The 57671-nt window shown below is 64.5% G+C and carries 50 protein-coding genes and 3 tRNA genes (2 of these 53 cut by a window edge); 33 read left to right on the forward strand and 20 right to left on the reverse strand.

The annotated features are described in order from the left end of the window. Positions 1-836: the 3' portion of an MFS transporter gene (locus ACYU98_RS05960; RefSeq protein WP_460467270.1), read on the forward strand. The gene continues 544 nt to the left of window position 1, outside the view; the window shows 836 of its 1380 coding nt (coding positions 545-1380); its start codon lies beyond the left edge, outside the window; the stop codon is at positions 834-836. Between the two features lie 46 nt (positions 837-882). Here ACYU98_RS05960 and ACYU98_RS05965 read toward each other — a convergent pair whose 3' ends face one another. Next, a complete protein-coding gene (locus tag ACYU98_RS05965; RefSeq protein ID WP_460467271.1) occupies positions 883-2832 on the reverse strand; it encodes an acyl-CoA dehydrogenase family protein in 1950 nt (649 codons plus the stop codon). Further along, a complete protein-coding gene (locus tag ACYU98_RS05970) occupies positions 2829-3533 on the reverse strand; it encodes a TetR/AcrR family transcriptional regulator (RefSeq protein WP_460467272.1) in 705 nt (234 codons plus the stop codon). The genes ACYU98_RS05965 and ACYU98_RS05970 overlap by 4 nt, the downstream gene beginning before the upstream one ends. A gap of 109 nt (positions 3534-3642) precedes the next feature. Between ACYU98_RS05970 and ACYU98_RS05975 the strand changes: the two genes are divergently transcribed. The 9 genes from ACYU98_RS05975 (at position 3643) to ACYU98_RS06015 (ending at position 9836) form a co-directional block, all read left to right on the forward strand. Further along, the gene (locus ACYU98_RS05975) at positions 3643-4920 is read left to right on the forward strand and encodes an acetyl-CoA C-acetyltransferase (protein ID WP_460467273.1); all 1278 of its coding nucleotides are present in this window, start codon (positions 3643-3645) and stop codon (positions 4918-4920) included. Continuing rightward, on the forward strand, positions 4917-6275 hold the full coding sequence (locus tag ACYU98_RS05980) for a 3-oxoacyl-ACP reductase (protein WP_460467274.1): 1359 nt from the start codon (positions 4917-4919) through the stop codon (positions 6273-6275). The genes ACYU98_RS05975 and ACYU98_RS05980 overlap by 4 nt, the downstream gene beginning before the upstream one ends. A gap of 75 nt (positions 6276-6350) precedes the next feature. Continuing rightward, entirely contained in the window at positions 6351-7211 is an 861-nt protein-coding gene (locus ACYU98_RS05985) for a MaoC family dehydratase (RefSeq protein ID WP_460467275.1), read from the forward strand. Between the two features lie 85 nt (positions 7212-7296). Continuing rightward, a tRNA-Thr gene (locus ACYU98_RS05990) sits at positions 7297-7369 on the forward strand. Positions 7370-7420: 51 nt separating this feature from the next. Continuing rightward, a tRNA-Met gene (locus tag ACYU98_RS05995) sits at positions 7421-7497 on the forward strand. Between the two features lie 51 nt (positions 7498-7548). Then, complete coding sequence (gene rpmG, locus ACYU98_RS06000) at positions 7549-7719, forward strand: 50S ribosomal protein L33 (RefSeq protein WP_460467276.1); 171 nt, start codon at positions 7549-7551, stop codon at positions 7717-7719. Between the two features lie 154 nt (positions 7720-7873). Then, positions 7874-8317, forward strand: coding sequence for an FAS1-like dehydratase domain-containing protein (locus ACYU98_RS06005; protein ID WP_460467277.1), 444 nt, complete (start codon positions 7874-7876; stop codon positions 8315-8317). Then, the gene (locus tag ACYU98_RS06010) at positions 8314-8766 is read left to right on the forward strand and encodes a MaoC/PaaZ C-terminal domain-containing protein (protein ID WP_460467278.1); all 453 of its coding nucleotides are present in this window, start codon (positions 8314-8316) and stop codon (positions 8764-8766) included. The genes ACYU98_RS06005 and ACYU98_RS06010 overlap by 4 nt, the downstream gene beginning before the upstream one ends. Then, on the forward strand, positions 8763-9836 hold the full coding sequence (locus ACYU98_RS06015; RefSeq protein WP_460467279.1) for a UDP-N-acetylmuramate dehydrogenase: 1074 nt from the start codon (positions 8763-8765) through the stop codon (positions 9834-9836). Before ACYU98_RS06010 ends, ACYU98_RS06015 begins: the two co-directional genes overlap by 4 nt. Here ACYU98_RS06015 and ACYU98_RS06020 read toward each other — a convergent pair. Beyond that, the gene (locus ACYU98_RS06020) at positions 9802-10851 is read right to left on the reverse strand and encodes an adenosine deaminase (protein ID WP_460467280.1); all 1050 of its coding nucleotides are present in this window, start codon (positions 10849-10851) and stop codon (positions 9802-9804) included. The two genes, ACYU98_RS06015 and ACYU98_RS06020, sit on opposite strands and share 35 nt — an antisense overlap. A 185-nt stretch (positions 10852-11036) precedes the next feature. Between ACYU98_RS06020 and ACYU98_RS06025 the strand changes: the two genes are divergently transcribed. The 9 genes from ACYU98_RS06025 to ACYU98_RS06065 all read left to right on the forward strand — a co-directional run bounded on the left by ACYU98_RS06025 (position 11037) and on the right by ACYU98_RS06065 (position 19740). Then, positions 11037-11109, forward strand: a tRNA-Trp gene (locus ACYU98_RS06025). Positions 11110-11153: 44 nt separating this feature from the next. Further along, complete coding sequence (gene secE, locus ACYU98_RS06030; RefSeq protein WP_460467281.1) at positions 11154-11399, forward strand: preprotein translocase subunit SecE; 246 nt, start codon at positions 11154-11156, stop codon at positions 11397-11399. A 44-nt stretch (positions 11400-11443) separates the two neighbouring features. Further along, entirely contained in the window at positions 11444-12322 is an 879-nt protein-coding gene (gene nusG, locus ACYU98_RS06035) for a transcription termination/antitermination protein NusG (RefSeq protein WP_460467282.1), read from the forward strand. Between the two features lie 91 nt (positions 12323-12413). After that, positions 12414-12842: a 50S ribosomal protein L11 gene (gene rplK / locus ACYU98_RS06040; protein ID WP_460467283.1), complete on the forward strand. Its 429-nt coding sequence runs from the start codon at positions 12414-12416 to the stop codon at positions 12840-12842. A 125-nt stretch (positions 12843-12967) separates the two neighbouring features. Next, entirely contained in the window at positions 12968-13690 is a 723-nt protein-coding gene (gene rplA, locus ACYU98_RS06045) for a 50S ribosomal protein L1 (protein ID WP_460467284.1), read from the forward strand. Positions 13691-13859: 169 nt separating this feature from the next. Continuing rightward, positions 13860-14825 (forward strand): hypothetical protein, encoded by a 966-nt coding sequence (locus ACYU98_RS06050; protein WP_460467285.1) that lies wholly within the window; start codon positions 13860-13862, stop codon positions 14823-14825. Between the two features lie 263 nt (positions 14826-15088). Beyond that, positions 15089-15670: a 50S ribosomal protein L10 gene (rplJ, locus tag ACYU98_RS06055; RefSeq protein WP_460467286.1), complete on the forward strand. Its 582-nt coding sequence runs from the start codon at positions 15089-15091 to the stop codon at positions 15668-15670. A gap of 63 nt (positions 15671-15733) precedes the next feature. Next, positions 15734-16120, forward strand: a complete 387-nt coding sequence (gene rplL, locus ACYU98_RS06060) for a 50S ribosomal protein L7/L12 (RefSeq protein ID WP_460467287.1) — start codon at positions 15734-15736, stop codon at positions 16118-16120. Positions 16121-16254: 134 nt separating this feature from the next. After that, positions 16255-19740: an ATP-binding cassette domain-containing protein gene (locus tag ACYU98_RS06065; RefSeq protein ID WP_460467288.1), complete on the forward strand. Its 3486-nt coding sequence runs from the start codon at positions 16255-16257 to the stop codon at positions 19738-19740. Positions 19741-19833: 93 nt separating this feature from the next. Here ACYU98_RS06065 and ACYU98_RS06070 read toward each other — a convergent pair whose 3' ends face one another. Beyond that, complete coding sequence (locus tag ACYU98_RS06070) at positions 19834-20931, reverse strand: peptidoglycan-binding domain-containing protein (RefSeq protein WP_460467289.1); 1098 nt, start codon at positions 20929-20931, stop codon at positions 19834-19836. 531 nt (positions 20932-21462) lie between these two features. On the opposite strand from ACYU98_RS06070, the gene rpoB reads away from it, so the two are divergent. Together rpoB and ACYU98_RS06080 are read left to right on the forward strand one after the other, a co-directional pair. Beyond that, positions 21463-24948 carry a DNA-directed RNA polymerase subunit beta gene (gene rpoB, locus ACYU98_RS06075; RefSeq protein WP_460467290.1) on the forward strand — a complete coding sequence of 1162 codons (3486 nt, stop codon included), beginning with the start codon at positions 21463-21465 and terminating at the stop codon, positions 24946-24948. A 93-nt stretch (positions 24949-25041) separates the two neighbouring features. After that, entirely contained in the window at positions 25042-28950 is a 3909-nt protein-coding gene (locus tag ACYU98_RS06080) for a DNA-directed RNA polymerase subunit beta' (protein WP_460467291.1), read from the forward strand. Between the two features lie 100 nt (positions 28951-29050). Here the strand turns inward: ACYU98_RS06080 and ACYU98_RS06085 are convergent, their stop codons facing one another. After that, complete coding sequence (locus ACYU98_RS06085; protein WP_460467292.1) at positions 29051-29974, reverse strand: hypothetical protein; 924 nt, start codon at positions 29972-29974, stop codon at positions 29051-29053. 169 nt (positions 29975-30143) lie between these two features. Further along, complete coding sequence (gene galE, locus ACYU98_RS06090) at positions 30144-31163, reverse strand: UDP-glucose 4-epimerase GalE (protein ID WP_460467293.1); 1020 nt, start codon at positions 31161-31163, stop codon at positions 30144-30146. 38 nt (positions 31164-31201) lie between these two features. Between galE and ACYU98_RS06095 the strand changes: the two genes are divergently transcribed. Further along, the gene (locus ACYU98_RS06095; protein ID WP_460467294.1) at positions 31202-31780 is read left to right on the forward strand and encodes an arsenate reductase/protein-tyrosine-phosphatase family protein; all 579 of its coding nucleotides are present in this window, start codon (positions 31202-31204) and stop codon (positions 31778-31780) included. Here the strand turns inward: ACYU98_RS06095 and ACYU98_RS06100 are convergent. Both ACYU98_RS06100 and cysC read right to left on the reverse strand, forming a co-directional pair. Continuing rightward, positions 31777-32679 carry a sulfite exporter TauE/SafE family protein gene (locus ACYU98_RS06100; RefSeq protein ID WP_460467295.1) on the reverse strand — a complete coding sequence of 301 codons (903 nt, stop codon included), beginning with the start codon at positions 32677-32679 and terminating at the stop codon, positions 31777-31779. The two genes, ACYU98_RS06095 and ACYU98_RS06100, sit on opposite strands and share 4 nt — an antisense overlap. Continuing rightward, complete coding sequence (gene cysC / locus ACYU98_RS06105; RefSeq protein ID WP_460467296.1) at positions 32676-33785, reverse strand: adenylyl-sulfate kinase; 1110 nt, start codon at positions 33783-33785, stop codon at positions 32676-32678. Before cysC ends, ACYU98_RS06100 begins: the two co-directional genes overlap by 4 nt. A 110-nt stretch (positions 33786-33895) precedes the next feature. Between cysC and cysD the strand changes: the two genes are divergently transcribed. Beyond that, positions 33896-34831, forward strand: coding sequence for a sulfate adenylyltransferase subunit CysD (gene cysD / locus ACYU98_RS06110; RefSeq protein WP_460467297.1), 936 nt, complete (start codon positions 33896-33898; stop codon positions 34829-34831). Further along, complete coding sequence (locus ACYU98_RS06115; RefSeq protein ID WP_460467298.1) at positions 34831-36069, forward strand: sulfate adenylyltransferase subunit 1; 1239 nt, start codon at positions 34831-34833, stop codon at positions 36067-36069. Before cysD ends, ACYU98_RS06115 begins: the two co-directional genes overlap by 1 nt. Positions 36070-36244: 175 nt before the next feature. Here the strand turns inward: ACYU98_RS06115 and ACYU98_RS06120 are convergent, their stop codons facing one another. Further along, complete coding sequence (locus ACYU98_RS06120) at positions 36245-36772, reverse strand: hypothetical protein (protein ID WP_460467299.1); 528 nt, start codon at positions 36770-36772, stop codon at positions 36245-36247. Positions 36773-36934: 162 nt separating this feature from the next. On the opposite strand from ACYU98_RS06120, the gene ACYU98_RS06125 reads away from it, so the two are divergent. The 3 genes from ACYU98_RS06125 to ACYU98_RS06135 all read left to right on the forward strand — a co-directional run bounded on the left by ACYU98_RS06125 (position 36935) and on the right by ACYU98_RS06135 (position 40244). Further along, positions 36935-38086 carry a sensor histidine kinase gene (locus tag ACYU98_RS06125; protein ID WP_460467300.1) on the forward strand — a complete coding sequence of 384 codons (1152 nt, stop codon included), beginning with the start codon at positions 36935-36937 and terminating at the stop codon, positions 38084-38086. Continuing rightward, complete coding sequence (locus ACYU98_RS06130; RefSeq protein ID WP_460467301.1) at positions 38083-38733, forward strand: response regulator; 651 nt, start codon at positions 38083-38085, stop codon at positions 38731-38733. The genes ACYU98_RS06125 and ACYU98_RS06130 overlap by 4 nt, the downstream gene beginning before the upstream one ends. A gap of 236 nt (positions 38734-38969) precedes the next feature. Further along, complete coding sequence (locus tag ACYU98_RS06135; RefSeq protein ID WP_460467302.1) at positions 38970-40244, forward strand: choice-of-anchor P family protein; 1275 nt, start codon at positions 38970-38972, stop codon at positions 40242-40244. 74 nt (positions 40245-40318) lie between these two features. Here the strand turns inward: ACYU98_RS06135 and ACYU98_RS06140 are convergent, their stop codons facing one another. Further along, positions 40319-40915, reverse strand: coding sequence for a dTDP-4-dehydrorhamnose 3,5-epimerase family protein (locus ACYU98_RS06140; protein WP_460467303.1), 597 nt, complete (start codon positions 40913-40915; stop codon positions 40319-40321). Further along, positions 40912-41802 (reverse strand): glucose-1-phosphate thymidylyltransferase RfbA, encoded by an 891-nt coding sequence (gene rfbA / locus ACYU98_RS06145; RefSeq protein WP_460467304.1) that lies wholly within the window; start codon positions 41800-41802, stop codon positions 40912-40914. Before rfbA ends, ACYU98_RS06140 begins: the two co-directional genes overlap by 4 nt. Before the next feature lie 134 nt (positions 41803-41936). Here rfbA and rfbB point away from each other — a divergent pair, with 134 nt between their 5' ends. The 3 genes from rfbB to ACYU98_RS06160 are packed head-to-tail and all read left to right on the forward strand — an operon-like array spanning position 41937 to position 44784. Further along, positions 41937-42980, forward strand: a complete 1044-nt coding sequence (gene rfbB, locus ACYU98_RS06150) for a dTDP-glucose 4,6-dehydratase (protein WP_460467305.1) — start codon at positions 41937-41939, stop codon at positions 42978-42980. Then, the gene (gene rfbD / locus ACYU98_RS06155) at positions 42980-43828 is read left to right on the forward strand and encodes a dTDP-4-dehydrorhamnose reductase (RefSeq protein WP_460467306.1); all 849 of its coding nucleotides are present in this window, start codon (positions 42980-42982) and stop codon (positions 43826-43828) included. Before rfbB ends, rfbD begins: the two co-directional genes overlap by 1 nt. Positions 43829-43830: 2 nt before the next feature. Beyond that, complete coding sequence (locus ACYU98_RS06160; protein WP_460467307.1) at positions 43831-44784, forward strand: glycosyltransferase; 954 nt, start codon at positions 43831-43833, stop codon at positions 44782-44784. A gap of 2 nt (positions 44785-44786) precedes the next feature. Here ACYU98_RS06160 and ACYU98_RS06165 read toward each other — a convergent pair whose 3' ends face one another. The 9 genes from ACYU98_RS06165 to ACYU98_RS06205 all read right to left on the reverse strand — a co-directional run bounded on the left by ACYU98_RS06165 (position 44787) and on the right by ACYU98_RS06205 (position 55816). Beyond that, a complete protein-coding gene (locus tag ACYU98_RS06165; RefSeq protein ID WP_460467308.1) occupies positions 44787-45992 on the reverse strand; it encodes a polysaccharide pyruvyl transferase family protein in 1206 nt (401 codons plus the stop codon). 16 nt (positions 45993-46008) lie between these two features. Further along, on the reverse strand, positions 46009-47175 hold the full coding sequence (locus tag ACYU98_RS06170; protein ID WP_460467309.1) for an MATE family efflux transporter: 1167 nt from the start codon (positions 47173-47175) through the stop codon (positions 46009-46011). Positions 47176-47249: 74 nt separating this feature from the next. Next, on the reverse strand, positions 47250-48062 hold the full coding sequence (locus ACYU98_RS06175) for a hypothetical protein (RefSeq protein WP_460467310.1): 813 nt from the start codon (positions 48060-48062) through the stop codon (positions 47250-47252). Positions 48063-48574: 512 nt separating this feature from the next. Next, the gene (locus ACYU98_RS06180; RefSeq protein WP_460467311.1) at positions 48575-49741 is read right to left on the reverse strand and encodes a glycoside hydrolase family 99-like domain-containing protein; all 1167 of its coding nucleotides are present in this window, start codon (positions 49739-49741) and stop codon (positions 48575-48577) included. After that, complete coding sequence (locus ACYU98_RS06185) at positions 49741-50745, reverse strand: glycosyltransferase (RefSeq protein WP_460467312.1); 1005 nt, start codon at positions 50743-50745, stop codon at positions 49741-49743. Before ACYU98_RS06185 ends, ACYU98_RS06180 begins: the two co-directional genes overlap by 1 nt. Beyond that, positions 50673-51605 carry an NAD-dependent epimerase/dehydratase family protein gene (locus ACYU98_RS06190; RefSeq protein WP_460467313.1) on the reverse strand — a complete coding sequence of 311 codons (933 nt, stop codon included), beginning with the start codon at positions 51603-51605 and terminating at the stop codon, positions 50673-50675. The genes ACYU98_RS06185 and ACYU98_RS06190 overlap by 73 nt, the downstream gene beginning before the upstream one ends. Next, the gene (locus ACYU98_RS06195) at positions 51598-52560 is read right to left on the reverse strand and encodes a glycosyltransferase family 4 protein (protein WP_460467314.1); all 963 of its coding nucleotides are present in this window, start codon (positions 52558-52560) and stop codon (positions 51598-51600) included. Before ACYU98_RS06195 ends, ACYU98_RS06190 begins: the two co-directional genes overlap by 8 nt. Positions 52561-52569: 9 nt before the next feature. Continuing rightward, on the reverse strand, positions 52570-54405 hold the full coding sequence (locus ACYU98_RS06200; RefSeq protein ID WP_460467315.1) for a polysaccharide biosynthesis protein: 1836 nt from the start codon (positions 54403-54405) through the stop codon (positions 52570-52572). Position 54406: 1 nt separating this feature from the next. Further along, positions 54407-55816 (reverse strand): tyrosine-protein kinase domain-containing protein, encoded by a 1410-nt coding sequence (locus ACYU98_RS06205; RefSeq protein WP_460467316.1) that lies wholly within the window; start codon positions 55814-55816, stop codon positions 54407-54409. 512 nt (positions 55817-56328) lie between these two features. Here ACYU98_RS06205 and rpsL point away from each other — a divergent pair. From rpsL to fusA, 3 genes are all read left to right on the forward strand, one after another. Next, entirely contained in the window at positions 56329-56703 is a 375-nt protein-coding gene (rpsL, locus tag ACYU98_RS06210; RefSeq protein WP_460467317.1) for a 30S ribosomal protein S12, read from the forward strand. After that, a complete protein-coding gene (gene rpsG / locus ACYU98_RS06215; protein ID WP_460467318.1) occupies positions 56703-57173 on the forward strand; it encodes a 30S ribosomal protein S7 in 471 nt (156 codons plus the stop codon). The genes rpsL and rpsG overlap by 1 nt, the downstream gene beginning before the upstream one ends. Before the next feature lie 99 nt (positions 57174-57272). After that, positions 57273-57671, forward strand: the start of a protein-coding gene (fusA, locus tag ACYU98_RS06220; protein WP_460467319.1) for an elongation factor G. The gene runs 1716 nt beyond the window's last position; only the first 399 of its 2115 coding nucleotides appear in the window; the start codon lies at positions 57273-57275; its stop codon lies off the right edge, out of view.

A 57671-nucleotide genomic window follows, 5' to 3' on the forward strand; every position in this document is an offset into this window, starting at 1 on the left:
TGTGGTTGCTGCGCCCGGCACCCGAGACCTCCGACCCCGGTGCCGCGCGTCACATCGACCTGCCGGCTCTGATCCTCACTCCGCTGACGCTGGCCGCGCTCACCTGGGCGCTGACTGTTGGCGCGACGGCCTCGGGCCTGATCGCCGCGGTCGTTGCTGTCGTCGCGGCGATCGCCTTCATCGCGGCTGAGTTGCACGCTCGCCATCCGATGGTGCCGCCACGGCTGTTCCGCAGTCGGGTGTTCTGCGTCATCAACCTGGTGACGCTGTTCGTCTACGGCGCGCTCACCGGCAGCATGCTCTTCCTGGCGGTGTTCCTGCAGGTCAGCGCCGGGTGGTCACCGCTGGAGGCAGGCGCCGCGACGGTTCCGGTCTCGATCGCGATGTTGCTGCTCGCCTCCTGGTTCGGCGGGTTCGCGACCCGTCACGGCGCGCGGCTGCCGATGGTGGCCGGGATGGTGGTGCTGGCCACCGGGCTCGCGCTGCTGGCGTTCGCCCCGGAGCACCCTTCGTACGCCGTCCATATTCTGCCGGGCGTTGTTCTGCAGGGTCTGGGTCTGTCGATGCTAGTCGCGCCGCTCACCGGAACCGTGCTGGCGGCAGTTCCGGACAGTCAGTCCGGGGTGGCCAGCGGGATCAACAACGCCATCTCCCGTACGGCGGGCCTCATCGCGGTGGCCGCCTTGCCGACCGTCGTCGGTTTGTCGGGAGCTGCCTATCGGGATCCGGTGGCTGTCGCGCATGCCTACACCTCGGCGCTGTGGTGGTGTGTCGGGGCGGTTCTGATCGGCGCAATCCTGACCGCCGTCGGCCTCACTGCACGACAACCCAAGTAAGGACCCCGGCCGCTTGAGCGACCGGGATCCTTTACTACTGCTGCCGTCAGGCGTTGCTGGTGGAACGCCGACCGGTCGCGATCGGCGCGGTGATCAGCTGCTCCGGGATGCCCATTCCATCGACCAGGGTGCTGGCGTGCGGGCGCAACTCGGCGCAGAGGGAGTTCACCGTCGAACTCACCAGTCGCGAGCGGGTGGTGTTGAGCCGGCCGTGTTCAAGGAACCAGCCCTTGTCGTCCTCGATCGAGCTGAGGGCGTAGAGGCTGACGACCTTGCCCATCAGTTCCTTCGCTTCATCGTCACGCATGGCGTCCTGGGCCTCCAGCGCGGCTTCGAGGATGCAGCGGTCGATGTGGGTGCGCGCCGCGAACAACACGTGGTCCTGGGCCGCGTTGAACAGCTCGAAACCGTTGTCCTTGGTGGCCTTTCGCAGCCGCTTGCCCACCGTCTCCAGCGCGTGATCGGCGCGCTGCTCGAACATCGACAGCTGCCAACCGGCATCGTCCATGGCCGACTCGTTGTCGCGGCCCTTGGCCAGATCGCGCAACCGCTGCAGTCCGGCGCGACCGGTGGTGCGCTCCACCAGGCCCTCGGCGACCTGCTTGGTGACCAGACCGGCCAACTCGGCCATCGCAAGATCGCCGAACATCTCCTTGTATTCGGTCAGCAGGCCCTTGGCGACAAGCTGCAGCAACACCGTGTTGTCGCCCTCGAAGGTGGCGAACACGTCGACGTCGGCGCGGGCCTGAGTCAGCTGGTTCTCGGCGATGAACCCGGCGCCACCGCACGCCTCGCGGCAGATCTGCAGCGTCTGGACCGCAAAGTCGGTCGAGACGGCCTTCAACCCGGCGGCGCGGCTCTCCAATTCGCGGATTGCCTCCTTGGGGTGCTCCTGCCCGTCCGGCAGCGGGGTGCCGTGCAACTCCTGCAGCGTTTCAGTGAGCGCGTTCTGCGCGAACTGCAGCGCGTAGGCCTTCGCCAGCGGCGGCAGCAGCTTGCGCTGGTGGGCCCGGTAATCCAGGATCACCGTTTCCTGGGCCTGGCCGGGGGCGTCGAACTGGCGCCGGCGCTCGCCATAGCGAACCGCGATCGCCAGGCCCTTGCGGGCCGCGCTGACCGAGCCGCCGCCGACACAGATTCGGCCGCGTACGAGGGTCCCGATGGTGGTGAAGAAGCGTGCGTTCTCGCCGGCGATGTCGGAGACGTAGCGTCCTTCGTCGTCGATGTCCGCGAACTTGTTCAACAGCGCATCGCGCGGAATCCGTACGTCGGAGAAGGCGAAGGTGCCGTTGTCGACGCCCGGCAGACCACCCTTGACGCCGTTGTCTTCGATGGTGACGCCCGGCAGCGGGTTGCCCTGCGCATCTCGTACGTCCATCAGCACCGCGTGGACGCCCTGATCGCCTTCGGGGGTGATCAGCCGGCCGAAGATGACGGCCATCCGCGCGTCTTTGGCCGCGTTGCCGATGTAGGTCTTGGTGGCCGAGGGAACCGGGGTGTTGACGACCAGCTCGCGCGTCGCGTGGTCATAGGTGATCGTCGTCTCGAGCGCCTGAACGTTGCTGCCGTGGCCGATCTCGGTCATGCCGAACGAGCCGAGAATCTCGCCGTTCATGATGGCGCTGAGGTATCGATCGTGGTGCCGCTCGGTGCCCAAGCGGGCGACGGCGCCGCCGAAAAGACCGAACTGCACCCCGAGCTTGACCAGCAGCGACAGGTCGCCGTAGCCCTGCATCTCGAACAGCGCGACCGAGGAGCCGTAGTCGTAGGTGCCGCCGTATTGCTGCGGGAAGCCAACCTTGCCCTGACCCTGAGTGGCCAGCCGAACCAACTGGTTGGTGACTCGATCACGTTGTGCCGCAACGGATTCGCCGGGCGTTCCGAGCAAGTCGTCGGGGCTGACGCGGCCGTCAGCCAGTTGGGCGCGGAAGTCCTCGCGCAGGTCGTGCCAGTTGCCGTCGAGCGCTTGGCGCAGAGCAGAAGCGGTGTCGGTCATGACGTTCTCCGTTCGTGGTGATCGCTGGAGCGGTCGAGGCCGAAGACCCCGCTCAATCCGAGCGAAGCAAATTCGGCGAGGTGATCGACGACTTCCGCGCGGGGAAGTCGGGGGGAATCAGAAAGCCAGCGGTCCGCGGCTTCGCGGACGTAGCCGACCAGGGCGTGGCCCCAGGTGCGGGCCGGGGCGGGATCGCGGCCCTCGGCGACCAAGGCGATCTCGAAAATTTCGGTGAGCCGTCCGGCGATGGCGTCGGTCAGCCCGGCCACCGGATCGGACTCCGGGGGTAGATCCACCAACGGGCGGCGTACGACGAATCGGTAGAGCTCCGGGTCGTTCTCGACCAGCGAGAGGTAGCTGCCGATGACGGCGACGAGGACCCCGCGGGGGTCACCGGCCAGCGGTGAACCCTCGACGGGTGTGGACGAAGCACCATGAGTCAGCGCCTTGTCGAAGTCCTTGAGGATGATCGCGTCGACTCCCTCGCAGACCGCGAGGTAGAGCCCGAGCCGGTCGCCGAAGTGGCGGTAGATGACGGTCTTGCTGGTGCCGGCAACGGCGGCGATCTCGTCCATCCCGACCGTCGCGCCGTGCTTGCGCACAGCGCGAATCGCCGCCTCCACCAGCTGGCGTCGGCGGTCTGCTCGGTGTTGGGTCCAGCGCGCGTCGCGGCCGTCGACCCGATCGTTTTCGGAACTCATGATGATGGAACAGTATCCGAAACTAAACGTACCTGCTACTGTCGGTACCGGTAAATTTTGTGACGGACGAATTCCGTTGCCTCACCATCGAAACACGGGAGAAACCTCCATGCGTGACGTTTACGTCCTCGGCGGAAACCGCATTCCGTTCGCTCGCTCCGGCGGCAAATACCTCAAGGCCTCGAACCAGGACATGCTGACCGCCGTCATTGACGGTCTCGTGGCCCGTTTCGGCCTCGGCGGCGAGCGCCTGGGCGAAGTCGCCGCCGGCGCTGTCATCAAGCACAGCCGCGACTTCAACCTGACGCGCGAGTGCGTCCTGGGGTCACACCTGGACCCGACCACCCCCGCGTACGACGTGCAGCAGGCCTGCGGCACCGGCCTGCAGGCGGTCGTACAGGTTGCGAACAAGATCTCGCTCGGCCAGATCGACTCCGGCATCGCCGGTGGTAGCGACACCACCTCGGACGCGCCGCTGGCGGTCAACGACGACCTGCGCAAGACGCTGATGAAGCTCAACTACGCCAAGACCCCGCAGCAGCGGATCCAGGCGCTGCTCAAGGTTCGCCCGAACCAGCTCGCGCCGGAGCAGCCCAGGAACGCTGAGCCGCGCACCGGTCTGGCGATGGGTGACCACATGGCGATCACCGCCGCTGAGTGGGGCATTGCGCGTGAGGCGCAGGACGAGCTGACCGTCAAGAGCCACCAGAACCTCGCGGCCGCCTACGACCGTGGCTTCTTCGACGACTTGGTGACGCCCTACCTCGGTCTGACCAAGGACCAGAACCTGCGTCCCGACTCCAGCATGGAGAAGCTCGCCAAGCTCAAGCCGGTCTTCGGCAAGGGTGAGGGCGCCACGATGACGGCCGGGAACTCGACCCCGCTGACCGACGGTGCGTCGGCCGTGTTGCTGGGTTCGGCCGACTGGGCCGCAGCGCACAACCTGACCCCGCTGGCTCGTTTCGTCGACGCCGAGACCGCCGCCGTTGACTACGTGCACGGCGCCGAAGGTCTGCTGATGGCTCCGCCCTACGCGATCGCTCGACTGTTGCAGCGCAACAACCTCACGCTGCAGGACTTCGACTTCTACGAGATCCACGAGGCCTTCGCCTCGACCGTGCTCTGCCACCTGGCCGCCATGGAGTTGCCGGAGTTCTGCAAGGACAAGCTCGGCCTTGACGCCCCGCTCGGCTCGATCGACCGCAGCAAGCTCAACGTCAACGGTTCCTCGCTCGCCGCGGGCCACCCGTTCGCGGCCACCGGTGGCCGCATCACCGCTTCGCTGGCCAAGATGCTCCACGAAAAGGGCAACGGCGCTCGCGGACTGATTTCCATCTGTGCAGCCGGCGGCCAGGGCGTCGTCGCGATTCTGGAGGCATCGAAGTGACCGACGGTTTCACCAAATTCGTCAACCAGGGCTTTGGCAAGACCGTTGCCAAGAACCTCGGCTTGCCCCAGCCGGCCATCCTTCGCCGGTTCAAGGCCGGTCAGGACCTGTTGGAGGGATCGGCTGCGGTCGGCTCCGTCGCCGGCAGCCAGCTCGGCTCGGTCGTCAGTGACCTGATCACCGAATCGGGTGCGAAGGTCATTGAGGCCCAGGCAGATTCGTCGTACGGCGAGAAGCTTTCGGCAGTCGTTTTCGACGCCTCGGCCGCCACCACGATCGACCAGCTCCAGGAACTGCGCGCGACCATTGGTCCCGCGATGAAGGCCCTGGGCAAGAACGGCCGCATCGTGATCATCGGTGCCGTTCCGTCGGAGAAGAAGAACGTTGAGGCGGCAGCCACCCAGCAGGCGCTGGAGGGCATCGCCCGCAGCCTCGGCAAGGAGATGCGCGCTGGTGGCACCGCCAACCTGCTGCGCGTCGCCGAAGGTGCCTCGCCCGAGGCCGTACGCGGTCCGTTGCGGTTCTTCCTGTCCAGCCGGTCCGCGTATGTCTCGGGCCAGCCGGTCACCATCGTCGACACCGAGACGGTCAGCGTCGCCGACCTCGACCGCCCGTTGGCCGGCGAAGTCGCCGTGATCACCGGTGCCGCTCGCGGCATCGGCGCCGAGATCGCCAAAGTGTTCGCTCGTGCGGGCGCCAAGGTCATCGCCGTCGACATCCCGGCCGCCGGCGAGTCGTTGACGAAGGTCGCCAACCAGATCGGTGCGACTGCCCTGCAGCTCGACATCACCTCCCCCGACGCGGGGGAGCGGATCGCCAAGGCGGTCGCGCAGCATTCCGACAAGCTGGACATCATCGTCCACAACGCCGGCATCACCCGCGACAAGCTGTTCGTCAACACTGACGAATCCCGTTGGGGCAGTGTGCTCGACGTGAACCTGCAGTCGCAGTTCCGGATGAACGCTGTGCTGCTGGACCCGGCTGTCAAGGGTGGCCTGAAGGATGGTGGACGGATCGTGTCCGTCGCCTCCATCAGTGGCATCGGCGGCAACCGGGGTCAGTCGAACTACGCCGCCTCCAAGGCCGGTGTCATCGGCATGGTGCGCGAGTTGTCCCAGGAGCTGGCCGACCGCCGGATCACCGTCAACGCGGTGGCCCCCGGGTTCATCGAGACCGAGATGACCGCCAAGATTCCGGTGGCCACCCGCGAGGTGGGCCGCCGGTTGAACTCGCTGCTGCAGGGCGGCCAGCCGGTCGACGTCGGTGAGGCGATCGCGTTCTTCGCGGAGCCGACCTCCGGCGGCGTCACCGGCCAGGTCCTGCGGGTCTGCGGCCAGTCGCAGCTCGGCGCCTGATTCGTTTCGTCTTTGTCGAACCCCGCCGGGCCCCACCGCCCGGCGGGGCCGCCCCACAAGGCAAGGTTGTTATCAATGACCAGAACCATCGAGCTGTCCGCGACGCCGACCCTCGGTCCGATGCTCGCCAAAGCAGCCGCCACCGGATTCATCCGCAAGGGCCGCGCCCTGCCCGACGTACGCGTCGTGCAGCACGACCTGCGGATCGACCAGAACGCGCTCGCCGCCTACGACCAGGTGTGTGGCTTCCCGGTCACTCACCTGGTGTCCTCGACCTACCTGCACGTTCTTGTTTTCCCGTTGCAGGTCACGTTGATGGCCGACAAGGAGTTCCCCTTCCCGTTGCTGGGCAGCGTTCACCTCACCAACACGATCACCCAGCACCGCCGGGTGGACGCGCTGGAGGTGCTCGACCTGGAGGTGACCGTCGAGAACCTGCGTCCGCATTTCCGCGGTGCGCAGGCCGATCTGATCGGTCGTATTCGGGTCGGAGACGAGGTGGTGTGGGAGGAGGTCTCCACCTATCTCTTCCGTGGCCAGAAAGTCCCTGGCGAGGTGCCACCCAAGCCGCAGGAGGTCGAGCCGATCGACGGTCCGGGCATCGTGTGGCCGCTCACTGCAGACCTGGGACGTCGCTACGCGGCCGTCTCCGGCGACGTGAACCCGATCCACATGCACCCCCTGACCGCGAAGGCGTTGGGTTTCCCGACGACGATCGTGCACGGAATGTGGAGCAAGTCGCGGATGCTCGCGGCCGTCGAGAACCGACTGCCCGAGGCGTACACGATCCACGTCGAGTTCAAGAAGCCCGTGCTGATCCCCGGCAAGGTGCGCTTCATCGCCCGCGAAACGCCGGCCGGTGGCTGGGATTTGGCCCTGCGTGCGGCGCGCAAGGACAGCGTTCACGCAGTGGGAACCATCACACCTGGGTCGTGACCCGGGGGTCGATTTCAGATTTCGACGGGACCTCAGGTAATCTCGTCGCTGCGCTGCTGCGGAGGAAACTTCGCATCGGTGGCAGGCCCCTATAGCTCAGACGGTAGAGCGTCTCCATGGTAAGGAGAAGGTCAACGGTTCGATTCCGTTTGGGGGCTCTGGTTCACGTCATCGCCGGGAATGATCACCGGCGAGCAGGTGTTCCCCCTGGCGGGGTAGCTCAGCTGGTTAGAGCGCACGACTCATAATCGTGAGGTCGCGGGATCGAGCCCCGCTCCCGCTACCAAGCAGCACCACCCCGATCACATATCCGTTTTTCTCGAGAGCAGGTTGCCCCGTGGCTAGCAAGTCATCCGAAGTTCGTCCCAAGATCACCTTGGCGTGCGTTGACTGCAAGGAGCGCAACTACGTCACCAAGAAGAACCGCCGCAACAACCCCGACCGGTTGGAAATGGCCAAGTTCTGCCCGCGCTGCGGCAAGCACACCGCCCACCGCGAAACTCGCTGACTTCTGCGGCTCCTTCGCAGTCGAAACCCCCGGCCACTGGCCGGGGGTTTCGTGCGTTCTGCTGGGTTGCCCGCCCCCTACCCACCTTCTCGCCCCTACCCCCTGGAATCCACGCGGATTCCTGGGGCGGGCGGGGGCGGATAGGCTCGCGGGCATGCCAGTGAACCCCGCTGTCGAGGGCCGCACCTACCCGGCCACCCCGACCTATGTCGTCTCGCGCGCGAAGATCTCCGAGTTCGCCGCGGCGGTCGGTGCCACCGACCCGGTGCACTCCGATGTCGACCACGCCCGCAGCCTCGGCCACGCCGATCTGGTCGCGCCGCCGACTTTCGCGGTGATCGTCGCGCAGCAGGCTGAGGCCGCCGTGATGACCGACCCCGAGGCGGGCATCGACTTCTCCCGCCTGGTCCATGGCGAAGAGACATTCACCCACCACCGCCCGCTGGTCGCCGGCGACGAGGTCACCGCGGCCACCACCGTCGACCGCGTACGTTCGGCCGGCGGCCACTGGATGGTGACCCTGAAAACGGCGGTCACCGCGGCTGGCGAACCCGTCTGCGACGTCACCTGCGTCGTTGTGATCCGAGGAGAAGCATGAGCCACCCCGGCATGAGTCACCCCGGCATGAGCCTGCAGGCATCCCAGCTGACCGTCGGCGAGAGCATCGGCTCGGTCGAGATCCCGGTCGCGCGCGCCAACTTCGTGCGCTACGCCGGTGCGTCCGGCGACTTCAACCCGATCCACTGGGACGAACGCTTCGCCACCTCGGTCGGCCTGCCCGACGTGATCGGCCACGGCATGTGGACGATGGGCGCCGCCGTGCAACTGGCCGTCGACTGGGCCGGCGACGCCGCCCGGGTCACGGGCTACGGCGCCCGGTTCAGCGCGCCGGTGGTGGTGTCGTACGACGACGCCGCCCCGCTGAGCGTCAGCGGCACGGTCAAGAAGATCGACGGCGACACTGTCGTGGTCGAACTGGCCGCAACCCAGGGCGACACCAAGGTGCTCTCGCGCGCGCTGGTCACGGTCGACCTGTCGGCCCGATGAAAGAAGCCGAGGGCTTCCCGCTCGCATCGCTGACCACCATGCACGTCGGAGGTCCGGCTCGCCGGCTGGTGATCGCCGAATCGATCGACGAGATTGTCGACACCGTGCGTGAGGTCGACGACGCCGACGAGGAACTGCTGGTCATCTCCGGCGGCTCCAACCTGGTGATCGCCGACGCCGGGTTCGACGGCACCGTTCTGCGCATCGCCAACGAGGGCATCACCCTGGAGTCCGACGACGCCTGCGGGGGAGCGATGGTGCGGGTCGCGGCCGGCACCGAATGGGACGAGTTCGTCGAACACTGTTGTGCCCACCATTACTCAGGCGTCGAGTCGCTCTCGGGCATCCCCGGACTGGCTGGGGCGACCCCGGTTCAGAACGTGGGGGCCTACGGCCAGGAGGTGGCCCAGACCATCGCGCAGGTGCGGGTTTATGACCGCCACCGGCAGGAGGTCCGCACCTTCGCCAACGCCGACTGCCGGTTCACTTATCGCCACTCGATCTTCAAGGGCACCAGCCGCTTCGTGGTGCTCGACGTTCTCTTCCAACTGCGCACCACCGAGCTCTCGCAGCCGATCGCCTACGCGGACCTCGCCGCCGGTCTCGGCGTTGAACAGGGCGCGCGGGTCCCGCTGGCCGACGCCCGCGAGGCAGTGCTCGCGCAGCGCCGCAAGCGCGGGATGGTGCTCGACCCCGACGACCACGACACCTGGTCGTGCGGGTCGTTCTTCACCAACCCGATCCTGTCGCCCCAGCGTTTCGCGCGGTTCGAACAACAGGCGGCGCAGCGACTGGGCGCCGACGGGCCGACCCCGCCGAAGTTCCCCGGCAGTGACGGCAGCCTGAAGACCAGTGCCGCCTGGCTGATCGACAAGGCCGGCTTCGGCAAGGGCTATGGCATGCCGGGTCCGGCCGCGCTCTCGACAAAGCACACCCTCGCCATCACCAACCGGGGCAACGCGACCGCGAACGACATCGCTGTGCTGGCCCGCGAGGTTCAGGCCGGCGTACGCGATGCGTTCGGGATTGACCTGGTCAACGAACCGGTGTTCGTGGGTCACCAGCTGTAAGCCACTGGTCGATGTCGGCCGACATCGAACGCTTCACCTCATCGGGCGCCAAGCTGGCGCGTACGGACTGCCGGGCCAACTCGGCGAGCTCGAGGTCGCTGAAGCCATGGACGCTGCGCGCCGTTTCGTATTGATCCAGCAGCCGCGAGCCGAACAGCAAAGGGTCGTCCGCGCCCAGCGCGATCGTCGCGCCCGCGTCGAACAGCCGGCGCAGCGGAACGTCCTCGGGGCAGGCGTAGACCCCGAGCCCCACGTTCGACCCGGGGCAAAGCTCGAGCGCGATGTCGGTGTCGAGGATCCGTTGCAGGACCGGGTCGGATTCCGCCGCCCGTACGCCGTGGCCCAGGCGCTGCGGTCCGAGCGCGTCGATGGTCTCGCTGATCGCCTGCGGTCCGAGCAACTCCCCGGCGTGGGGGACAGCCGCCAAACCCGCTTGGTGGGCGATCCGGAAGGCGGGCGCGAAATCGGCGGTACGGCCGCGTCGTTCGTCGTTGGACAGGCCGAAGCCGATCACTTCGCCGGCGTGACGGGCGGCCAAGCGGGCGAGGGTACGGGCATCGAACGGGTGCCGGATGCGGGATGCCGCGACGAGCACCCCCACGCCGGTTCCCGTTGAGGCGCCGGCCGCGCGCGCTTCGTCGATGACGATCTCCAGCATCGGGGTCACGCCGCCGACGAACCCCGCGTACGACGTCGGGTCGACCTGGATCTCCAGCCAGCGCGAGCCCTCGCGGGCGTCGTCTTCGGCGGCCTCGCGGATGATCCGCCGCATGTCTGCCTCGTCGCGCACACAGGCGCGGGCGACGTCGTACAACTTCTGAAATCGGAACCAGCCGCGCTCATCGGCCGCGGACAGCTCCGGCGGCCAGTCCTGCTGCAGGGCCGCGGGCAGGCGCAGGCCATGCTTGGCTGCCATGTCTCGTACGGTCGTGATCCGCATCGAACCGGTGAAGTGCAGGTGCAGATGCGCCTTGGGCAGAGCCGCGAGGGGGCGGCGAACGTCAGGACCTGGCATGACGGAACCGTAGTCGTGGGTCTGGGGACGGCCGCGTGGGTGGGCTCAGTTGGCTTAACCCCGCGGTCCTGACGTAGACTCGTCCTTCGGTTGGCTGACCCCGACGTCGCTGCTGCGCGCCTTGTGGTGCAGATGGCGATGCAGGACCACGCCAACCGCTGTGCCGGACTCCAACCGTTCGGCATAGGGCACTAGCTCAATTGGTAGAGCACCGGTCTCCAAAACCGGGGGTTGGGGGTTCAAGTCCCTCGTGCCCTGCGTCGTACGTGATCACACCGATCAATATCAGGAGAAGAGGCAACGTGGCCCAGACGAGCACCAACAGCGCTCGCGACACGGAGTCAGCCTCGACGGGCTTCTTCGGCCGCATCCTGCTGTTCATCCGGCAGGTGATTGACGAGGTCCGCAAGACCGTCCGTCCCACCCGCGACGAGCTCTACCAGTACACCGTGGTGGTGGTCATCTTCATCGTGGCCATCATGCTCTACGTGATCGGCCTCGACCAGGTGTTCATCCGGGCCGTGGACTTTGTCTTCGGGTCCAACTGACCATCACGTCCACGACACGCATCACAACGACAGGAAGCAGGTCCATGACTGAGCAGCCGAACACCGACGCCGAGGTCGACACCCTCACCGGGGCCGACGTCTCGTACGAGTCGGACATCGCCGCTGACCAGGCCCGGGTCGCCGACGCCGAGGAGGAGGGCATGCCCGCTCCCGAGGACGACGCCGATGGTGAGGGCGCAGCTGCGCCGACCGACGCCGACTCGACCGACGCTGACTCGACCGACGCCGACTCGACCGACGCTGACTCGACCGACGCTGAGGCCACTCCCGCTGAGCCGGTCGACCCGCGCAAGGCCTTCATGGACGAGCTCAAGTGGCAGGCGGGCGACTGGTTCGTCATCCACACCTACGCCGGCTACGAGAAGAAGGTCAAGGTCAATCTGGAGAACCGCATCCAGAACCTGATGATGGAAGATTTCATCTTCCAGATTGAGGTGCCGACCGAGGACTTCACCGAGATCAAGAACGGCCAGAAGAAGTCCGGCAACCGCGTGCGGATGCCCGGCTACGTGCTGGTCCGGATGGACCTGACCGACGAGAGCTGGGGCGCCGTGCGCCACACCCCGGGTGTCACCGGGTTCGTCGGAAACGCCCACTCGCCGTCGCCGCTGAGCATCGACGAGGTCGTCACCATGCTGAACCCGGTCTTCGAAGAGGCCGGCGACGAAGGTGCGACCGGAACCTCGGGCTCGCAGGGTGGCGCCACCAAGAAGGCCGCCGCGACCGCCGAGGTCGACTTCACCATCGGCGAGTCGGTCACCGTCATGGAGGGCCCGTTCGAGACCCTCGATGCGACCATCTCCGAAATCAACGCCGACACCCAGAAGCTCAAGGTGTTGGTCTCCATCTTCGGCCGCGAAACGCCGGTCGAACTGGGCTTCAACCAGGTCACCAAGCTCTGAGTTGAACCCCGCCTCGCCCGGACCACGGGTGAGGATTGCAACCGGGTCATCGCCCACGGCGTAGGCCCAACCAACAGGAAAGAGGAAGGCAATGCCTCCCAAGAAGAAGGTCTCCGGCTTCATCAAGCTGCAGATCCAGGCCGGCGCCGCAACGCCGGCTCCGCCCGTCGGTCCCGCGCTGGGTCAGCACGGTGTCAACATCATGGAGTTCGTCAAGGCCTACAACGCCGCGACGGAGAGCCAGCGTGGCAACGTCATCCCGGTCGAGATCACGGTCTACGAAGACCGCTCGTTCACCTTCATCACCAAGACCCCGCCGGCCGCTGAGCTGATCAAGAAGGCTGCGGGCGTTGCGAAGGGTTCCGGCGAGCCGCACAAGACCAAGGTCGCCAAGCTGTCGGCCGAGCAGATCCGCTCGATCGCTGAGCAGAAGATGCCCGACCTGAACGCGAACGACCTCGAAATGGCCGAGCGCATCATCGCGGGCACCGCCCGCTCGATGGGCATCGAGACCCCGTAGTTCCCGTTGGTTGAGTCGACCGGGCCAAGCGCCCGGTCGACTCCCGCCAACCGGTCACCGTGGTAGGGCCGGCGCAGGTCCGTACAACCACAACTCCCATTCAGTAACAACACGAGGAGAACCTCATGCGCAGCAAGAGCTACCGCAACTCTGCGGAGAAGATCGACCCAGACGCCCTGTACGCACCGCTGCAGGCTGTCCGTCTGGCCAAGGAGTCGGCCACCACCAAGTACGACTCGACCGTTGAGGTCGCGTTCCGTCTCGGCGTTGACCCCCGCAAGGCCGACCAGATGGTGCGCGGCACCGTCAACCTGCCCAACGGCACCGGCAAGACCTCCCGCGTGTTGGTCTTCGCCAACGGTGACAAGGCTGCCGCCGCTGAGGCCGCTGGCGCTGACTACGTCGGCTCCGACGACCTCATCGCGAAGGTTGCCGGCGGTTGGACCGACTTCGACGCCGTTGTCGCCACGCCGGACCTGATGGGCAAGGTCGGTCGCCTCGGTAAGGTCCTCGGCCCCCGTGGTCTGATGCCGAACCCGAAGACCGGCACCGTCACGATGGACACCGCCAAGGCAGTCACCGAGATCAAGGGCGGAAAGATCGAGTTCCGCGTCGACAAGCACGCCAACCTGCACTTCATCATTGGCAAGGCCTCGTTCGACGAGACCAAGCTGGTGGAGAACTACTCGGCCGCGCTTGACGAGATCCTGCGTCTCAAGCCGGCCTCAGCCAAGGGTCGCTACATCGCCAAGGCGACCATGTCGACCACGATGGGCCCGGGCATCCCGCTGGACGCCAGCGTGACCCGCAACCTGCTGTCGGAAGACGCTTCGGCCGACCAGGCCTGAGCTTCGTACGTCGGAAACGGCCGCGCACCCCAGCCGGGGTGGGCGGCCGTTTCGCTGTTGAAGGTCACGGTTGCGCAAAGTGGCGTGCACGAAGGGCCTGTGAGTTCGTACGATTCCTGCAGCTTGGTCGCGCGAATGCGGCCACACATCCCGGGGGAAACCACACTTCATGCGTACGACCACTGCCGCCGTCTTGCTGTCCGCTGCCGCTATCTCGTTGGCGGGATGTGGCACCAAGGGTGGTGACACCGCGGGCAGCAGCTCAAAGGTCTCCACGACCACCAGCGCATCCTCGACCGTGTCGTCGACGGTCACCTCGACTGCTCCGAGCACCACCACGACCACGACCGAGGTGTCCGTGACCACTCCGGCGCCCGGAGCGTCAGTGAGCAGCAGCGCGCTCAGCGCCGAACTGGATGCCGCGCTGGCTGATGCGAAGTCGTTCGAGGTCACCACGAACCTGACCGACACGACGGCCACGTTGGCGTTCGTGACGGTGAGCCCGCAGCGGACGGACTACGTGATGAAGGACTCCGAGAGCGAGCTGCGGGTCGTCGACAACGTCGTCTACCTGCGTGACGGCGCCCGCAAATGGTCGAGGCTGAAGAGCTCCGACGACCTTCAATCGATGATGGCGATGGGGATGGGCGCGATGGCAGAGATGGCGTCGGCCAATACCCAGTCGGCCTTGATCGCCAAGGGGCGGTCGACCACCTTCGTGGGCGTGGAGAACGGCGAGCGGCACTATCGCACCGCAGTCCCGGGCACCGCTTATAACGAGGTGATGGCGCAGCGGATGGGGAAGCTCCCCGGGATGTCGGAGTCCGACAAGGCCGACATGACCAGCCAGGTGAGCAGCGACGACGCCAAGTATGCGAAGGCGACGCTCTACGTCGACACCTGGATCGGGGCGAACGGCCTGCCCAGTCACTTCAGCCTCGACGGCACCGAGTTGGCGAGCCTCGACACCGAGGCGGACGGCCCCGACGTGATCACCCTGCGCTATTCGAAGTGGAACAAGGTGCCGCCGATCGTCGCGCCGCCCGCCGCCCAGGTGACGACCATGCCGAACATGTCGGGTGATATGTCGGGTGATATGCCGAGTGACGGCGCGTCGCCCAGCTCGGCGAGCTGACCGGCGTACGCCCGCCGGCGCCCGTTGGCGGGCGTCGGCGCGATTTGGTCGGAACCGCAAGCGCCCCGTACGATGAAGACACCAATGACCGCCGGTCGGCAGCTGCGCAAGCAAATGCCCGAAGGTCCCGTTGAATCGGGCGTCCAGCGCAGGTGAGCTTCAAGACCTGACGTGCACTGCACCCAGAGCCTCGAGCGCATCTGCGCCGGGGCTCTTTTTCTGTGGACCGGACCGATCGGCAACCACGATCGAAGGAGGTCCGCATGGCGAAGCTCGACAAGAACGCCGCCATCGCCGAGCTCGCGGGCAAGTTCCGCGAGTCGGGTGCGGCCGTGCTGACGGAGTACCGCGGTTTGACCGTGGCGCACCTGACTCAGCTGCGCAGCGAACTGCGTGAGCACGCGACCTACGCCGTGGTGAAGAACACTCTTACCGAGCGTGCTGCGCAGGAAGCCGGCGTTACGGCTTTCGATGGCCAGCTCGTCGGACCTTCCGCCATCGCCTTCGTTACCGGTGACCCGGTCGAGGCGGCCAAGAAGCTGCGTGACTTCGCCAAGGCAAACCCGCTCCTCGTGATCAAGGGCGGCGTGCTTGACGGCAAGCCGCTCTCGGCCGAGGAGATCACCAAGCTGGCAAGCTTGGAATCCCGCGAGGTTCTGCTGGCCAAGTTGGCTGGCGCTATGAACGCATCGCTCAGCAAGGCGGTTTACCTCTTTGCTGCCCCGCTGTCGCAGACCGCACGTGTGGTCGACGCCCTGCGCGCCAAGGTCGAGACCGAAGGTCCGGCCGCGGAGAGCACCAACGACAGCACCCCCGACGTCGCCGAGGGTGGCGACGAGAACTGAGCACCCGCTCGGTTCGATTTCACTAAAAACGCCACTCACGGCAAGAAACGAAAGGAAGCCATCATGGCGAAGCTCAGCACCGACGAGCTCCTTGAGGCCTTCAAGGAAATGACCCTCATCGAGCTCTCGGAGTTCGTGAAGCAGTTCGAGGACACCTTTGGTGTCACCGCTGCTGCCCCGGTTGCGGTTGCCGCAGCCGGCGCGCCGGCCGGTGGCGGCGAGGCCGCTGCCGAAGAGCAGGACGAGTTCGACGTCGTCCTGGTTGCCGCTGGCGACAAGAAGATCGGCGTCATCAAGGAGGTCCGCGCGCTGACCTCCCTGGGTCTGAAGGAAGCCAAGGACCTGGTTGACGGCGCTCCGAAGCCCGTTCTGGAGAAGGTCGACAAGGCCACGGCCGAGAAGGCCAAGGACCAGCTTGAGGGCGCCGGCGCCACCGTCGAGCTCAAGTGAGTTCTGCCGCGTAAGCGGCACTCTCGACCAGCGGGTCGGACCGAAAGGTCCGGCCCGCTGTTCCGTTGCGTCCAAGTGAGCGAGGAAAATCGTTGGCGGGTTGTCGGTGGTGACCCGTAGCGTCTGTGAATGCCATGAGTGATACCAAAACCCCCTCCCCGTCCGTCGGTTCGCCCGAACGTCAGGTCAACTGGCGCCGCGTCCGAACCCCGGTCGCGGCTGTTGCGCTGGTCGCGTTGTGCATTGCCGCGCTCGGGCAATCCCTCGGAACTGTCGTGGCCGGCCGCTTGGCCGAGAACACCACCGCCGCCTTGATCTGGCTGCTGCTGGCGTGTGTCGTCGGTGGCGCCTTGCTCGACACGATCGGCCGGTTCCTCTGGGCTGGGGTGATCGACCGCGCCGAGGGCAAGCTGCGCGAAGACCTGCTTGACGCGGCTCTCCACCAGCCGCTGACCGCGCTCAGCGAACAGGCCGTCGGTGAGGTTCTCGACCGGGTCGATGACGACACCCACGAGGTGGGAACCCTTGTGCGGCAACAGTTGTGGATGGTTATGCGGGCTATGGCCTCGACCATTCCGCTCTGGGTGATCGCCAGCTTGACCTGGTGGCCGGGCTGGTTCGCTTTCCCGATCGTCGCGGTCGCGGTGGTGTTGGTGATGCGTCCGCTGTTGCCCTCGATCGCGACGAAGAAGGTCGTCGAAGAGGCCGCCTGGACCGACCACGCCGCAGCGCTGGAGGAGGGCATCGCGGGGCGTGACGACCTTCGTACGAGCCTGGGGCAGTCGTTCGCCATTCGTCGGGTCACCGAGTTGTCGGCGATCGTCCACGCCCGGTTCCGCGACGTCATCGCGCTGGAGCGGGCGGTCACTCTGCGATCGGCGATGGTGCTGCACTCGCTACTCGCTGCGGTCGTTATCGCCGGTGTCGCGCTGGTCTCCGATGGTGCGATGTCGCTGGCCCAGTTGGTCACTTTGTTCCTGGTCACCAGCATGTTTGTCGGGCTGATCGGCAACGTTGCCCACCAGCTGCCGGACCTTCAGGCCGGCCTCGGCGCGATCATCCGGTTGCGCCAGATGCTCTCGGTCGCCCCGGAGCCGATGGGTGGCAACGAGCTGCCCGCCGGCGGGCTCGACCTGGACTTCGACCAGCTCCACTTCGCCTACGGCGAGGGCACCTTCGCGCTGCGCGATGTGACTCTCCATGTCCCGAGCGGACAGACCATCGCATTGGTTGGCCGCACCGGATCGGGCAAATCGACCCTTGCGTCGTTGGTGTCGCGCGCGGTCGACCCCGAGCCGGGAGCCGTACGCCTGGGTGGGGTCGACGTCTTGAGTCTCGACCTGCACGCGCTGCGCGACGCCGTCGGCGTCGTCACCCAGCGCACCGAGATCGTCGCGGGAACTCTCCACGACAACATCACCCTGTTCGCAGAGCGTTCGCGCGCCGAGGTTGAGTCGGTCGTCGACGAGCTCGGCATCGCCGAGTGGGTCGCCGGCCTGCCCGAGGGCCTCGACACCGTCCTCGGCCCCGGCGGAACCTCCCTGTCGGCGGGGGAGGAGCAACTGCTGGCGTTCGCGCGCTTGCTGGTCCGCGACGTACGAGTGGTCGTGCTGGATGAGGCGACCGCACGAATGGACCCGCTGACTGAGTCCCGAGTGGTGGCGGCTTCCCACCGACTGCTCATCGGGCGCACCGGAATCCTGGTCGCCCACCGACTCTCGACTATTGCTCGCGCCGACTTGGTGGCTGTTCTCGACCGCGGTGAACTGGTGCAGTTCGGCCCGCGTGCCGACCTGGCCGCGGCCCCCGGCCGCTTCCGCGACCTGTTGGTCGCGGCCGATGTCGACCACGACTCCCAGGACGACCTCTCCGACGAGATCGTCGCTGTTGGCGCGGCCCGGCGCCGGGGAACACCCCCGGTGCGTCCCGCAACGGGAACTGGTCCGTCGTTAGCGAAGGGAACCTGGCGCGCGCTGTTGGTGCGTCCCAAGTGGGGAATGTTGTCGGTGGGGCTCTTCCTCGGCTTCTCGCTGGCCGGTCCGGTGGGTGCATTCACCGGTTTCCTCTGGGGCCACACGGTCGAAGACCTGCGCGCCGGGTCGGTCACCTGGTGGTGGCCGCTGGGCGTCGTGTTCAGCGTCATGGTTGGGCCGTGGCTGCTCGCCCAGGCGATTTCGCTCTACCCCCGCTGGTGGGTCGAGATATTGCTGCGGGTGCGCATGTCTGTGCTCGTCGGGCAAACCGGTCAGCGCCGGTTGGAGCCGACTCCGCCTGGTGAGGTCGTTGCCCGTGCGATGGATGCCGACCGCTACGCGCGCTACGCCGACCGCTGGGTCGACTTCACCAACGGTGTGGTCATCGCGGTTGTCACCTCGATCGCCGGTGGCACCTGGCTGGCCGGCGCTGTGCTCGGTGCGGTGATGGTTTCTTCTGCGCTGGCCTCGGCCATCGGACGACCCATCGCGGGTCGGTCGGCCACCGTCGCTTCGGCGGCGCGCGCCGGATTCGGTCGTGCCTTGGTCTCCGCGTTGGAGTCGGTCCGCACCATCAAGCTGGCCGGCCGAACCCCGGAGGTTCACCGCCACCTGCGTGAGGTCGACGGCGGTCGCGTCGATGCCGCTGTCAAGGAGCACCGCGTTCAGGCCGTCCTCGACGGCGTCCCGATCGTGATGGTCCAGCTCGGTGCGGTTGCCGCATGGGCTGGATTGCTCTGGGGCAGTTGGGGATTGGCCACCACGCTGCTGGTTGTCAACGCGGTGAACGGTTTCGACTGGTTCGGTCGAGTTGCCGGAGCTGTCGTCACTGAGGCTCCGGGAACGCGGTCGTGGCAGAAGGCGACCAGTGCGATGGCTGGCGGTCGCGACCTGATGGATCTGCCCGAGGGCATCGACCTCGTCAAGGGCATCGCGCCCGAGGCGGCCGAGGTTCCGCGCACCCGGTTGCAGGCCATTCGGCTGCGCGACCTGAGCGCGGTCCACGACGACGGAACGATCGGTGTCGAAGACGTCGACCTGACCATCGAACGCGGCGAACTGGTGTTGCTGCTGGGACAGGTCGGGTCAGGCAAGTCGAGCCTGCTCGGCGCGCTGGCCGGGCTGCTTGACCACACCGGGTCGATCACCTGGAACGGTGCGGAGATCGACGACGCGGAGGTCTTCCTGCGGCCGGGCCAGGTAGCCTACGTCGCTCAGGTCCCGCGGGTGCTCTCGGGCACCTTCGCCGACAACGTCCAGCTGGGTCACTCCCGTGACTTCGATCAGCCGGTCTCCGACGCGCGGCTCACGCCCGACGTCGAGACCGCCGGCGGTCCCCACGCGCTGATCGGACACCGCGGCGTACGGCTGTCTGGCGGCCAGGTGCAGCGTCTGGCCTTGGCCCGGGCGCTCGCCGCGGATGCCGAGTTGCTGTTGGCCGACGACGTCTCCAGTGCGCTCGACGCGACAACGGAGATCGAGTTGTGGCGGGCGCTGCGCGAGCGAGAGGCAACCGTCGTCGGTGCCACCAGCAAGCGGGCGGCGCTGGCGCAGGCCGACCGCGTGGTGGTGCTGGGCGACGGCAAGATCGTCGCGGTTGGCCCGTGGGCCTCGCTCAGCGAGGAGTGGGGCCACCTGGCCGGCTGATCCGGTCGAGCCGTTGCGTCGCGGGGCCCACGCGCCCTGTGACGCAACGGAGGGGCCGCGGCAGGCGGCTCAACACGGCTCACCGCAGGCGCCTCAGCGGAACATCACCGAGTTGAAGCTCGGCGGGTTCGACCCGCCGGTGTTGGAGCTCGCATAGGTCCGCAGCTGGGTTTCGCTGATCGTGTGCAATCGGTCGCTGGAGGCCGTGTTGAGACACAGCGGATCGGCGATGATGAAGTATCCGGCCGGCGTCCTTCCCAACACGGTCAGCCAGTGCGAGAGCCGGGAACCGGTTTTGACGTTCTGGGTATACGGCAACCGACCGGCGTCGCCTCCACAGATCGACGGCACCCCTTGGCGGGCCGCCGCGATGGTGTCGTTGATCCCGCCGTGCCAGGCGGTGATGCCGTAGGTCGCGAAGGCCTTCTGGAACTGCGAGAACTCGGTGCCCTGGCCGTCCTGGGCGGTGGTCATTCCCATCCGGATGTAGCGGAAATTCCGAACAGCTCCGCCATGTTGAGCGACGCCGTTGTAGAGGTAGGCGTTGCCCGTCCAAGCTGCCGGCTGGATGCCGCGGCTGAGCAGGATCGTCATCGCCGCGGTCGGCCCGCAGTTGTTCCACTGGGCCGACCCGGTGCCCTGCTGCAGCATCGGGTAGCCGGGAACCCGCACCGCCGGCCGGAACAGGGCCGTCCAGCTGGCTGCCTCGATCGGGTAGGTGCTGTAGCCCGCGCCGCGCATGATCCGGAACGACGTCAGGTCGCGCATCAGCTGGGTGTTGACGGTGGAGGTGCCGTAATAGGTGCCGGCCGCGCCACTGCTGTGGGTGTAGCCATGCTTGAACAGCAACACCCGCGCCGCGCTGGCGTGGTTGGAGGTGGTGCCGACCCGCACCGCTACCCGGCTGCCGAGATAAGCAGTGGTGGCGTCGTCGCCGCGGCCGGTTGCTGCCAGCCCATGGCTCTTCTGATAGGCGATCAGTTGCGCCGTGAACGTGCTGTCGAACGTGCCGTTCACCACAACGCTGCTGACCCCGGCGCCGCGCAGCAGGAGCTTGAGCGCCCGGATGTCGAGCGGGTTCGATCCTGGGCCGATGGAGACGGTGCTGGCCTCGGCTGAAGACAGTGAGGACGCTCCGAAGAGCAGGGCTCCTCCGGTGGCCGCCAGCATGGCCCGTCTGGATGCATACATGAAGTTCCCCTTGATGGACCGGCGGGCCGACCCCTCAACCCCTGCGACAACCTGAAAATTCGCTGGGCGACTTGCCCGCAGGAAACCTAGCGACCCTGGGGTGCATTGGCAATGCATGTTCCTCGGCCAACTTTGCACTCCGGACTGCGGTTCGCCTCCAGGCGCGCGCTGAGGGCCCGAAATTCCGGGGAAGTGAGCATGGCCGAGGGGCGAACTGCAGTCGGAAAAGCAGGTCTGGCGAACGACACGCCCGCAGGGGGCTTGACCGTCCCCGGTCGGGGGGTGCAATGTTTGGCGCGTCGAATCCTCCGGGGTGGGGGAGCTTATGCCCCGGATTGGACAATCGACCCTTCCGCATCTACAGTTGGTAGTTGCGCTGCCCTCTTTCGGCCAACCCATTCCTCCGTCCGGTGACGATGATGCTGCGTTCTGCCCGCTCTGCGGCTGGAACTACGCCTCGCGAAGCCGAGCGATCGATGGCGAAAGCTGGACAGCCAACCGACCGCCCACCGGCCTGTGGAAGGACCCTCCTTGGCTGCCTCGCGTACTGCGACACAATCATTGTCCTCGGCAAAGACGGCTTCTGGCCGTCTGTCGTTCGCGACTATTCGCGAACCCTTGGAAATGCCCGACTTGCTCGCTCCTCAGACGGAGAGTTTTGACTGGCTGCTCGGCAACGAGCGCTGGCAGACTCGCGTCGCTGAGGCGAAAGCGCAGGGTCGGGACGACCTGAACGAGCGCTCCGGTCTGGAGGAGATCTTCGAGGAGATCTCGCCGATCGAAGACTTCGCTCAGTCGATGAGCCTCTCGTTCCGGGACCACCGGTTCGAAGAGGTCAAGTACTCCATTGAGGAGTGCAAAGAGCGTGACATGACCTACTCGGCGCCGCTGTTCGTCACGGCCGAGTTCATGAACAACAACACCGGCGAGATCAAGAGCCAGACGGTCTTCATGGGCGACTTCCCGCTCATGACCGACCGCGGCACCTTCATCATCAACGGCACCGAGCGCGTCGTCGTCTCCCAGCTGGTTCGTTCGCCGGGTGTCTACTTCGAGCGTTCGATCGACAAGACGTCCGACAAGGACATCTACTCGGCGAAGATCATCCCGAGCCGCGGTGCGTGGCTCGAGTTCGAGATCGACAAGCGCGACATGGTCGGCGTGCGCGTCGACCGCAAGCGCAAGCAGTCCGTCACGGTGCTGCTGAAGGCGCTCGGCCTGTCCGAGGCTGCGATCCTCGAGGAGTTCGGTCAGTTCGACTCCATGCGTCAGACGCTGGAGAAGGACAACATCGCCACGCAGGACGAGGCGCTGGTCGACATCTACCGCAAGCTTCGTCCGGGCGAACCGCCGACGAAAGAAGCGGCAGAGAACCTGCTGAACTCGCTCTACTTCAATGGCAAGCGTTACGACATGGCGAAGGTCGGTCGTTACAAGGTCAACAAGAAGCTGGGCCTCGAAGGTCCGCTGAGCGACTCGACCCTGTCGGTCGACGACGTCGTCGCGACCATCAAATACATCGTTGCGCTGCATGACGGTCAGACGACCCTGCCGGGCCGTCGCGACGGTCATGACGTCGACATCCGCGTTGAGGTCGACGACATCGACCACTTCGGCAACCGCCGCCTGCGCAACGTCGGTGAGCTCATCCAGAACCAGGTCCGTACGGGTCTGTCCCGGATGGAGCGCGTCGTCCGCGAGCGCATGACGACTCAGGACGTCGAGGCGATCACGCCGCAGACGCTGATCAACATCCGGCCCGTCGTTGCCTCCATCAAGGAGTTCTTCGGCACCAGCCAGCTGTCGCAGTTCATGGACCAGAACAACCCGCTCGCGGGCTTGACGCACAAGCGTCGTCTGTCCGCGCTGGGCCCGGGTGGTCTGTCCCGTGACCGCGCCGGCATGGAGGTCCGCGACGTTCACCCGTCCCACTACGGCCGCATGTGCCCGATTGAGACGCCGGAAGGCCCGAACATCGGTCTGATCGGTTCGTTGGCGTCGTTCGGTCGGATCAACCCGTTCGGTTTCGTCGAGACCCCCTACCGCAAGGTCACCTCGGGTCAGGTCACCGACGAGGTGCACTACCTCTCGGCCGACGAAGAAGACGAATTCGTGATCGCTCAGGCCAACGCGCCGATCGACGCCGATGGTCACTTCGTCGAAGACCGCGTACTGGTGCGCGCCAAGGGCGGCGAAGCGCAGGACGTTCCGCGTGACGACGTCGACTACATGGACGTCTCCCCGCGCCAGATGGTGTCGGCGTCCACCGCGTTGATTCCGTTCCTCGAACACGACGACGCGTCGCGCGCCCTGATGGGTGCCGCTATGCAGCGTCAGGCCGTTCCGCTCGTCAAGGCCGAGGCTCCGCTGGTCGGAACCGGCATGGAGTTCCGCGCTGCGCTGGACTCCGGCGATGTCGTACGCGCTGAGAAGGCGGGTGTGGTGCAGGAGGTTTCGGCCGACCTGATCACCATGGCTGCCGACGACGGCACCTACAACACCTACCGCCTGGCCAAGTTCGATCGCTCGAACGCCGGCACCTGCTACAACCAGCGGGCTGTCGTCAACCAGGGCGACCGTGTCGAGGTCGGTGGCGTGCTCGCCGATGGTCCGTCGACCGACGGTGGCGAGATGGCCCTCGGGAAGAACCTGCTCGTGGCATTCATGCCGTGGGAGGGCTACAACTTCGAGGACGCCATCATCCTGAGCCAGCGCCTGGTGCAGGACGACGTTCTCTCCTCGATTCACATCGAGGAACACGAGATCGACGCTCGCGACACCAAGCTCGGCCCGGAGGAGATCACCCGGGACATCCCGAACGTCTCCGAAGAGCTGCTGGCCGACCTCGACGAGCGCGGCATCATCCGCATCGGTGCCGAGGTTCGTGACGGCGACCTGCTCGTCGGCAAGGTCACGCCCAAGGGTGAGACCGAGCTGACCCCGGAGGAGCGCCTGCTGCGCGCCATCTTCGGTGAGAAGGCCCGCGAGGTCCGCGACACGTCGATGAAGGTTCCCCACGGCGAGACCGGCACCGTCATCGGTGTCAAGGTCTTCGACCGCGACGAAGGCGACGAGTTGCCGCCGGGCGTGAACCAGCTGGTGCGTGTCTACGTCGCCAACAAGCGCAAGATCACCGACGGTGACAAGCTCGCCGGTCGCCACGGCAACAAGGGTGTTATCTCCCGGATCCTGCCCGTCGAGGACATGCCGTTCCTCGAGGACGGAACCCCGGTTGACGTCATCCTGAACCCGCACGGTGTTCCGCGACGCATGAACCTGGGCCAGATCCTGGAATTGCACCTCGGTTGGGCCGCTAGCCGCGGTTGGAAGATCGACGGCAACCCGGAGTGGGCCGCCCAGATCCCGAAGGACGCCTATGAAGCGCCTGCGGGTTCGCGGGTCGCGACGCCGGTGTTCGACGGTGCGTCCGAGGGTGTCATCACCGGTCTGCTCGGTTCGACCAACGCCACCCGCGACGGTGACAAGTTGGTCAGCCAGAGCGGCAAGGCGCGACTGTTCGACGGTCGTTCGGGTGAGCCGTTCCCGGAGCCGATCTCGGTCGGTTACATGTACATCTTGAAGCTGCACCACCTGGTTGACGACAAGATCCACGCTCGTTCGACCGGTCCGTACTCGATGATCACCCAGCAGCCGCTGGGTGGTAAGGCGCAGTTCGGTGGTCAGCGATTCGGTGAGATGGAGGTGTGGGCCCTGGAGGCGTACGGCGCTGCCTATGCGTTGCAGGAGCTGCTCACCATCAAGTCCGACGACGTGATCGGCCGCGTGAAGGTCTACGAGGCCATCGTCAAGGGTGAGAACATCCCGGAGCCGGGCATCCCGGAGTCCTTCAAGGTGCTCATCAAGGAGATGCAGTCCTTGTGTCTGAACGTCGAGGTCCTGTCTAGCGACGGCCAGACGATCGACCTGCGTGACGCGGACCAAGAAGTCTTCCGCGCCGCCGAGGAACTCGGTATCGACCTGTCCCGTCGCGAGCCGAGCTCGGTCGACGAAGTCTGATCCACGACCCTGCGGGGCCTCACCCGAGGCCCCGCAGGACCGCAGCGATCACACGAACCTTTCTGAGTTAGAACCGAAAGAAGGAAGCACCAAGTGCTCGACGTCAACTTCTTCGACGAGCTTCGCATCGGCCTGGCAACTGCGGATGACATCCGCCAGTGGAGCCACGGCGAGGTTAAGAAGCCCGAGACCATCAACTACCGCACCCTCAAGCCCGAGAAGGACGGACTCTTCTGCGAGAAGATCTTCGGTCCGACCCGCGACTGGGAGTGCTACTGCGGCAAGTACAAGCGCGTTCGCTTCAAGGGCATTATCTGTGAGCGCTGTGGCGTCGAGGTGACCCGCTCGGCCGTGCGCCGTGAGCGCATGGGCCACATCGAGCTGGCCGCTCCGGTCACCCACATCTGGTACTTCAAGGGCGTTCCGTCGCGCTTGGGCTACCTGCTCGACCTTGCCCCGAAGGACCTCGAGAAGGTCATCTACTTCGCGGCCTACATGATCACCTCTGTCGACGTCGACCAGCGCCACAAGGACCTTCCGTCCTTGGAAGCGCAGATCGAGGTTGAGAAGAAGGAGATCGAGAACCGTCGCGACGGTGACGTCAACACCCGCGCTGCCAAGCTCGAGGCCGACCTGGCCGAGCTGGAGAAGGAAGGCGCGAAGGCCGACGTACGTCGTAAGGTTCGCGACTCCGCTGAGCGTGAGATGACGCAGATCCGTAAGCGTTCGGACCTGCAGCTCGAGCGTCTGACGCAGGTCTGGGACCGGTTCAAGAACCTCAAGGTCCAGGACCTCGAGGGCGACGAGACCCTCTACCGCGAAATGCGTGACCGTTTCGGCCTCTACTTCGAGGGCGGCATGGGTGCTGCGGCGCTGCAGAAGCGACTGGAGAGCTTCGACCTCGAAGCTGAGTCCATCGCGCTGCGCGACATCATCACCAACGGCAAGGGCCAGCGCAAGACCCGTGCGCTGAAGCGTCTGCGCGTCGTCACGGCGTTCATCCAGACGACCAACAGCCCCGCTGGCATGGTCCTGGACTGCGTCCCGGTCATTCCGCCGGATCTGCGTCCGATGGTGCAGCTGGATGGTGGCCGCTTCGCGACCTCCGACCTGAACGACCTCTACCGTCGCGTGATCAACCGCAACAACCGACTCAAGCGTCTGCTTGACCTCGGTGCGCCGGAGATCATCGTCAACAACGAGAAGCGGATGCTGCAGGAGGCTGTTGACAGCCTCTTCGACAACGGCCGCCGTGGTCGTCCGGTGACCGGACCGGGCAACCGTCCGCTGAAGTCGCTGTCCGACATGCTCAAGGGCAAGCAGGGTCGCTTCCGTCAGAACCTGCTCGGCAAGCGCGTCGACTACTCCGGCCGTTCGGTCATCGTGGTCGGCCCGACCCTGAAGCTGCACCAGTGTGGTCTGCCCAAGCAGATGGCGCTGGAGCTGTTCAAGCCCTTCGTGATGAAGCGTCTGGTCGACCTCGACCACGCGCAGAACATCAAGTCGGCCAAGCGCATGGTGGAGCGTCAGCGCGCCGAGGTGTGGGACGTCCTCGAAGAGGTCATCACCGAACACCCCGTGCTGCTGAACCGCGCCCCCACCCTGCACCGTTTGGGTATCCAGGCATTCGAACCGCAGTTGGTCGAGGGCAAGGCTGTTCAGATCCACCCGTTGGTCTGCACCGCCTTCAACGCCGACTTCGACGGTGACCAGATGGCCGTACACGTGCCGTTGTCGACCGAGGCGCAGGCTGAGGCCCGCATCTTGATGCTCTCGAGCAACAACGTGTTGAAGCCGGCCGACGGTCGCCCCGTGACGATGCCGTCGCAGGACATGATCACCGGCATCTTCTTCCTCACCTCTGAGGACGGAGAGGTCAGCGCCGAGGGTGCCGAGAACGGCGAACTCCGGACCTTCTCGACCGCTTCCGAGGCCCGCATGGCCTTCGACCGTGGCGAGATCAAGCTGGGCTCGCTGGTCAACATCCGCCTGCGCGACCAGGTTCCGCCGGAGGGCTTCGAGCTCCCCGAGGGAATCGCTGTCGACGACATGGGCCGCGCGTCGGGCTACGTCGTGCCGACCACGCTGGGTCGCGTCGTCTTCAACGAGACCCTGCCGGAGGACTACCCGTTCCTGAACGTGCCGGTCGACAAGAAGGTCCTCGGCGCGATCGTCAACGACCTCGCTGAGCGCTACCCGAAGGTGCAGGTTGCTGCTTCCCTCGACGCGCTGAAGGCCGCCGGTTTCTACCACGCGACCCGCTCGGGCTGCACCGTCTCCATCGACGATGTGCAGACCCCGCCGCGCAAGCTGGAGATCCTGGCCGGCTACGAGACCAAGGCCGCCAAGGTCCAAGGTCAGTTCGAGCGTGGTCTGATCACCGACGACGAGCGCCGTCAGGAGCTCATCGAGATCTGGACCCAAGGCACCAACGAGGTTGCTGCAGAAATGCAGAAGAACTTCGACGCCAAGAACCCGATCTACCGCATGGTGTCCTCGGGCGCCGGTGGTAACTGGTTCCAGATCCGTCAGATCGCCGGTGCTCGTGGCCTCATGGCCAACCCGAAGGGCGAGATCATCCCGCGCCCGATCAAGTCCAACTTCCGCGAGGGCTTGTCGGTGCTGGAGTTCTTCATCTCCACCCACGGAACGCGCAAGGGTCTTGCCGACACCGCGCTGCGTACGGCCGACTCGGGTTACCTGACCCGTCGTCTGGTCGACGTGTCGCAGGACGTCATCATCCGCGAGGCCGACTGTGGCACCGACCGTGGTCTGGTGTTGCCGGTCGCTCAGCGTGGCGTCGACGGTTCGCTGATCGAGGACGAGAACGTCGAGTCTTCGGTTTACGCCCGCAACCTTGCGGTCGATGTCGAGAAGGACGGCGAGATCCTCGCCGCAGCCGGTTCCGACCTCGGTGACGTCAACCTCGACAAGCTGCTTTCGGCCGGTATCGAGAACGTCAAGGTCCGCTCGGTGCTCACCTGTGAGTCCCGCGTCGGCACCTGCGCGATGTGCTACGGCCGTTCGCTGGCCACCGGCAAGCTGGTCGACATCGGTGAGGCGGTCGGCATCATCGCCGCCCAGTCCATCGGTGAGCCCGGCACCCAGCTGACGATGCGTACGTTCCACACCGGTGGTGCGGCTGCGGCCGACGACATCACCCAGGGTCTGCCGCGCGTCGTGGAGCTCTTCGAGGCCCGTACGCCCAAGGGTGTCGCGCCGATCGCGGAGGCCACTGGCCGCATCGCGATCAACGACGACGACAAGGCTCGGACCCTCGTCCTCACCCCGGACGACGGCTCCGAGGAGCAGACCTACCCGGTCAGCAAGCGTGCGCGCCTGTTGATCGAGGACGGTCAGCACGTCGAGGTCGGTGCGCTGCTGGTGCAGGGTGCGATCGACCCCAAGCAGGTGCTGCGCATCCTGGGTGCCCGCGAGGTGCAGAAGCACCTGGTGGACGAGGTCCAGGGCGTTTACCGCCAGCAGGGTGTGTCGATTCACGACAAGCACATCGAGGTCATCGTGCGGCAGATGCTGCGTCGCGTGACGATCATCGAAGAGGGCGACACCAACCTGCTCCCGGGTGAGCTGGCCGAACGTGGCCGGTTCGAGGACGCGTCGCGCAAGGCTGTCGCCGAAGGCGGCCGTCCGGCGTCCGGTCGTCCCGAGCTCATGGGTATCACCAAGGCGTCGCTGGCCACCGAGTCGTGGCTGTCGGCGGCCTCCTTCCAGGAGACCACGCGAGTGCTCACCGAGGCAGCGATGCACGGTCGCAGCGACCCGCTGCTCGGCCTGAAGGAAAACGTGATCCTCGGAAAGCTGATCCCGGCCGGCACCGGTTTGAACCGCTACCGTAACCTTTCGGTCGAGCCGACCGAGGAAGCGAAGCAGGCTCTCTACGCCCTGCCGGACTACCAGCCCTACGACTACCCGGTCTTCGGCCCGGGCAGTGGCGAGGCGATCCGACTGGACGACGAGGCTCTCGGGTTCACCGACAACTGAGTCACTCCATAAAGGGCGCCCCCTCCCGTTCGCGGGAGGGGGCGCCTTCCTCTTTTCGCCGAGATAACTGGTTGCCGCTGATGTAACTCCCTGCAGGGAGTTACATCAGCGGCAACCAGTTATCTCGGCGGGAGGGTGAGGGGCGGATGCCCTTCGCGTGGAGGATGCGCAGCATCTCGCTGCCGTGTTGTTGGTATGCCGCGTTCCAACCCCATCGGGCGACCATGCTGACTTCGCGCAAGCGATCCTCGCGCTGCTTCTCCTGCCAGACCGCCTTGGAGGGGTCGCCGTCCTCAGCAAGGTCGGCGCCGTACTTCATCGCGCCATCGCATTCGCCGAGCACTCCGGGCCAACCGAAGTCGGATCGACCGAGGAACTCGTCGTTCGGGCCCAGTGTGATGACCTGCAGGTCTGGCTTGGGCAGCAAGTTCATGAACATCACGCCTCGGCTGAGGGATTCGAGCGGAGACTCTGCGCGCGGGTCGGCAAGGCAGGCGATCGTGCGTGCCATGGTGCGACCGCGTGCCCCCGGTCGCAGGTCCTGGGCAACCCGGAACATTTCCGTAGCGGTGAATGTCCGGTTCCGCACCGCGTGATCGGCGGCCGCGAGCGCGTACGGGATGGGGAGCGTACGAGCGAGGTCGAGGACCGTACGCAACGGGCTGGTGACTCGAAACCCGTTGAGCTCCACTGACTCTGGCATCTCGCCCGCGCGGTGAACCACCAGGGCGCCCTGGGTGGTTCGGGTGGGTGCGGGGGCGGTCACCTCAACCCCCTTCGGCATCGGGCCGACGATCGGAATTCCCCAGAGCGCGGCGGCGGAACGGTGCGACACGACGAGCTGGTCTTGCCACGCAGGGCCGCTGGCATGGATGAGCAGAGCATGCTTTTGGTCGCGCTGGCACTGAACCCATTGCGGGGTGGGGTAGTAGGCGCCCCTGCGGATCTTGGTGTAGCCCTTCGTCGTGAGGCCGCCGACCTCGCGCAGGCGCCGGTCGGTGAACAGGATCAGTTCGGGGTTCACGACCGAGAGGCTGCCAGGGTTTGGCTGGTGGTGTCGGAGGCCCTGTGGACAACTCGGCGAGACAACTACTTGCCGGTGAGCCAACTCCCTGCAGGTAGGTGCCTCACGGGTAAGTAGTTATCTCGGCGGGAGGGGGCGGGCGAGGGGAGCGGGCGGGCGCGGGCGCAGATCAGGCCGGGTAACCCTCTGGGTTGCCTGACTGCCAGCGCCAGGTGTCCGCGCACATGTCGTCGATGGACTTCTCTGTGCGCCAACCGAGTTCGGTGTTGGCACGGGTCGGGTCGGCCCAGTAGGCCGGGAGGTCGCCGGCGCGGCGGGGGCCGATTTCGTAGGGCAGCTCGTGGCCGACCGCGCGCTCGAAGGCGTGGAAGAGGTCGAGAACGGAGGTGCCGACGCCGGAGCCGAGGTTGAACGCGCGGACCGGGGTGGCCATCGACGAGAGGTGCTCGAGGGCGGCGAGGTGGCCGGCCGCAAGATCGACGACGTGGATGTAGTCGCGCTCGCAGGAGCCGTCAGCAGTGGGGTAGTCGCCGCCGTGCACCGTGAGCTTTTCGCGCCGGCCCACCGCGACCTGAGCGATGAACGGCATCAGGTTGTTCGGAATGCCCTGCGGGTCCTCGCCGATGCGGCCGCTCGGGTGGGCGCCGACCGGGTTGAAGTAGCGCAGCATCGCGATCCGCAGGTCGGGGGTCGCGGCGGCCACGTCGGTGAGGATGCGTTCGTTGATGACCTTGGTCCAGCCGTACGGCGAAGAGGAGGCGAGCGGCTCGTAGTCCTCGTGATAGGGCACCGGCGCGTTGTCGCCATAAACCGTCGCCGAGGAGGAGAACACCAGATTGTTGACCCCGTGGCGCGCCATCGCGCGGACCAGGCTGAAGGTGCTGTCGAGGTTGTTGCGGTAGTAGTCCAGCGGCTTATCGACGCTCTCGCCGACGGCCTTGAGTCCGGCGAAGTGGATCACCGCGTCGAACCGTTCCTCCGCAAACAACGCGTCGGTCTTGTCGGGGTCGCAGAGGTCGAACACATGCAGCGGGATGTGGCCGCCGGTCAGCTCCTCGACCCGGGCAACCGCGGTCACCTTGGCGTTGTCGAGGTTGTCGACGATCGTCACGTCGTGGCCCGCTTCGCGCAGCGCGACGACCGTGTGCGACCCGATGTAGCCGGCTCCACCGGCAACCAGAACATGCATGGCGGTCACTCTAGAGGTGGGACCACTACGCTTTCCTTGTGGCATCTCAGATCCTCACCGTCTGCACCGGCAACATCTGCCGATCCCCGTATCTCGAGCGCTCCCTTGCGGTCGCGCTCGACGGCAAGGACTACGTCGTACGCAGCGCTGGAACCCGCGCGCTGGTCGGCCACCCGATCGAGCCCGGAAGCCTGGATCTCTTGCAGCGCAAGGGAATTGACGACGGTGGTTTCCGATCTCGCCAGCTCACCCCGGAGATGATCGCCGGTGCGGACTTGATCCTCACCGCCACTCGCGGCCACCGGGCCGAGGTAGCGCAAATGAACCCGAAGGGGCTGAAGTACACCTTCGCCGTGGCCGATTTCAGCGACCTGGTTGCTGGAGTCACGCAGGTGCCGGAGTCCAAGGGCAGCTTCTTCGGACCGGCCGACGACTCCTATCTCGGCCGGCTGGTCGACTTCACCGGTCAGCGGCGAACAAGCATCCACCCGCGCGGGGAGGACGAGGCCGACATCGTCGACCCGTTCCGCCGCGCGCCGCAGGTTTTCGAGCAGATGGCGAGGCAGATCGAGGCCGTGCTGCCGTCGATCGTGCGCGCGTTGTTGTTGGAGAGCTAGATCGCGTAGTCGTCCTGGGTCTTGGTCCGGAGAACGGCGCGCTGCCGCAGCAACGCCCACGCGACGGGCGCGAGGATCAGCGCGGCGCCGCCGATGATGCCGACCGTGGTCGGTGGCACCTTCAACATGGTCAGACCGGTGAGGCTGAGCACGATCACAATGCCGCCCTTGATCACTGACGGCGCGATCACCCGGGAGAGTCGCGCGCCGAGGAATGTGCCGGGAGTGCCGCCGAGGATCAGCGGAATCAACACGCCCCAGTTGACGCCCTGCGAGGCGACGTGGGAAATCGCGGCGGCCAGAACCAGCGGGACCGCCTGGACAAGGTCGGTGCCGACCAGTCGCCGCGCGGAGAGCCCGGGATAGAGCATCACCAGGGCAACCATGATCAGCGATCCGCTGCCGACGCTGGTGATCCCGACGAGCAGTCCGCCGACGGCGCCGATGAGAACGGTCGGGAGGGCGCGGATGGTCACGGTCGACCCGGCCCGCCGACCAACCCGCCCGCTCGCGTCGAGGTAGACGCGCAGCGCATAGGTGGCGGCGGTCAGCAGCAAGGCGCCGCCGATGATCAGTTTGAGGTTGGCTTGTTGGGTTTCGCTGTCGCCGAGCAGGTGGACGATCTGCCCGCCGATCAGTGCGGTCGGGACGGATCCGATGACCAGCAGTTTCACCAGCCGCAGGTCTGGGGCGCCGGACTTCCAGTGCACGCTCGCGCCGACCGACTTGTTCACCGCGGAGGCGACCAGGTCGTTCGCGACCGCAGTCGTCGGCGGGACACCGAGGAAGATCAGCGCCGGCGTCATCAGGGCGCCGCCGCCCATCCCGGTCAGGCCGACGACGATGCCCACGCCGAACGCGACGGCGAGCAGGCTGGGGAACTGGTGGGAGAGGTTCACCGGGCGATCAGGTCTCGGACAGCTCGTACGGCCTCGGCCACCGGCACCTGCGCGGTGTCGATGCGCAGGTCGGCGTCGGTGGGCGCCTCGTACGGCGCGCTGATGCCGGTGAAGTCGGGGATCTCGCCGGCGCGGGCGCGGGCGTAGAGCCCCTTGCGATCGCGGCGCTCGCATTCCTGCAGCGAGGTCGCGATGTGCACCAGGATCATCCGTCCACCGGACTGCTCGACCATCGCTCGGACTTCTTGGCGGGTGGCGTCGTACGGCGCGATCGGGCAGGCGACCACCACCCCGCCGTGGGCGACGAGTTGGGCGCCGACCCAGCCGATCCGGCGGATATTGCGGTCGCGGTCGGCGGGCGAAAAGCTGAGCCCGGCGGACAGTTCGCGGCGGACTTGGTCGCCGTCGAGCAAGGTGACGGTCTCGCCGTCTCGTACGAGCGCCTCCCGCAGTCCGCGCGCGATGGTCGACTTCCCGGATCCGGACAGACCGGTCAGCAGAATGAAAGTTCCTGCAGGGGAAGGGGATTCGTGGGCGCTGAGGAGTGACGCGCTCAGGCCGTAGGCCCGCTCGATCTCCGCTCGGCGCTCGGGGTGGGCCTCGAGGTCGACCGGCACGGCGATGACCTCCAGCCCGCTGCGCAGCGCCGCCTGCAGTCGCTTGATTGCGGCGTGGCCGGGCTGGTGGCTGGGGGAGAGCGGGACCAGCAACACCGTGTTGGGGGATGCGCCCTCGGCGATGCGGTCGGAGGGGACGTCGACCCAGAGTGCTTGGGCGGGAGGTTTCGACACGGGCTCGGCTAGCGCCTCGCCCGGCTCACCCAACGGAGGCGCCTCGCCCGGCTCACCCAACGGAGGCGCCTCGCCCGGCTCAACCAACGGAGGCGTCGACGCCCGATAGAGCTCCGCGAACGGCAGGGACTCATCCGGATGCCACTCGAACCCGCCGTCGACGACGGTTGCGTAGGGCGCGCCCTCGAGGTCGACCACCACATCCCCCGGGGAGAGTGGCGGCAACGAGGGCGAGGCGACCAAGCCCAGTCGCAGCAGGGCCAACTCGTCCAACTCGGAAGCCGACACCTGCACCTCGCGAGCAGTGTTCGTCACGGGGAAGTCTCCTTGGGGTTCTGCGATGTGGACGCACTCGGCATCTCAAAACGTTACCGATAACATAACTCTCGGTTTTGGAACTGCCCGCGAACACCAAGGAGTGAGACGTGACCGTCGACGCCCGCCGAACACAGCAGTCGGACGTGCAGCATGCGCTCACTGAGCTGGACGTGCTGGAGGCCGAATCGATCCACATCATCCGTGAGGTCGCTGCCGAGTTCGAGAAGCCGGTGTTGCTGTTCTCCGGCGGCAAGGACTCGATCGTCATGCTGCGCCTGGCGCAGAAGGCGTTCTACCCCGCCAAGATCCCCTTCCCGCTGTTGCAGGTCGACACCGGCTATGACTTCCCCGAGGTTCTGCAGACTCGCGACAACTGGGTCAACGACCTCGGCGTCAGGATGATCGTCGCCTCCGTGGAGCAGGCCATCGCCGACGGCATCGTGGTCGACGACGGCAAGACCAGCCGCAACCGGTTGCAGATCGGCACCCTCCTGCACGCCATCGAGGAGGGCGGCTTCACTGCCGCGTTCGGTGGCGGCCGGCGGGATGAGGAGAAGGCCCGCGCCAAGGAGCGCATCTTCTCTCATCGCGACGATTTCGGGCAGTGGGATCCCAAGAACCAGCGCCCGGAGCTGTGGTCGCTCTACAACGGGCGAATCCACCCGGGCGAACACATGCGGATCTTCCCGTTGAGCAACTGGACCGAGCTGGACATCTGGCATTACATCGCGCGCGAGCAGATCGAGATTCCGTCGATCTACTTCTCCCATCAGCGCAGCGTGTTTGAACGCGACGGGATGTTGTTGAGCGCGTCTGACCACAACCCGTTGCGGGAGGGGGAGCAGGCGCAGGAGCGGACCGTACGATTCCGCACCGTCGGCGACCTGACCCTCACCGGCTGCGTGGAAAGCGAAGCCGCCACCCTGCAGGAGATCGTCGATGAGGTGGCGGTCGCCCGGGTGACCGAGCGCGGCGCAACCCGCGGCGATGACCGCTTCTCCGAAGCTGCCATGGAGGACCGCAAGAAGGAAGGGTATTTCTGATGGACCTGTTGCGTTTCGCCACTGCCGGCTCGGTTGATGACGGGAAGTCCACGCTGATCGGCCGGCTGCTGTTGGACTCGAAGGCGATCTTCGAGGATCAGCTGGAGGCGGTCGAGCACACCTCGCGAACGAAGGGGTACGACTACACCGACCTCGCGCTGCTGACCGACGGGCTGCGCTCGGAGCGGGAGCAGGGCATCACCATCGATGTCGCCTACCGCTACTTCGCGACCCCGCGGCGCAAGTTCATCATCGCCGACACCCCGGGCCACGTTGAGTACACGCGCAACATGGTCACCGGCGCTTCCACCGCCGACCTCGGACTTGTGTTGGTCGATGCGAGACAGGGTCTGACGGAGCAGTCGCGTCGCCACGCGGTGTTGTTGTCGCTGTTGCGTGTTCCGGCGATCGTTCTGGCCGTGAACAAGATGGACCTGGTCGACTTCGACCAGGCGGTCTTCGACCGGATCGATGAGGAGTTCACCGCGTTTGCGGCGAAGCTCGACGTTCCGGGCATCCGCGTGATCCCGGTGTCGGCCCTGCAGGGCGACAACGTGGTTGACCGCTCGCCGAAAATGCCGTGGTACGAGGGGCCCTCGCTGCTCGAACACCTCGAGACGGTGGAGGTGCGGCGTGATGCGACCACAGCCGCGCGACTGCCGGTGCAATACGTCATCCGGCCGAAGTCCGAGGACCACCACGACTACCGGGGCTACGCCGGCCGGGTCACGGGTGGCACCTTCCGCGTCGGTGACGAGGTCGTCGTTCTGCCCAGCGGGCAGCGCACGACCGTCGAGGGCATCGACCTGTTCGACACCTCCCTGACTGAGGCGCCCGACCGCCTGTCGGTGACGCTGCGCCTGGCCGACGACGTCGACGTTTCGCGCGGCGACGTGATTGCCGCCGTTGGCAACGAGCCGAAGGTCGCCAAGCAGGTCGACGCGACGATCTGCTGGATGACCTCCGCGCCGCTACGGCAGGGCCAGAAGCTGGCCTTCAAGCAGACGACCCGTTCGGGTCGCGCGATCGTGGCGTCCCTGGCTCACCAGCTCGACGTGAACACCCTCGAACCGATCGGTTCGCCAGATTCGTTGGGGCTCAACGAAATCGGCCAGGTCAGCCTGAAGTTGTCGCAACCGTTCGTGGCTGATGCCTATGCCGACAACCGTACGACCGGCTCGTTCATCCTGATCGATGAGGCGACCGGGGCGACGGTGGGGGCCGGCCTGATCGGCTGACGGGTCTCGTTGCGCCTATGCGTCCAAGCTCCTCCGCAGAGATGGACGAGACCCCTCATGGCGCGAACTTGGCCGCCTGCGCTGAGTCGATGTACTGGGCCTACAAACGTGCCTCGGCGCGCGCACTGCGACGTCTACGTGGCGCGCACCACCGAGCGCTGACCCTCCAGGGCAACTACCGCACTCCGGTTGCCCGACCGTCCACCACGAGCGTGCCGATCGAGGCAACGGGTTGAGCCGATTCGCCCAGACAGCGGGCCTGCTGGTCGAAGGCGCCGACCAGGTAGACGCGCCGAACGAAGGTGCCCTTGCCGTGGGCGTTCGCATACGCACCAGTGCCGGAGACGATCACCCACGTGCCGGTGCCGAGGTTCTGCGCGGTGCAACTGTCACGGTCGATCTTCAGGCCGGCCTTCTCCACGGCCTGCAACTGCACCGTGCCGCCGGGGAAGGTCAGGACGGTCTTGATCACGGCGCCGTTCTTGGTTTCCTTCACGGGTGTGTTGAGCACCGTGCCTTCGCCGTGGATCGGGCCGGCAGCGGTGACCCGCACTGGTTCGTCGTGGTCGCCCACGGTGACGTAGCTCATCACGAACCGCTGTGATTTGGGCGCGGGCGAGTGGCTGTTCATCGCCATCGCGGGCACGCTTGCCCCGGCGGTGAGGGCGACTGCGGCGAGGGCGATGTTCAGACGCTTGGACATGTCGTTGCTCCTTGATTCGAAGTGGTGTGAACACTCATCAGCCTGTTCGTCGTCCACGCCGTCCGTCATCGCCTTGACGGCCTGACCTGGTCTGTCGGAAGTGGACGGTTGGTCTGCCGAAAGGCAGACGCGCGATGGTCCTGGGCGGAGCACACTCAGAGGATGAACGGTTTTTTCACCCGGTGGCAGACCAGTTGGGGCGATGTCGCGCTCGCGCTGGCGCTGCTGGTGCTGGCCCAGATCGACACCTGGTTCGGCACACAGAACAGCGGACCCCGCTGGGCGAACGCGGTGTTCGTGACGATCATGGCGACCGCGATGGCCTGGCGCTGCACTCATCCGTTGGCGGCGACGGTCGTGCTGCTCGGGGTGGGACTGCTGGGGCAGGCAGTGTTCCTCGGCGCCTCCGATTCACCGACCGAACTGGCGATGGTGGTGGTCCTCAGCTATTCGGTGGCCTCGTACGCCGCGCGGGCCTGGCCGCCGCTGGTGATGATCGTGCTGGCGCTTGCCGCCCACGACACTCTCGACCCGACCATTCACTCACTCGCCGACCGCACCTACGACCTCGCCGTCTGCGGGCTGGCCGCACTTTTCGGGCTGGCCACCAAACGCCGCGCTCACAAGTTGTTCCAGACGGAACTGGCATTGCGCACCGAGCAGGAGCGCCGCGCGCACTCGGCCAACGCGGCTGCGGCAGCCGAGCGGGCACGGATCGCCCGCGAGTTGCACGACATCGTTTCGCACGGGTTGGGCATCGTGGTGCTGCAGGCCGGGGCAGCCGATCAGATGCTGGAGCGCGACACGCAGCAGGCACGGCAGGCGCTGGGCGTCATCCGGTCCACCGGCCTGGAGGCGATCGAGGAGATGAGCCGGCTGCTCGGGGTGTTGCGCGGCGAAACGGGGGCGTCACGTTCGCCGCAACCTTCGCTGGCCGACCTGCCCGCTCTGCTGGACCAGTCGCGTGCGGTCGGGCTCGAAGTGACCTTGCAGACGGGCGGGGACCTGCGCGGCCTGCCCGCGCCGATCGACCTGTCGGCCTACCGGCTGATCCAGGAGGGCTTGACGAATGCGCGGCGCCACGCGCGCGCCAGCACGGGCACCCTACGGGTGGAGCGCACCGCGGACTGGTTGTCGATCGCGCTGCGAAATCCGCTCGGCCCGGACGAGGGACCAGGCGGCGGACGTGGCCTGCCGGGCATGCGGGAGAGGGTGAGCATCTTCGGCGGACGGTTCAGCGCAGGTCCGACCGGCACCGGTCAATGGGAGTTGATGGTCGACCTGCCGCTGACCCAGACTCGAGCACGGGCATGACCTTGCGGGTGGTGATCGTCGACGACCAGCCGGTGGTGCGCGGCGGCCTGGCGATGATCGTCGCCGCGAACGACGACCTCGAACTCGTCGGCGAGGCGGCCGACGGCCGGGCCGGCATCGAGTTGGTCGAGCGAGCCGCACCGCAGGTGGTGCTGATGGACATCCAGATGCCGGTGCTCGACGGCATCGAGGCGACCCGACAGTTGCACTCTCGTGGCAACGCGGCGCGGGTGCTGATCCTGACGACCTTCGGTCAGGAGGAGTACGTCTTCGACGCGTTCGAGGCGGGCGCCGCCGGGTTTCTGCTCAAGACGGCCGAACCGCGCGCGATCGTGGAGGGGATCCGCACCATTGCCGCGGGCGATTCACTGTTGGCCCCGCAGCTGACCGGGCAGATCATCGACTCCTACCTCGCCGGTCGGAAATCGGCTGCGTCGCCGCCGGAATACGACCGACTCACCGACCGTGAACGTGAGGTACTGCGGGCCTTGGCGGCCGGACTGTCGAACGCTGAGATCGCGAGGGCGCTGTTTATCGGTGAGGGCACCGTCAAGACGCACGTGGCCAGGATCCTCGACAAGCTCGGGCTGCGAGATCGGGTGCAGGCGGTGGTGTTCGCCCACCGGCACGGCCTCGTGGGGAGTTGATCTTGAGGCGCCCCAGCTCTACCCCTCGATCGTGAGGAGCCCGTTAAGTGGAGCGTCGCGCGGGGGTGGGCTCGGTCTGCACTTGGCTGGCCACCGGATCATCGCCTGACGAATAGTCATTAATTACTCGACCAAGACTCAGTCTGCGCTCTGTTCGGTGGGTGCTTTCGACACTATATTCGCGGTAGATCACCCGTTCACCCCGACGGGTGGCGCACCGTTGAAAGGTCCCCGCGATGAGAGTTATTCGTGCTCTATTTCTTGCGTTGATTTCGATGGCGGTGGTCGGGGTGGGAGCACCTGCGGCCACCGCCTCCGTGCCGCTAGTGACGGCGGCCGTGCCGTTGACTGATGTTGCGTACAACAGCTATGGGTACTCGACCTACATCTCAGGAGCGCTTGCCAGTAGCGGAATTAAATCTGGGTTTACTGGGTACAGCTCCGTGGGGTGCACGACGCAGGAGGGGGTGACGCACACCAACCAGTTGCCGAGCGCTAATCTCGGCGTTGCCACCGTCGGCGCGGTGACTAGCACAGCCAAGTCGGCCGGCAGCACGAGCAGCCGTACCGCGAGCGGGGCTACCTATGTAGGAGCGATTCGTCTTCTTTCCGGGCTAATTTCCGCAGACGCGGTGTGGACATCATCGACCTCCACCATCACTTCCACGGGTGTCGCCTCCGGTACGAACGCTTCAAAGCTGGTCAACCTCGTGGTCGGTGGCGTTGCGATCTCGGCGGCCACAGCACCGAACACCACGCTCAGCCTGAAGTTGAACGGTGTGGTTATTGGCCGCGTTGTTATCAATCAACAGAGCAAGGTGCTCGCCGGTGGGTACGTAATCACCGCTACCGACGCGCTCGACGTCACAATGACGGCGAACGCTCTTGGGCTTGGTGCCGGAGCCCGCGTAATTGTCGGCCGCAGCTACGCCGCTTTGGCGGCAGTGCCCGTCGGCTTCGCGGGCGGCACAGGGTACGGGCTGAAGGCGACAACTATCGATGGGACTGTAAAGGCTGGCCCACTGTCGCTCGCGAACGTGCCATGCTCTGGTGGCTCGGCTATCGGGAATGTCGCCGGGACGGCCGTCCCTGGGGTGCTGAGCATTGGGGCGATGAAAACTACCGCTTCTTCCGTAGCTGCTCCGACTCTCACTTCCTCGGTGACCAGCTCGGTTGCCGGGGTGAATGTGCTGTCTGGACTAATCACAGCAAATACAGTTACAGCTAGTTCTGGCACTTCTCGTGCCATGAAGGCAGGGCCAGTCACTGCGCTCGACCGCTCAACTTTTCTTGGCCTGAAGGTTCTAGGCTTCCCGCTCATCGGCGACTCCGTGGCCCCGAACACGAAGCTCGTATTACCTGGCCTCGGCACAGTGACCCTGCACAAGGTGACCCGAACGGCTACGAGCATCCGGGTGGTGATGGTTGAGGTCGTACTGAGCAAGGTTCTTGGAGCGCTGCCGACCGGCACGAAGATCGAGATCGGTGTGTCGGAGAGTTCGGTGCGATGAATTCCTGACACGGATGGGGGCGCCCACTCGGAACTCGGTTGGGCGCCCCTATTCGCTTCAGTTGTCGCCGATAGTTAGCGCAGAGTGTTTTGGTAGGCGATGCAGTCGTCGTAGTGGGGGAGCAGGCCGGCCTCGGTGGCTTGCTCGAGGGTGGGGGCGCCTTCGTCTTTGGGGGACAGGGTGGGGGTAAACCTGTCGGGGAGTTGCAGGCCGATGGCGGGATCGAGGGGGTGGATGCCGTGTTCGCGTTGTGGGTTGTAGACGGTGGAGCAGAGGTAGACGGCGGTGGTGTTTTCTTCGAGGGCGCAGAAGGCGTGGCCGAGGCCTTCGGCGAGGTAGACGGCTTTGCGGGTGTTGGAGTCGAGGAGCACGGAGTCCCAGTGGCCGAAGGTGGGTGAGCCGATGCGGATGTCGACGATGTAGTCGATGAGTGCGCCGCTGGTGGCGGTGATGTATTTGGCTTGGGAGGGTGGCATGTCGGCGAAGTGGATCCCGCGGACGGTGCCGGCGCTGGAGACGGAGATGTTGGTTTGGGCGACCCGCATCTGGTGGCCGGTGTGCTCGGCGAGTTTGTCGGCGCGGAAGCCTTCCATGAAAACGCCGCGGTCGTCGGGGAATTGGCGTGGGGTAATAACCCAGGCGCCGTCGATGGCCAGGGGTTCGATGTTCATACGAGGTCCTTCGGTGCCGGGCGCGGATCGTCTGCGATGCGGCTGAGGTAGACGCCGTAGCCGCTCTTCATCAACGGTGCGGCGAGGGTGCGTAACTCTTCGGTCGAGATCCAGCTGTTGTGCCAAGCGATCTCTTCGAGGCATCCGATCTTCAGGCCCTGCTGCTCCTCAATCACGTGCACAAACTGCGATGCGGACATCAGGCCTTCGAAGGTGCCGGTGTCGAACCACGCGGTGCCGCGCGGCAAGACCTCGACGGTCAGGCTTCCGTCACGCAGATACGACTCGTTGATCCCGGTGATCTCAAGTTCACCGCGGGCGCTCGGCTTCAGCGTCTTCGCGCGCTCGACGACGGTGCCGTCGTAGAAATAAAGACCGGGCACGGCATAGTCCGACTTGGGTGACGTTGGCTTCTCCTCGATCGACATCACCTGACCAGCGTCGTCGAACTCAACCACTCCATAGGCCGTCGGGTTCGGCACGTGGTAAGCGAACACAAGCCCGCCCGACTCTGGCAGACGGCGACGAAGGGCGGTGCCGAGGCCCGCACCGTGGAAGATGTTGTCACCGAGCACGAGACCGGCGCCGTCGCCAGCGAGGAAATTCTCACCAATAATGAACGCCTGAGCGAGGCCGTCGGGGGATTCCTGCACGGCGTAGGTCAGTTCGATGCCCCACTGCGACCCGTCGCCGAGGAGACGCTTGAACTGGTCAGCGTCGTGCGGGGTGGTGATGACCAGGATTTCGCGGATTCCGGCCATCATCAAGGTCGACAGCGGGTAGTAGATCATCGGCTTGTCGTAGATTGGCATCAGTTGCTTGCTGATCGCCCGGGTGATCGGGTGCAGGCGAGTGCCGGACCCTCCTGCAAGAATTATCCCTTTCACAGTCCGAGAGTCTAAGCCTACGCAACCGCTGGTGCTGCTCTGCGGCTCAGTTCCCAGCGGCAGCACTCGATCGGTAGGGTAATGACGGCGGTGCGCTTCGCGCTGCACGAAACTGGCAACTCGAAGGGGAATTTGTGCGGATCGTCGTCACCGGTGGAGCCGGTTTCATCGGGAGCAACTTCGTTCATCTGACTCGGGCAACTCGCCCTGAGGTCGAGATCACGGTGCTGGACAAGTTAACCTACGCGGGCTCGCTGGCGTCGTTGGAGGGTGTGATCGAAGATATTACGTTCGTCCAAGGCGATGTAGCTGACCGGGAGTTGGTGGACCGTTTGGTCGCAGACACGGACTTGGTGGTGCACTTCGCGGCTGAGTCGCACAACGACAACTCACTCGCCGATCCGTGGCCGTTCGTGGACACGAACGTGCTGGGGACAGTCGCTCTCCTAGAGGCCGTACGCAAGCACGGTGTGCGTTACCACCACATCTCGACCGATGAGGTCTACGGGGATTTGGAGTTGGACGACCTGGCCCGATTCACCGAGGCCACGCCGTATCGTCCGTCCTCACCATATTCCTCGACCAAGGGCGCCAGTGACTTACTAGTGCGGGCTTGGGTGCGTTCTTTCGGGGTGGCTGCGACGATCTCGAACTGCTCAAATAATTACGGGCCGCGCCAGCACGTGGAGAAGTTCATACCCCGCCAGATCACGAACTTGATCGACGGGTTGACTCCCAAGTTGTACGGCGATGGGTTGAACGTACGCGACTGGATACATGTCGATGACCACAACTCTGCGGTGTGGACGATCGTCGACCGGGGCCGGATCGGTGCGACATACTTGATCGGTGCCGATGGTGAAGAAAACAACCTGTCTGTAATGCGCGCCATTTTGTCCGCATTCGGACAACCGGAGGACGCGTTCGATCATGTGACTGACCGGGCCGGGCATGACCGCCGGTACGCGATCGATTCGACGTTGCTGCGTTCGGAGTTGGGGTGGATACCCAATTACACAGACTTCGCCGACGGCTTGGCCGCAACGATTGAGTGGTATCGCGACAACGAGGTGTGGTGGCGTCCGATGAAGGAAGCGGCGGAGAGCAGGTACGCCCATATGCAGCGAGTGATCGCCTCGGAACAGTTGGCTGGCGCGATGCGGGAGATGCCTAACTGATGTGGGTACTGCTCGGGGGGACCGGCATGTTGGGGCAGGACCTGCACGGGGTGCTGCGCTCGGAGGGTACCCGTGTTACGGCACTGAGTAGCGTCGACTGTGACATACGGGATCCGGACGCGGTGCGTGCCGCTCTCGACGGTGCCACTGTGGTCGTGAACTGCGCCGCTTGGACGGCGGTCGACGCGGCGGAAGAACACGAGGCGGAGGCTTTCGCTCTGAACGCTGTGGGCGCGCGTAACGCTGCCATCGCTGCGCGCGAAGTCGGGGCCCGATTCGTCCACATCTCGACCGATTACGTGTTCGACGGTCACGGTGAGGGGCCGTATTTGGAGACTGCGGCTCAATCACCGCAATCTGCGTACGGGCGCACGAAGGTGGCCGGAGAATGGGCCGTTCGTTCGGTCGATCCAGATGCGTATGTGGTGCGGACGGCTTGGCTCTACGGAGCTGGCGGAAAAAATTTTGTCAAGACAATGCTGAGACTGGCCGAGGAGCGGGACATTTTGAAAGTGGTCGCTGATCAGGTGGGGCAGCCGACCTGGACGGGTGACTTAGCCAACCTGATCGTTCGGCTGGTGACGTCCGGGGCACCGGGTGGTTATTACCATGGCACGAGTGCTGGCGAAACATCGTGGCATGGGTTTGCGAATGAGGTCTTCTCACTGACCGGGCTGGACCCTGAACGCATCCAGCCGATCAGCACGGCTGACTTTCCAACCCCCGCCGCCCGGCCTGCGAACAGCGTGCTCGGCCACGACGCGTTTGCCGCGATCGGTGTCGAACCCATCGGGCACTGGGGCGACCGGCTCAGACTCGCCCTCGACGTCATGTCGACTGAGCGATAACCGTGTATCAATCGGTTGGCGATGGCGCGATAGCGATGGCTGTCTTTCACCCCGACGAGTCATTGCTACGCGCGCAAATTTCCTCTCTGAAGCAACAGAGCCTGCGTCGTTGGACGTGTCACATGGTTATTGACGGTGCGGACGAGAGAACTGACTCGCTGCTGCGAGCCATCGTCGGGAGCGATGACCGGTTCAAAGTGCATCATATGCCGGAGAACGTCGGGTTCTATGCCAACTTCGAACGCGCGGTGCGACTAGCGCTTCCGGGCGCACAGTGGGTCGCACTTTCAGATCAGGACGACGTCTGGGATACGGACAAATTAGAGCGATTGGTCCCACTTATTCGTGGAAACGTTACCGGTGTGATGTGCCAAGCTCGCCTAGTTAACGTAGAAGGAGCCGTCACCGGTCGCACCGATCGTCGTATGAATCGCTTGCCGAGTCTTATCTTCGATAACCAGATCACCGGGTCGTTGAGTGTCTTCAGAAGTGACATCGTCGAAGCAGCACTGCCATTCCCGGCGCCGACGTCGTCGGCGTATCATGATCACTGGCTTGGGCTTGTCGCTGCTGTTCACGGGCGATTCGTCATCCTCGATGAGGTGCTGCAGAGCTATGTGCAACATGGGGGAAACGTGTTGGGCGAGGAGACTGGCGGGCGAATGCGTGCGCGCTTCACCAAGTTGGCAAGCGGTGGGTTTCGGCAGTCCCTCGATGTCTTGGCGATCGACCGTTGGGGGTGGCGAAAAACTATGGTCGATACCCTGGCGCAGAGATTTTCCGATTCTCAGTCGCCTGCCTTGAGCGAGGTGATACACGCAGCCTCAGGCGTGCATCCAGCGCTGAGCGCCGCCCGGGGAGTCATCGCCCACGAGATCCCTCCGCTTCGAGCCGCTGGATTGGTCGCCGGGTGGGGGATTACATGGGTGCGGTCCACCCAGAAAGGATTGAGCTGATGTCACCGTTGGATCTGCCCTCGGGGGTTATCACGAACAGCAGTTGCGAGCAACGCGAGCGTCGGTGACTTCGCGACCTCCTGGAGAGCGTGTCGACGCCGTTTCAGGTCAAAAATAATGGACTCCGATTGCTCGCGTCCAGAGGTCAGGGCGGCGATAATGTCATCCTTCGTCGCAGCGTTTACGTCTAAGCAGAGATCCTTTAGCCCAAGATATCCCGCAGCTTCGACCATTTTGTTCTCGTAGGCGAGCGCAACACACGGGACAGCAGCGTGCCCGGCAAGGACAAGACCGTGATAGCGCATGCTCAAGACGAGATCCGCATTGCATAGCGCCAACTTATAAGCGTTGGCAGACTCCGGCTGAGTAACCGAACAGGAAACTCCAGCATCGCACAATTCATCTCGCAGACTATTGAGCATATCGGCCTCGTCCTCAGGGCCGTATAGGTGTGCTAGCAGCTCAACTTGGTAATCGTACATCTTCGCGAATTGCTTCACGGCACCACCGATCTTGCCGTTGATGAGCGACGCGTCATCGCCACCGCGATGGTCGCGGTGCCAGGATGCAAGGTTCGTCGGGACAACTGTGAGAGTGCGCCCTTCATCACGCGTACGCACAGGGAACGGAGCTGCGAGCGCCGTGTCGACGCCAAGGACGCTGCGGATACCTTCACGCTGGAGATGCGCAGCGGATGCAGTCTCCCGCACATATACCTTGGAATTCGCAAGCACTCGATGCGCTATGCGGTCGAACAAGGATGAACCGCTGGCATGGATGGAGTTCTGACAGAATGTAAGTTGTACCCCGTTGCGGACGAGCAGATAGAGGGAGAGAAGGTACATCCAGTCCTTGTATATGCCCAAATTCGAACCGGCCGGAGACACGAAGACGTGGTCGCTTGCGCGACAGATCTCGACCATCTCCTGAATCTCCGGTGTCATCGCACCAAGACGCACACCAGACACGGCCGCCCTAGCAGCCCATTCCGGGCGACGTTCCTTGTCTCCGGAGAGGGCATTCAGCATATGATGCCGCGTTCCAGTTCCAGCGCCAGTCAGCGCTGAGCCACCGCGGTGCCAGATATAAAAAACGTCAATCTCGGCGTCCGGAAAAATTTCGCGAATCGAACCTATTAAAGCGAGTCCCGCTGCGTCGTCTCCAAAGTTGTTAGTGTGTTGATGAACAATGCTGATTCGGGGATTCATTGTGTTGTGGTCGTCCTCACTTGGTCGCGTCGCTTTGGAAGTTGACCCGTAGTCGGGCCTTTACTAAAAGCATAAGATATATCCAGTTTGCTGAGACGCGCAAAAGCCAGACAAGCCCTACCGCGACGACACCGTAGGGTGCGCTCAGCCACAAGGCGATGAGAAATGGCGGCAACATTGCAAGCTGGCCCAAGACAATCTCTCGGTGTCCTCCGGCTGCTTGAATCATTGCAATTTGCGCTTGGGAGGACCAGCTGAGAGCAGTGCCAACTAGAAGTGCTCCAGTCGCTGTGCGTGCACCCCATAAGTCCGCGCCTGTTATCCCGAACCAGTCGAAGTACCTGTCCGGGATGGCGAGTGCCGCTAGGACAAGAATGGTGCATGCAACGAGCGTGATAGACGGAAGAATTCGAGAGTAGGCACGCCTAACCTCATTCACTCCGTGGCTCAGGGCGCGCACTGTCCACGGAAAAATGGCCGCGATAATTGAGGTCGGCACGATGTACGAACGCAACAGCATTTCTGAAGTAGTCGTGTAATAGATCCAGATCTCGCGAGCACCTGGGCCGAGGGCGATGAACAAGCGGTCGGCGTAGAGAAATGCGGGACCGATCACGCTGCTCGCAGCTATCCAGCCAAAGTAGCTGGAATTGGGACGCGTGTTTGATTGATGTTCGCCCCGAGGCAAAGCTCCAAAGGTCCAGACTAGTGCAATGAGTCGGTACCCGACGATTACCCCGAGCCCGGCGATCAGGCCCACATCGCCTAGTAGAAGCGCGACTGCCGGGATGCCGTATGTAGCAACTGCGCTGAGGCTCTTGTTGGCAGCGACGACGCCGAACTGGCCAGACGCTTCCAGTGCACCCACGATTGGAAACTGCGCCAGCATAACGGGGGGGAGTAGGGCTAGCAGTGCGATCGCGAATGGCCGGTAGCTAAGAGCAGGGCCCGACAGCACAAGGAAGCCTACGAGTCCAATACTCACGGCACCACCGGACGCCACGGCGACGCGCGCTAGATCAGGTACAACATGGCGGGCAGGTTCACCAGACGACACACGCTGTGAGGCTGTCCGCATCAACCCGAGGTCAGAAAGCGTTAGGAACCCGATTACCGACCAGACGGCAAGGAGCGTGGCGAGGTTGCTCCCAGTTGCAAAAATATTCGAGGCAATGATCGACATAACGCCAATCGCTGCTGGCATCAGGGCGCCGAGGAGTGAGATCTGTATATGCCTGCGGGTGCCAGAACCAACGCTCATGTAGTCCTCGCGACACGCTTGGTCAGGGCGGGAGGAACACCACCCGGCGCCTGGTCGTGCTGCGTACCTCGTGCTCTCAATGCAGCCATAGCAGCTATGAGAACCTGGAGTGAAAGTGGCGAATAAGCAATCATGTTCTCGAAGAAACAAAAAAACAGCATCGTTATGAGTAGTGTCATGCCGACTGCTTGGATCGATGAATTAGCAAAAATACGCGCACCCACACCTCCGATCAGCAAAAGTGCCACAATCATAATTAACACGCCAAGGAGGCCCGCATAGCCGACTGCAGAGCCGAATACTGTGGATGCCGTGAGGTCCGCCTTTGGCAAGAATACCTTCTTGTCGAAGCGGCTCATCCCTAGTGCGGAGCCGAGCCTATCCCCGACAATGTCAGGCATCAGGGAATAAACAAGGATTCCTTCCGTGTCACAGTTTCTCCCACAGAATGCAGGACCTGAATAGTCGATCGCCGCAATGAGATTTGCGATTGGGGATGACAAGTATAGGTAGGCCCACATGAAAATGTCCGGAAGTCCGAGATCGAGAAAGCGCTGATTTGCTTCAGCGTACGAGAGGATCGCACCTTTTCCCGCCGTCGCGCCAGTGGACTGACTGATTTGGAAATTGAGTCGCTCGCTACCGAGGTAACCAAAAGCAGCCACAAACGATACGGCGATCACACTGAATGTGATGCCGCGCCGTATTGTTACGCGCCGTCTCATCAAATAGAGAACAAAACTGCCAAATGCGAGAAAAGACAGTGAACTTCGGCTGAATATCAGCAGTAGCATGAACACAATCGACATGTATGCCAACAGTGGTCCGCGAGTTCTTTCTTTGAGGTAAGAATCAAAGCAGCGCAGGCCATAGTAACCTGTGTACGAAAGTATTACGACGTGTAAATAGGGAATGCCAAACGAATATACGTCATAATTCCCGCCTTGCCTGATTAATAAGGCTGGTATTCCGCCGGCTCGTGCACAGCCAGCGACGTAGTACAGGCCCAGTCCGAGTAGGACCCGTCGGTTGATTGGAGGTGCGCTCGCCGGTGTAGGCATCCGTGGCTGGATAGCCGCGGCGCCAAGAAAAATGACGATTACGAGACCTACAACGGCTAGACCTCCACGAGCCTGATTTACGTAGAGATCGGACCATTGCAGAAGATACAGTGCGGTTGAGAGGGTTGCCCAGAGCGAGACGTAAAAGAATGGGGAGCGAATAGCTCCACCGAGTGATGAGGGCTCGGCTTCTCGTCCGAGCTCCTTTGGTCGGTGCCTGCGGGTCTCGCCATGTCCCCGGTTTGTTGGCCGTGCGGACGTCATCGGCGGTTGGCGCGGTGTTGTGCCCTGCGCCAGGCGTTCAGAGTCGATCCTGCTGCGAGCTTAGTGAGGCTGCGGGTGTATGCGAGGTTTCTACCGCTTGAGGTGGTCAAGGCGGGCAGGGCCCGTGCCGCCTTGGTTGCCTCCAAATATGAGCGGCCAGTGGCTGCATCCGGCTCAAGGTAAGCGGCTTCGGCCCATTCGTTCCATGCATTTATGAATACAAGCCCATCGGAACCGCGCTGGCTTTCCTCGTCGGCGAGGGCATGCGAGAGCCACTGTCGGTATAGCTCCGGAGTGTCGCCTACATATACGGTAGCGCTCGTCCCTCGGCGAGCCGTGTTATCCCATCGAGGCATGACGCCACGGTGGCGCGTAAAGGTGGGCTTTCCGCGTTGAGTAAATCGAGCCACGATGCGGGGATATGAAAGGAGGCGGCCGCGGAACTCTGCTTCGAGTCCAGGGGGTGCCGGGACCAGAGCGTTCTTCAAAGTATTGGAGCCAACTGGTGGGAATTCCGCGACTGCGTCGAACCCCAGCGGTGCTGGGGCGATATCAGTGATTGTTTCCGACGCTATAAGATATAGTCCTGGGAGTCCAGCCGCAGTGGCAAGCGCGCGCAATCGCGCGCTGAACTCTTTCGCTTTAGGAATCAAGTCGGCGCGGTGGACGAGAAGAATTGGCCTACCGTCCTGCCGAAGGTAGTGTGGTGCGCGAAGGTGCGGTAGTAATTCGTCGAACAGGCCAGTTTCGTAACCTGCGGGATAAGACTGGGGCATTAAGACGTCGTGGCTGCGCCCATCCCATCGGCGTGACCATGGCTCGTTCGCCCAGCACAGGCAGTAAGGCAGTAAGGAGCTATCGTTGCGCCAGATGTCGAGTGGCTTTTCTAGGAGGCGATGGCCCTCAAACCAGTAGAAGTACTTGCAGAAGGCATCAATTCCGTACTGGCGGGCAAGTAATGTCTGTTCACGGTGTATGCCGCCACCATCAGACAGGTCGTACTTCCCCAGGTCGGTAGGTTTGCGTGGATGATCATGGCCTACGAACAATGGTTTTGCTCGTTCAACGTTCACCCACTCGGTGAATCCTTCGCCCCACCATTCATCGTTCTCCGGAATCTGGTGAAATTGGGGCAGGTAAAATGCGACTGTTCGCGGAGCCATCAGAAGTGTCCTTCTGTCGTTCGATTGCGTGTAGGGCTGAAGGCGATAGCCAGTGCTGCGATGATGGAGTCGGTCTTGCGACGCCGGAAGTGATGGAGATTCCTAAAGATGGTGAGGTAAGAGTTGAAGCCTTCTTTGCTGATTGCCTTTAGGGGTGGAGCATTGGTTGCGCCGACGAATTTGGCGATCAGTAGGACCTGCTCAAGGTACCATCCAGACCGGAGCGCGACGAATCTCTGGCGAGCCGCGGCCACGCCGGAGTTGGCGCCGATTTGATTTCCGCTGTGTTGGCGGTAGGCCATGGTGCGGGCGTCGTCTATTACCCAACGCTGTCCTTGCTCGCGCACCCAGGCATAAACTAGCCAGTCGTGATAATCGATCGAGACTGCTTGGCTGAATTTTGTAGTCAAATCGTTTTGGAACGCACGGAATGCGTCGACTCTCATCACGTATGTGCATCCGGGGCCCGCTGAGCTGAAGAGATGGTCCCAAGGCGTCTGTGGTTGAGATTTCACGAGTGGGCGCATTGCACCCGTTTCGCTGTCCCACTCGTCGACGTCGGACGAATAGCCCCAGGCACCATGCATTTCGAGCGTTGTGGTGGCTTGGATCAACTTTCGGCGGTACCAGAGATCATCCTGATCTGCGAACGCGATGTGTGTGACGTCGGGGGCTACTGATGCGCAGCGTATAAGTTCGTAAAAATTGAGTGCTGCGCCGCGGGGTGAGTTCATGTCGTTATCGATAACGCTCAGCCGTGCGTCGTTGTCGGCGCGACGTGCGACCAGGCTATCTGTGCCATCTGTGCTCGGGTCGACGCGGATCAATACATGAACGTCGACCCCTTCCTGTTGAAGGATTGTATCGATCTGTTCCTCGATAAACACCGAACCGTTATACGCGGCCATGAGGACTAGTACATTCGGGCGGCTCACGCGTTTCTCCTCAGCTCGGGCCATAGCGGACTGCGTTCCGACAAGTCTGGTCGCACTTCGTCCAGCCATCCAGGTTCCTGCTCTTGGCCGAACCACATCATCTCGAGGCGACGTGCCTGGCCCGCTAATCCAGGTCGAAGTCTGCCGATCGCAGGTCGGCGGCCGGCGCCTGTAATTGCACCTGCGAGGCGAGGTGGAATGTGGCGGGGTGCGCGACCACCGAGTTGCTCAAGGATCGAGGTGACGGTGTGGCCACCCCATGGTTGGAGGGTGATGCTCGGCAGGTGCTCCGCTGAGAGCGCGAGGAAGCTGACTGCCTGGGCGACCTGGCTTACGTGGACCTGAGGTGTCGGACCATCTCCATTGCCGGCAACTGATGCCAGCGGCCCGCTCGCAATTGACGAGAGCTTCTGGGTGACGGCGCGGCCGGGTCCATGGACCGATGTCGCGCGGTGGATTACGGCCCCGGGCACGAAAAGTGAGAGAATAGCTTGCTCGCCTAGCGACTTGGAGTGCGCGTATGGCGAATGCGGCTGCCACAGGGGTTCTGCTGTCAGCACCCGTGCATACCCCTGAACTGCTGCGCTACTGATGTGAACCAAGCGTGGAACCGCCTCAGATCGCGCGCCAATGGCGAGTGCTGCCGGAAGGAGCGCATTTGCTCCATATAAGCCGTCAGTGTCGGAGGCGGTCGGTGATGCAGCGCCTGCGGCGTTGATGATGGCAGTTGTTCCCTCCGGGATCTCGAGATTGAGCTGGCAGGCATGCTCAAGGATCTGAGGGGCTGTTCGAGCGGCCGTGTGAAGTCTCGGCGCGTGCGTCGTGACAACGGTCACGTCGGTTCTGGTGAGTTCCTCGATGACGGCACGCCCGATAAAACCAGTTGCTCCGACGACGCATACGACTGGGCCGCTAATCGGGTCAGCCATTGTGGACCAGGTGGGACGCGGTTGACCGAGGTGCTGTGAGACGTGGCAATGCCATGTAAGCCGTGCAGACTGCAAGTGTGGCAACCGTGGCTCCGGCTGGGCGCAGTGTCCGCCAGGCCGCGACGATCAAGGATGCGCCGACTGTGTGAAGAGAAGCGACAGTTAAATGTGGCAGGCATGCGTCGTCCACGAGTTGCTGATAAATATGATCGCGGTGTGCAGCGGTAAGTTCCGCGCCTGCGCGCCTGCGGTGAGCGATCGCCTGCGCCACGTCGGCGACGTAAAGCGTCAGGGGTGCCCCTACGAGGGCTGCTTGGATAAAACCCTCGTGTTCCAAGGAGCATAGAATCCCCGCGGCCATTGCGCCACCCATTAGGTAGCTGCCTGCATCGCCAAGGAAGAGTCGCGCATCGGGAGAATTCCACGGTAAGAATCCAAGTCCGGCCCCTGCGAGAAGTGCGCCAAGAACTGCTGTGTCCTGGCAGCGAGACACCTGTGCAGCGTTGAGGCCCCAAATTATTGCTGTCATGCTGCTTATTCCGTTGATGCCATCCATAAAGTTGACGACGTTAACGACTCCAGGGATGGTGAGCATAGCGGAGATGGTTGTTTTTGGGTGCCGACCGCCGAAGAATGCCCCTGTGGCGACCTGCGTCCCGAGTCGGAATCTCGCAGGTAAGCCACCGCGATGGGATGAGTAATCGTCGACATACCCGATTGCCGACAGGGCGAGCACGGGAAACAGAACTTTGGTATTCGGTCGAGCTCCCGTCACTAAACCTGCCGAAGTCATTCCCGCGAGGAGGGCGAGCCCCCCGCCACGAGGAGTCGGTGTCTTGTGTGACGACCGTTCATTGGGGATATCAAGCGTGCCAAGACGCATCATCGCCCGTCGGACAGCTGGTGCTGATAGAAACGTAACGCCAGCCGAGACTACGAGTGCATCAAGTCGCATATTTATCAATCAAATTTCGGGGTGAAGGGATGGGTCGGTGTGGCCACCGCTCTCGCGCAGCATCCAGAGGAAGGCTTCGCCCGGCTCACCAAGGCTGGCCGACCGCACGATCGACTGCTCGATCGAGGGCACCTCGACGTGGTTGACGAGCGGGTGGGCTGACTTCTGGATGTCTTCACCGGGAGTGAAGAGTTCTTCGCTCATCTTCTCGCCCGGCCGCAGGCCGGTGTAAACGATGTCGACGTCTTGCTTGCCAGAGAGGTCGATGAGGGTCTTTGCCATCTCGACGATCTTCATCGGGGTGCCCATCTCGAGAACCATCACCTCTCCGTCCTTGCCGATCGCAGCCGCTTGGAGCACCAACTGGCAGGCCTCGGGGATGAGCATGAAGTAGCGCTCGACGTCGGGGTGAGTGATGGTGACCGGGCCACCGCGTTCGATCTGGGCGGTGAAGGCGGTGATCACCGAGCCGCGCGAGCCGAGCACATTCCCGAAACGCACGCTGACGTAAGTGCCGCTGTCGAGCGAGGCAAATCCGGCGGTGAGTCGTTCGGCGAGGCGCTTGCTGTAGCCCAACACGCACGAGGGGTTGGCGGCTTTGTCGGTGGAGATATTGACGAAGGTCTGCACGCTGACGGCATGCGCCGCAGTCAACACGTTGAGCGTGCCGAGCACGTTCGACTTCCAGCCCTCGAGCGGGTATTGCTCCAGCAGGGTCAAGTGCTTGAGCGCAGCCGCATGGAAGACGACCTCGGGTTGCTCCCGCGCAAAGACGCCGCGTAGCGCCTCCGGGTCGCGAATATCACACAGCGCGAGCGTTCCGTCGTCGAGGAGGGCTCGACCCGTCATGCTCATCTGAGCGGCGTGCAGCGCCGATTCATCGCGGTCGAGGAGGACCAGCTTGGCGGGCGAGAACTTCTGCAGTTGGCGGCAAAGCTCCGACCCGATCGAACCGCCGGCCCCAGTGACGAGCACCCGCTTGCCGGTGACCGCCTTCATGATCGCGTCGGTGTCGAGCTCGACGCGCCCGCGGCCGAGCAGGTCTTCGAGGTTGAGCCGGCGCAGATCGGCGGCGCTCGGCTTGCCGAGCAAACTGTCGAGGCGTGGCATGACCAGCAGGTCAAGGTTGGCCCGACGGGCGGCGTCACGCACGGCTGTGATCGTCTCGGCAGGGGCCGAAGGGATCGCAAGCACCACCTTTTGGGCACCGGTCTGCTGCGCGACTTCCTTCAGCCGAGAGCCGTTGCCGCGGATGCGCACGCCGTCGATCTTCAGCCGGCGCTTACGGGGGTCGTCGTCGAGGACGGCAACGGGCGCGTAGGGCTGCTCAGCGTTGCGTTCGGTTTGCAGCGCACGGATCAACTGGCGACCACCATCACCCGCACCGTAGACAATCACGGGCACGCTGTCGTCGGGCGCGGCGGTCTGCCCCCAACGGTAGGAGCGGATGATGAAACGGATGGCGAACATACCGCCGACGGCGAAGAACGGGGCGGTGAAGGGCAGGCTCCGCGGAATCGCGAGCCAGTGGAACGGCAAAATCGCCATCGCGAGCACGATGATGCTGAAGAGCCCGCCACGGGCGACATCGGCGGTCTCCTCGAAGGAGCCGCGTTTGTGGCCCACTCGGTAGGGGCCAACCAGGAAGCCGCCAATAAGGTGCACCACGATCGCGAGCGCGGCGAACTTCGCCAGAATGCCAACATTGGCATCCCGGATGTTGAGGTCGAACCGGATCCACGCGGCTAGGTAGACCCCGATCACAACGATGGACGAATCAATGGCCGCCCATCCGAGTTGCACCAGCCACTCGCGGTGGGAGCGACCCCCCTTGAGTCCGTTCATGTCAGGCGTCGGCCTTCCTGCCGATCAGGCGACGGTCCTTGCGCGAGGTGCTGAGGTCTTCGGGGGCATATTGGTAGCGGTAGTCGTAGTAGCGACCCCCGCGCTTGCGCGGGACCTTGTTCAGCACGATGCCGAGCGTCGTGGCGTTGACCCGCTCAAGCGAGTCGAGGGCCGTCTCCAGTTGGTCACCCGTGATCTCACCGCTGGCCGCAACGAGAACAGTCCCGTCGCAGATCGCCCCTAGGATCGCTGCGTCTGTCACCGGCAGTAGCGGCGGCGCATCAATGATCACGTAGTCGAAGTGGGTCTTGAGCTCCTCGAGCACCGCTCGCAATGCCTCCGACCCCAGCAACTCACTGGGGTTCGGGGGGATCTGGCCTGCACCGATCACGCCGAGATCGTGTTCGCCGAAGCGCTGCACGACGTCCTTCAGTTCAGCGCGCTCGATCAACACGTCGGTGAGGCCGACGGCGCCCTCCATGCCGAGGTAGCGAAGGAGGCGGGGGCGACGCAGGTCGCCTTCGATCAACACGACTTTCGCGCCCGACTCGGCCAAGGTGAGCGCCAAGTTGGCGGTGGTGGTGGTCTTGCCCTCACCAGCCAGCGAGGAGGTCATCACGATCACCCGAGGGTGCTTGGCTGCATTGACGAACTGCAGATTCGTGCGCAACGACCGGAAGGCCTCGCTGCGGGACGAGTGGGGGTCGGCCTGGACGATCAGCGGGTGGTTCGGCGCGTCCGAATCAAACGGAATGCCGCCCAGGACCGACAGGTCGGTGACGGTCTCGACGTCTTCCTGAGAGCGCACCCGGTTGTCGAAACGCTCACGCAACACCGCAAGTCCGAGACCGAGCAGCAAGCCAAGGACGAGCCCGAGGGCGATGTTGCGGGTCGGCTTGGGGTTGACCGGTGCAGTGTTGACGGTGGGGTCCTGCACCACGGTGACTTTGACGGGGCTGGGCTGGCTGGCCGACACGCGCTCGAGGTCCTGCACCGTTCCGGGGAACTGGCTTCCGATTTGCGCAGCGATCTGCTGGGCTCGCTCCGGCTTGCTGTCAGTCACCAAGACGTCGATCAACACGGTGTCGGGCGGAACCGAGGAGGCGACCTTGGTCGCCAGCGACTTCGCTGTTGCGCCGCCGCCCACCTTCTTCGCGACCGGGCCGAGCACCTTCGGCGCGGTGAGCAGCTGGGTGTAGGACTTCACCCGGGCCTGGGTGAAGGTGCTGCCCTGCGCGAGCTGGGCGTTGCCGGAGGCGTCTGACGTCGACACGAAGAACTCGACCTTCGACTGATACGTCTTGGGAGTCAGCAGCGTCATCAGTGCCGCGAGAGCCACGAAAACCAACGTTGTGACAGCGACGGTGCGCCAGCGCTTCCGAAGAACTCGGAGGTAACTTTGCAGATCCACTGGTGCCTCTCGATGACGATCTGAACTCCCAGAATTGGGACAACCCGCGTGACGTTACCTACCCCTACGGGGGAGCGTCCAATTTGCGCTGGCGCTTTACCTTGGCTTTACCTGGGCGCAAGGTTGGGCGGGTTTGGGGGTGAGCGTCGTTCTGCTCGTGGGGTTTCGACACGCTGCTCGTTCCTCGCGGCGGCTCAATCAACCCTCGCGGCGGTTCAACCAGCGGTGAGGCCTCGGCGGCCGTACGCGCGTGATTTGGTCGCGTTCCTTGCGGCCGGTAGTCTTGACGACTGTGCGTGGGCTCTGCCCTGCCCTTGACCCTGGCTCTCCGGCCGGCGTCGAAACACCAGGCCCACCACATCGCTCTCGCCGGGCAGCCACAGGAGTGTGGAAGTGCGGGGGAGAGCACCGGCACGACACACCCGAACTCGGGGGTCGCGCGGCGCCGGTATTCCAAGGAGTTCGGCTCACGCCGGACGACAAGACATTCGAACTCAGACGGAGACAACAGGTTGCCTACTATCAACCAGCTCGTCCGTAAGGGTCGGCAGGACAAGACCACCAAGGTCACCACGCCGGCACTTAAGGGCAGCCCCCAGCGACGCGGTGTTTGCACCCGCGTCTACACCACGACCCCGAAGAAGCCGAACTCGGCGCTGCGCAAGGTTGCGCGCGTGCGTTTGACCTCGGGCATCGAGGTCACCGCTTACATCCCGGGCGTCGGCCACAACCTGCAGGAGCACTCGATCGTGCTCGTGCGTGGCGGTCGTGTGAAGGACCTCCCCGGTGTGCGTTACAAGATCATCCGCGGCGCGCTCGACACCCAGGGTGTCAAGGGTCGCAACCAGGCTCGTTCCCGTTACGGCGCGAAGAAGGAGAAGAAGTAATGCCTCGTAAGGGCCCTGCTCCCAAGCGTCCGCTCGTCGTCGACCCGGTCTACGGATCGCCGGTCGTGACCCAGCTCGTCAACAAGATCCTGATGGACGGCAAGAAGTCCACCGCTGAGCGCATCGTCTACGGCGCCCTCGAAGGCTGCCGCGACAAGTCGGGCACCGACCCGGTCGTGCTGTTGAAGCGCGCTCTCGACAACATCAAGCCGAGCCTTGAGGTCAAGTCCCGCCGTGTCGGTGGCGCGACCTACCAGGTTCCGGTCGAGGTGAAGCCGGGTCGTGCGACCACGCTGTCGATGCGCTGGCTCGTCGGCTACAGCCGTCAGCGTCGTGAGAAGACCATGACCGAGCGTCTGATGAACGAAATCCTCGATGCATCCAACGGCCTCGGCGCCGCGGTGAAGCGTCGCGAGGACACCCACAAGATGGCCGAGTCGAACCGCGCCTTCGCGCACTACCGCTGGTGATCTTTCGCGTGCGGGGCGGGTTCGCCCGCTCCGCACGCGACACCGCCCCGGTCACCCGGGACAACAACCACTGAACTTTCACGAGACGAGGCAGACACCGTGGCACAGGACGTGCTGACCGACCTGAACAAGGTCCGCAACATCGGCATCATGGCGCACATCGACGCCGGCAAGACGACGACGACCGAGCGAATCCTGTTCTACACCGGCGTCAACCACAAGATCGGCGAGACCCACGACGGTGCCTCGACCACCGACTGGATGGAGCAGGAGAAGGAGCGTGGCATCACGATCACCTCCGCTGCTGTGACCTCCTTCTGGGACGGCAACCAGATCAACATCATCGACACCCCGGGCCACGTCGACTTCACCGTCGAGGTGGAGCGTTCGCTGCGCGTCCTCGACGGCGCCGTTGCTGTCTTCGACGGCAAGGAAGGTGTGGAGCCGCAGTCCGAGACTGTCTGGCGCCAGGCCGACAAGTACGACGTTCCCCGCATC

Source organism: Calidifontibacter terrae, assembly GCF_054778835.1.

Excerpts from the sequence above, each read along its gene's own strand:
- ACYU98_RS06010 (WP_460467278.1), top strand. The coding sequence starts at position 8,314 with ATGAGCCACCCCGGCATGAGTCACCCCGGCATGAGCCTGCAGGCATCC.
- ACYU98_RS06120 (WP_460467299.1), bottom strand. The coding sequence starts at position 36,772 with ATGTCCAAGCGTCTGAACATCGCCCTCGCCGCAGTCGCCCTCACCGCC.
- ACYU98_RS06140 (WP_460467303.1), bottom strand. The coding sequence starts at position 40,915 with ATGAACATCGAACCCCTGGCCATCGACGGCGCCTGGGTTATTACCCCA.
- rpsG (WP_460467318.1), top strand. The coding sequence starts at position 56,703 with ATGCCTCGTAAGGGCCCTGCTCCCAAGCGTCCGCTCGTCGTCGACCCG.
- rplA (WP_460467284.1), top strand. The coding sequence starts at position 12,968 with ATGCGCAGCAAGAGCTACCGCAACTCTGCGGAGAAGATCGACCCAGAC.
- ACYU98_RS06200 (WP_460467315.1), bottom strand. The coding sequence starts at position 54,405 with ATGAACGGACTCAAGGGGGGTCGCTCCCACCGCGAGTGGCTGGTGCAA.
- ACYU98_RS06180 (WP_460467311.1), bottom strand. The coding sequence starts at position 49,741 with ATGGCTCCGCGAACAGTCGCATTTTACCTGCCCCAATTTCACCAGATT.
- ACYU98_RS06185 (WP_460467312.1), bottom strand. The coding sequence starts at position 50,745 with ATGGCTGGACGAAGTGCGACCAGACTTGTCGGAACGCAGTCCGCTATG.
- ACYU98_RS06195 (WP_460467314.1), bottom strand. The coding sequence starts at position 52,560 with ATGCGACTTGATGCACTCGTAGTCTCGGCTGGCGTTACGTTTCTATCA.
- ACYU98_RS06070 (WP_460467289.1), bottom strand. The coding sequence starts at position 20,931 with ATGTATGCATCCAGACGGGCCATGCTGGCGGCCACCGGAGGAGCCCTG.
- ACYU98_RS06135 (WP_460467302.1), top strand. The coding sequence starts at position 38,970 with ATGAGAGTTATTCGTGCTCTATTTCTTGCGTTGATTTCGATGGCGGTG.
- ACYU98_RS06050 (WP_460467285.1), top strand. The coding sequence starts at position 13,860 with ATGCGTACGACCACTGCCGCCGTCTTGCTGTCCGCTGCCGCTATCTCG.
- ACYU98_RS06020 (WP_460467280.1), bottom strand. The coding sequence starts at position 10,851 with ATGCCAGGTCCTGACGTTCGCCGCCCCCTCGCGGCTCTGCCCAAGGCG.
- rplJ (WP_460467286.1), top strand. The coding sequence starts at position 15,089 with ATGGCGAAGCTCGACAAGAACGCCGCCATCGCCGAGCTCGCGGGCAAG.
- galE (WP_460467293.1), bottom strand. The coding sequence starts at position 31,163 with ATGCATGTTCTGGTTGCCGGTGGAGCCGGCTACATCGGGTCGCACACG.
- ACYU98_RS06165 (WP_460467308.1), bottom strand. The coding sequence starts at position 45,992 with ATGAATCCCCGAATCAGCATTGTTCATCAACACACTAACAACTTTGGA.
- ACYU98_RS06005 (WP_460467277.1), top strand. The coding sequence starts at position 7,874 with ATGCCAGTGAACCCCGCTGTCGAGGGCCGCACCTACCCGGCCACCCCG.
- nusG (WP_460467282.1), top strand. The coding sequence starts at position 11,444 with ATGACTGAGCAGCCGAACACCGACGCCGAGGTCGACACCCTCACCGGG.
- ACYU98_RS05965 (WP_460467271.1), bottom strand. The coding sequence starts at position 2,832 with ATGACCGACACCGCTTCTGCTCTGCGCCAAGCGCTCGACGGCAACTGG.
- ACYU98_RS05975 (WP_460467273.1), top strand. The coding sequence starts at position 3,643 with ATGCGTGACGTTTACGTCCTCGGCGGAAACCGCATTCCGTTCGCTCGC.
- ACYU98_RS06190 (WP_460467313.1), bottom strand. The coding sequence starts at position 51,605 with ATGGCTGACCCGATTAGCGGCCCAGTCGTATGCGTCGTCGGAGCAACT.
- ACYU98_RS06130 (WP_460467301.1), top strand. The coding sequence starts at position 38,083 with ATGACCTTGCGGGTGGTGATCGTCGACGACCAGCCGGTGGTGCGCGGC.
- ACYU98_RS06115 (WP_460467298.1), top strand. The coding sequence starts at position 34,831 with ATGGACCTGTTGCGTTTCGCCACTGCCGGCTCGGTTGATGACGGGAAG.
- ACYU98_RS06125 (WP_460467300.1), top strand. The coding sequence starts at position 36,935 with ATGAACGGTTTTTTCACCCGGTGGCAGACCAGTTGGGGCGATGTCGCG.
- ACYU98_RS06170 (WP_460467309.1), bottom strand. The coding sequence starts at position 47,175 with ATGTCGATCATTGCCTCGAATATTTTTGCAACTGGGAGCAACCTCGCC.
- rplK (WP_460467283.1), top strand. The coding sequence starts at position 12,414 with ATGCCTCCCAAGAAGAAGGTCTCCGGCTTCATCAAGCTGCAGATCCAG.
- ACYU98_RS06065 (WP_460467288.1), top strand. The coding sequence starts at position 16,255 with ATGAGTGATACCAAAACCCCCTCCCCGTCCGTCGGTTCGCCCGAACGT.
- ACYU98_RS05985 (WP_460467275.1), top strand. The coding sequence starts at position 6,351 with ATGACCAGAACCATCGAGCTGTCCGCGACGCCGACCCTCGGTCCGATG.
- ACYU98_RS05970 (WP_460467272.1), bottom strand. The coding sequence starts at position 3,533 with ATGAGTTCCGAAAACGATCGGGTCGACGGCCGCGACGCGCGCTGGACC.
- rfbD (WP_460467306.1), top strand. The coding sequence starts at position 42,980 with ATGTGGGTACTGCTCGGGGGGACCGGCATGTTGGGGCAGGACCTGCAC.
- ACYU98_RS06015 (WP_460467279.1), top strand. The coding sequence starts at position 8,763 with ATGAAAGAAGCCGAGGGCTTCCCGCTCGCATCGCTGACCACCATGCAC.
- ACYU98_RS06175 (WP_460467310.1), bottom strand. The coding sequence starts at position 48,062 with ATGTCGATTGTGTTCATGCTACTGCTGATATTCAGCCGAAGTTCACTG.
- rplL (WP_460467287.1), top strand. The coding sequence starts at position 15,734 with ATGGCGAAGCTCAGCACCGACGAGCTCCTTGAGGCCTTCAAGGAAATG.